Annotated in this window: 53 protein-coding genes, 1 tRNA gene and 1 pseudogene (1 of these 55 only partly in view); 34 read left to right on the top strand and 21 right to left on the bottom strand. The window is 72.0% G+C overall.

The window, feature by feature from the left end:
- A protein-coding gene (locus tag ACIPXC_RS08515; protein ID WP_401614830.1) for an SDR family oxidoreductase crosses the window boundary here: on the top strand, positions 1–645 show its 3' portion. 240 nt of this gene lie to the left of the window's left edge; the window shows 645 of its 885 coding nt (coding positions 241–885); the start codon falls outside the window, past its left edge; the stop codon is at positions 643–645.
- An 85-nt stretch (positions 646–730) separates the two neighbouring features.
- Here ACIPXC_RS08515 and ACIPXC_RS08510 read toward each other — a convergent pair whose 3' ends face one another.
- Entirely contained in the window at positions 731–4000 is a 3270-nt protein-coding gene (locus ACIPXC_RS08510) for a S41 family peptidase (protein ID WP_401614827.1), read from the bottom strand.
- A gap of 151 nt (positions 4001–4151) precedes the next feature.
- Between ACIPXC_RS08510 and ACIPXC_RS08505 the strand changes: the two genes are divergently transcribed.
- The gene (locus ACIPXC_RS08505) at positions 4152–4742 is read left to right on the top strand and encodes a TetR/AcrR family transcriptional regulator (protein WP_030027812.1); all 591 of its coding nucleotides are present in this window, start codon (positions 4152–4154) and stop codon (positions 4740–4742) included.
- Positions 4743–4876: 134 nt separating this feature from the next.
- Positions 4877–7075 carry an MMPL family transporter gene (locus ACIPXC_RS08500; RefSeq protein ID WP_401614823.1) on the top strand — a complete coding sequence of 733 codons (2199 nt, stop codon included), beginning with the start codon at positions 4877–4879 and terminating at the stop codon, positions 7073–7075.
- Positions 7076–7161: 86 nt separating this feature from the next.
- On the opposite strand, the gene ACIPXC_RS08495 is transcribed toward ACIPXC_RS08500, so the two are convergent.
- Positions 7162–7575, bottom strand: a complete 414-nt coding sequence (locus ACIPXC_RS08495; RefSeq protein ID WP_401614820.1) for an SsgA family sporulation/cell division regulator — start codon at positions 7573–7575, stop codon at positions 7162–7164.
- Between the two features lie 168 nt (positions 7576–7743).
- On the opposite strand from ACIPXC_RS08495, the gene ACIPXC_RS08490 reads away from it, so the two are divergent.
- The 4 genes from ACIPXC_RS08490 to ACIPXC_RS08475 are packed head-to-tail and all read left to right on the top strand — an operon-like array spanning position 7744 to position 11509.
- Positions 7744–8793: an energy-coupling factor ABC transporter permease gene (locus ACIPXC_RS08490; protein ID WP_401614817.1), complete on the top strand. Its 1050-nt coding sequence runs from the start codon at positions 7744–7746 to the stop codon at positions 8791–8793.
- A 1-nt stretch (position 8794) separates the two neighbouring features.
- Positions 8795–9556, top strand: a complete 762-nt coding sequence (cbiQ, locus tag ACIPXC_RS08485; RefSeq protein ID WP_392579751.1) for a cobalt ECF transporter T component CbiQ — start codon at positions 8795–8797, stop codon at positions 9554–9556.
- The gene (locus ACIPXC_RS08480) at positions 9544–10317 is read left to right on the top strand and encodes an energy-coupling factor ABC transporter ATP-binding protein (RefSeq protein ID WP_401614815.1); all 774 of its coding nucleotides are present in this window, start codon (positions 9544–9546) and stop codon (positions 10315–10317) included. Before cbiQ ends, ACIPXC_RS08480 begins: the two co-directional genes overlap by 13 nt.
- Positions 10318–10345: 28 nt before the next feature.
- Positions 10346–11509 carry a serine hydrolase domain-containing protein gene (locus ACIPXC_RS08475; RefSeq protein WP_401614813.1) on the top strand — a complete coding sequence of 388 codons (1164 nt, stop codon included), beginning with the start codon at positions 10346–10348 and terminating at the stop codon, positions 11507–11509.
- A 196-nt stretch (positions 11510–11705) separates the two neighbouring features.
- Here the strand turns inward: ACIPXC_RS08475 and ACIPXC_RS08470 are convergent, their stop codons facing one another.
- Positions 11706–13340, bottom strand: coding sequence for a penicillin-binding transpeptidase domain-containing protein (locus ACIPXC_RS08470; RefSeq protein WP_401614811.1), 1635 nt, complete (start codon positions 13338–13340; stop codon positions 11706–11708).
- A gap of 148 nt (positions 13341–13488) precedes the next feature.
- Between ACIPXC_RS08470 and ACIPXC_RS08465 the strand changes: the two genes are divergently transcribed.
- Both ACIPXC_RS08465 and ACIPXC_RS08460 read left to right on the top strand, forming a co-directional pair.
- Positions 13489–13650, top strand: a complete 162-nt coding sequence (locus ACIPXC_RS08465) for a hypothetical protein (protein WP_401614809.1) — start codon at positions 13489–13491, stop codon at positions 13648–13650.
- 184 nt (positions 13651–13834) lie between these two features.
- On the top strand, positions 13835–14098 hold the full coding sequence (locus ACIPXC_RS08460; RefSeq protein ID WP_401614807.1) for a hypothetical protein: 264 nt from the start codon (positions 13835–13837) through the stop codon (positions 14096–14098).
- Between the two features lie 63 nt (positions 14099–14161).
- Here ACIPXC_RS08460 and ACIPXC_RS08455 read toward each other — a convergent pair whose 3' ends face one another.
- A complete protein-coding gene (locus tag ACIPXC_RS08455) occupies positions 14162–15931 on the bottom strand; it encodes a dolichyl-phosphate-mannose--protein mannosyltransferase (protein WP_401614805.1) in 1770 nt (589 codons plus the stop codon).
- A gap of 78 nt (positions 15932–16009) precedes the next feature.
- Between ACIPXC_RS08455 and rsmI the strand changes: the two genes are divergently transcribed.
- From rsmI to ACIPXC_RS08385, 14 genes are all read left to right on the top strand, one after another.
- On the top strand, positions 16010–16906 hold the full coding sequence (gene rsmI, locus ACIPXC_RS08450; protein ID WP_401614803.1) for a 16S rRNA (cytidine(1402)-2'-O)-methyltransferase: 897 nt from the start codon (positions 16010–16012) through the stop codon (positions 16904–16906).
- Between the two features lie 160 nt (positions 16907–17066).
- The gene (locus ACIPXC_RS08445) at positions 17067–17561 is read left to right on the top strand and encodes a hypothetical protein (protein ID WP_401614801.1); all 495 of its coding nucleotides are present in this window, start codon (positions 17067–17069) and stop codon (positions 17559–17561) included.
- A gap of 10 nt (positions 17562–17571) precedes the next feature.
- A complete protein-coding gene (locus ACIPXC_RS08440) occupies positions 17572–18483 on the top strand; it encodes a TatD family hydrolase (RefSeq protein ID WP_401614799.1) in 912 nt (303 codons plus the stop codon).
- Positions 18484–18599: 116 nt separating this feature from the next.
- Positions 18600–20162 carry a ubiquitin-like domain-containing protein gene (locus ACIPXC_RS08435; RefSeq protein ID WP_401614797.1) on the top strand — a complete coding sequence of 521 codons (1563 nt, stop codon included), beginning with the start codon at positions 18600–18602 and terminating at the stop codon, positions 20160–20162.
- Between the two features lie 151 nt (positions 20163–20313).
- Complete coding sequence (gene rsmA, locus ACIPXC_RS08430; RefSeq protein ID WP_401614795.1) at positions 20314–21225, top strand: 16S rRNA (adenine(1518)-N(6)/adenine(1519)-N(6))-dimethyltransferase RsmA; 912 nt, start codon at positions 20314–20316, stop codon at positions 21223–21225.
- On the top strand, positions 21222–22157 hold the full coding sequence (locus tag ACIPXC_RS08425) for a 4-(cytidine 5'-diphospho)-2-C-methyl-D-erythritol kinase (protein ID WP_401614793.1): 936 nt from the start codon (positions 21222–21224) through the stop codon (positions 22155–22157). Before rsmA ends, ACIPXC_RS08425 begins: the two co-directional genes overlap by 4 nt.
- Positions 22158–22226: 69 nt before the next feature.
- Positions 22227–22577 carry a hypothetical protein gene (locus tag ACIPXC_RS08420; RefSeq protein WP_401614791.1) on the top strand — a complete coding sequence of 117 codons (351 nt, stop codon included), beginning with the start codon at positions 22227–22229 and terminating at the stop codon, positions 22575–22577.
- Positions 22578–22729: 152 nt separating this feature from the next.
- Positions 22730–24061, top strand: coding sequence for an acyltransferase family protein (locus ACIPXC_RS08415; RefSeq protein ID WP_401614789.1), 1332 nt, complete (start codon positions 22730–22732; stop codon positions 24059–24061).
- Positions 24062–24089: 28 nt separating this feature from the next.
- Positions 24090–25892 carry an ABC-F family ATP-binding cassette domain-containing protein gene (locus ACIPXC_RS08410; RefSeq protein WP_401614787.1) on the top strand — a complete coding sequence of 601 codons (1803 nt, stop codon included), beginning with the start codon at positions 24090–24092 and terminating at the stop codon, positions 25890–25892.
- Between the two features lie 155 nt (positions 25893–26047).
- The gene (locus ACIPXC_RS08405) at positions 26048–27679 is read left to right on the top strand and encodes a hypothetical protein (RefSeq protein WP_401614785.1); all 1632 of its coding nucleotides are present in this window, start codon (positions 26048–26050) and stop codon (positions 27677–27679) included.
- Positions 27680–27758: 79 nt separating this feature from the next.
- Entirely contained in the window at positions 27759–29513 is a 1755-nt protein-coding gene (locus ACIPXC_RS08400) for a PQQ-binding-like beta-propeller repeat protein (RefSeq protein WP_401614783.1), read from the top strand.
- Between the two features lie 128 nt (positions 29514–29641).
- Positions 29642–30334 carry a response regulator transcription factor gene (locus ACIPXC_RS08395; RefSeq protein WP_401614975.1) on the top strand — a complete coding sequence of 231 codons (693 nt, stop codon included), beginning with the start codon at positions 29642–29644 and terminating at the stop codon, positions 30332–30334.
- 115 nt (positions 30335–30449) lie between these two features.
- The gene (gene galE, locus ACIPXC_RS08390) at positions 30450–31406 is read left to right on the top strand and encodes a UDP-glucose 4-epimerase GalE (RefSeq protein ID WP_401614781.1); all 957 of its coding nucleotides are present in this window, start codon (positions 30450–30452) and stop codon (positions 31404–31406) included.
- A gap of 561 nt (positions 31407–31967) precedes the next feature.
- Positions 31968–32735 carry a LuxR C-terminal-related transcriptional regulator gene (locus ACIPXC_RS08385; RefSeq protein ID WP_401614779.1) on the top strand — a complete coding sequence of 256 codons (768 nt, stop codon included), beginning with the start codon at positions 31968–31970 and terminating at the stop codon, positions 32733–32735.
- On the opposite strand, the gene ACIPXC_RS08380 is transcribed toward ACIPXC_RS08385, so the two are convergent.
- On the bottom strand, positions 32694–33191 hold the full coding sequence (locus ACIPXC_RS08380) for a MarR family winged helix-turn-helix transcriptional regulator (RefSeq protein ID WP_030008906.1): 498 nt from the start codon (positions 33189–33191) through the stop codon (positions 32694–32696). The genes ACIPXC_RS08385 and ACIPXC_RS08380 overlap by 42 nt on opposite strands.
- A 161-nt stretch (positions 33192–33352) precedes the next feature.
- On the opposite strand from ACIPXC_RS08380, the gene ACIPXC_RS08375 reads away from it, so the two are divergent.
- The 3 genes from ACIPXC_RS08375 (at position 33353) to ACIPXC_RS08365 (ending at position 35668) form a co-directional block, all read left to right on the top strand.
- The gene (locus ACIPXC_RS08375) at positions 33353–34210 is read left to right on the top strand and encodes a trans-aconitate 2-methyltransferase (RefSeq protein ID WP_401614777.1); all 858 of its coding nucleotides are present in this window, start codon (positions 33353–33355) and stop codon (positions 34208–34210) included.
- A 2-nt stretch (positions 34211–34212) separates the two neighbouring features.
- On the top strand, positions 34213–34590 hold the full coding sequence (locus tag ACIPXC_RS08370; protein ID WP_401614775.1) for a VOC family protein: 378 nt from the start codon (positions 34213–34215) through the stop codon (positions 34588–34590).
- 187 nt (positions 34591–34777) lie between these two features.
- Entirely contained in the window at positions 34778–35668 is an 891-nt protein-coding gene (locus ACIPXC_RS08365; RefSeq protein WP_401614773.1) for a phosphotransferase family protein, read from the top strand.
- A gap of 6 nt (positions 35669–35674) precedes the next feature.
- Here the strand turns inward: ACIPXC_RS08365 and ACIPXC_RS08360 are convergent, their stop codons facing one another.
- Positions 35675–35821, bottom strand: coding sequence for a hypothetical protein (locus tag ACIPXC_RS08360; RefSeq protein WP_401614771.1), 147 nt, complete (start codon positions 35819–35821; stop codon positions 35675–35677).
- Positions 35822–35927: 106 nt separating this feature from the next.
- Between ACIPXC_RS08360 and ACIPXC_RS08355 the strand changes: the two genes are divergently transcribed.
- Positions 35928–36248, top strand: coding sequence for a hypothetical protein (locus tag ACIPXC_RS08355; protein ID WP_401614769.1), 321 nt, complete (start codon positions 35928–35930; stop codon positions 36246–36248).
- On the opposite strand, the gene ACIPXC_RS08350 is transcribed toward ACIPXC_RS08355, so the two are convergent.
- From ACIPXC_RS08350 to ACIPXC_RS08330, 5 genes are all read right to left on the bottom strand, one after another.
- On the bottom strand, positions 36215–36796 hold the full coding sequence (locus ACIPXC_RS08350; RefSeq protein WP_401614767.1) for a hypothetical protein: 582 nt from the start codon (positions 36794–36796) through the stop codon (positions 36215–36217). The genes ACIPXC_RS08355 and ACIPXC_RS08350 overlap by 34 nt on opposite strands.
- 79 nt (positions 36797–36875) lie before the next feature.
- The gene (locus tag ACIPXC_RS08345; RefSeq protein WP_364860246.1) at positions 36876–37055 is read right to left on the bottom strand and encodes a hypothetical protein; all 180 of its coding nucleotides are present in this window, start codon (positions 37053–37055) and stop codon (positions 36876–36878) included.
- Between the two features lie 112 nt (positions 37056–37167).
- Positions 37168–37491: a hypothetical protein gene (locus tag ACIPXC_RS08340; protein WP_401614765.1), complete on the bottom strand. Its 324-nt coding sequence runs from the start codon at positions 37489–37491 to the stop codon at positions 37168–37170.
- On the bottom strand, positions 37488–37712 hold the full coding sequence (locus ACIPXC_RS08335) for a hypothetical protein (protein WP_401614763.1): 225 nt from the start codon (positions 37710–37712) through the stop codon (positions 37488–37490). Before ACIPXC_RS08335 ends, ACIPXC_RS08340 begins: the two co-directional genes overlap by 4 nt.
- Positions 37713–37717: 5 nt before the next feature.
- On the bottom strand, positions 37718–37924 hold the full coding sequence (locus ACIPXC_RS08330) for a hypothetical protein (protein WP_401614761.1): 207 nt from the start codon (positions 37922–37924) through the stop codon (positions 37718–37720).
- Between the two features lie 169 nt (positions 37925–38093).
- Between ACIPXC_RS08330 and ACIPXC_RS08325 the strand changes: the two genes are divergently transcribed.
- Complete coding sequence (locus ACIPXC_RS08325) at positions 38094–38873, top strand: aminotransferase class IV family protein (protein WP_401614759.1); 780 nt, start codon at positions 38094–38096, stop codon at positions 38871–38873.
- A 69-nt stretch (positions 38874–38942) separates the two neighbouring features.
- On the top strand, positions 38943–39800 hold the full coding sequence (locus ACIPXC_RS08320; protein ID WP_401614757.1) for an SUMF1/EgtB/PvdO family nonheme iron enzyme: 858 nt from the start codon (positions 38943–38945) through the stop codon (positions 39798–39800).
- A 72-nt stretch (positions 39801–39872) separates the two neighbouring features.
- Here the strand turns inward: ACIPXC_RS08320 and ACIPXC_RS08315 are convergent, their stop codons facing one another.
- Both ACIPXC_RS08315 and ACIPXC_RS08310 read right to left on the bottom strand, forming a co-directional pair.
- A complete protein-coding gene (locus ACIPXC_RS08315) occupies positions 39873–40541 on the bottom strand; it encodes a TetR/AcrR family transcriptional regulator (RefSeq protein WP_235439194.1) in 669 nt (222 codons plus the stop codon).
- Positions 40541–41521: an acyl-CoA desaturase gene (locus ACIPXC_RS08310; RefSeq protein ID WP_401614755.1), complete on the bottom strand. Its 981-nt coding sequence runs from the start codon at positions 41519–41521 to the stop codon at positions 40541–40543. The genes ACIPXC_RS08315 and ACIPXC_RS08310 overlap by 1 nt, the downstream gene beginning before the upstream one ends.
- A gap of 374 nt (positions 41522–41895) precedes the next feature.
- On the opposite strand from ACIPXC_RS08310, the gene ppc reads away from it, so the two are divergent.
- Entirely contained in the window at positions 41896–44664 is a 2769-nt protein-coding gene (gene ppc / locus ACIPXC_RS08305; protein WP_401614753.1) for a phosphoenolpyruvate carboxylase, read from the top strand.
- A 105-nt stretch (positions 44665–44769) separates the two neighbouring features.
- Entirely contained in the window at positions 44770–45372 is a 603-nt protein-coding gene (locus tag ACIPXC_RS08300) for a Uma2 family endonuclease (RefSeq protein WP_401614751.1), read from the top strand.
- Between the two features lie 3 nt (positions 45373–45375).
- Here ACIPXC_RS08300 and pth read toward each other — a convergent pair whose 3' ends face one another.
- The 6 genes from pth to ACIPXC_RS08270 form a co-directional block, all read right to left on the bottom strand.
- Positions 45376–45966, bottom strand: a complete 591-nt coding sequence (gene pth / locus ACIPXC_RS08295) for an aminoacyl-tRNA hydrolase (protein WP_401614749.1) — start codon at positions 45964–45966, stop codon at positions 45376–45378.
- A 99-nt stretch (positions 45967–46065) separates the two neighbouring features.
- Positions 46066–46659 (bottom strand): 50S ribosomal protein L25/general stress protein Ctc, encoded by a 594-nt coding sequence (locus ACIPXC_RS08290; protein WP_401614747.1) that lies wholly within the window; start codon positions 46657–46659, stop codon positions 46066–46068.
- 177 nt (positions 46660–46836) lie between these two features.
- Positions 46837–47814, bottom strand: a complete 978-nt coding sequence (locus ACIPXC_RS08285; protein WP_046778899.1) for a ribose-phosphate diphosphokinase — start codon at positions 47812–47814, stop codon at positions 46837–46839.
- A 133-nt stretch (positions 47815–47947) separates the two neighbouring features.
- Positions 47948–49393, bottom strand: a complete 1446-nt coding sequence (glmU, locus tag ACIPXC_RS08280; protein ID WP_401614745.1) for a bifunctional UDP-N-acetylglucosamine diphosphorylase/glucosamine-1-phosphate N-acetyltransferase GlmU — start codon at positions 49391–49393, stop codon at positions 47948–47950.
- Between the two features lie 106 nt (positions 49394–49499).
- A tRNA-Gln gene (locus tag ACIPXC_RS08275) sits at positions 49500–49574 on the bottom strand.
- A 29-nt stretch (positions 49575–49603) separates the two neighbouring features.
- Positions 49604–50494 (bottom strand): hypothetical protein, encoded by an 891-nt coding sequence (locus ACIPXC_RS08270; protein ID WP_401614743.1) that lies wholly within the window; start codon positions 50492–50494, stop codon positions 49604–49606.
- 131 nt (positions 50495–50625) lie between these two features.
- On the opposite strand from ACIPXC_RS08270, the gene ACIPXC_RS08265 reads away from it, so the two are divergent.
- Complete coding sequence (locus tag ACIPXC_RS08265) at positions 50626–51921, top strand: sensor histidine kinase (RefSeq protein WP_401614741.1); 1296 nt, start codon at positions 50626–50628, stop codon at positions 51919–51921.
- An 859-nt stretch (positions 51922–52780) separates the two neighbouring features.
- Here the strand turns inward: ACIPXC_RS08265 and ACIPXC_RS08260 are convergent.
- On the bottom strand, positions 52781–53299 hold the full coding sequence (locus ACIPXC_RS08260) for an SUKH-3 domain-containing protein (protein WP_401614739.1): 519 nt from the start codon (positions 53297–53299) through the stop codon (positions 52781–52783).
- A gap of 2 nt (positions 53300–53301) precedes the next feature.
- The gene (locus ACIPXC_RS08255; RefSeq protein ID WP_401614737.1) at positions 53302–53862 is read right to left on the bottom strand and encodes a YwqJ-related putative deaminase; all 561 of its coding nucleotides are present in this window, start codon (positions 53860–53862) and stop codon (positions 53302–53304) included.
- Between the two features lie 230 nt (positions 53863–54092).
- On the opposite strand from ACIPXC_RS08255, the gene ACIPXC_RS08250 reads away from it, so the two are divergent.
- A complete protein-coding gene (locus tag ACIPXC_RS08250) occupies positions 54093–55088 on the top strand; it encodes an SMI1/KNR4 family protein (RefSeq protein ID WP_401614735.1) in 996 nt (331 codons plus the stop codon).
- Positions 55078–56405: pseudogene (locus ACIPXC_RS08245) on the top strand (hypothetical protein); the annotation flags it as partial. The gene ACIPXC_RS08250 and the pseudogene ACIPXC_RS08245, both read left to right, overlap by 11 nt.

The following is a 56405-nucleotide window of genomic DNA, read 5'->3' as shown; positions in this document are numbered from 1 at the left end:
TTCGGGAAGGTCGACATCGTCGTCGCCAACGCGGGGGTCGCGGCGGGCGGGCCGTTCGCCCACTCCGACCCCGACGCCTGGCGCCGGGTGATCGAGGTGAACCTGATCGGCGGGGCCGTCACCGCCCGGGCCTTCCTGCCCGCGTTGACGGAGAGCCGCGGCTACTTCCTCCAGATCGCCTCGCTCGCCGCCATCACCCCGGCGCCGATGATGACCGCCTACTGCGCCTCCAAGTCCGGCGTCGAGGCCTTCGCCCACTGCCTGCGCGCCGAGGTCGCCCACAAGGGCGTGGGCGTCGGGGTCGGCTACCTCTCGTGGACGGACACGGACATGGTGCGCGGCGCCGACCAGGACGAGGTCATGCGGGAGCTGCGGCAGCGGCTGCCCTGGCCGGCGAACCGTACCTACCCGCTGGGGCCCGCCGTCGACCGGATCGTCGCGGGCATCGAGCGGCGCTCGCCGCACGTGTACGCGCAGTGGTGGCTGCGCGGGATGCAGGGGGTGCGCGGCTACCTGCCCGGGATCATCGCGACCGTCGGGCAGCGCGACGTGAAGCGCTTCGAGCCCCGGCTGGCCGGTGTCTCCCGGGGCCTGGTCGGGGCGGGCGGCGCCGCGGACGAGCAGGAACGCACCCGGAGCCACTGACCGGGGCGCGGGCTGCGTCCGCCACCCATGAGGCCCGCAGGGGGCGCGGCCGTGACCGGCGGCCGCGCCCCCTTCCGGCCGCCGGTCACGGCCTGGGCGGCAGCTTCGGACGGCGCCGGTCCGGTACGTCCGTGTAGCCGGGCGGCATCGCGGCCGGGTCCTGTTCGAGCAGTTCCAGCGCCAGGTGGACGGCGTCGTCCATCCCGGCGTGCCGGCCCTCCGCCCAGTCGAGCGGGGTGCGCAGGATCTCGAAGTCCGGTTCCACGCCGTGGTTCTCCACCGACCAGCCGTACTCCGGGAACCAGGCGGCGTTCATCGGCACCGTGATCACCGTGCCGTCGCCGAGGGTGTGCCGGCCGGTCATGCCGACCACCCCGCCCCAGGTGCGCTGGCCCACCACCGGCCCCAGTCCCAGCAGTTTGAAGGCGGCCGTGATCATGTCGCCGTCCGAGGAGGTCGCCTCGTCGGCCAGCGCCACGATCGGGCCGCGGGGCGCGTTGGAGGCGTAGCTGACGGGCTGGGCGTCGCGCGTCAGGTCCCAGCCGAGGATGGAACGGGTGAGCTTCTCCACCACCAGCTCGCTGATGTGGCCGCCCGCGTTGCCGCGCACGTCCACGATCAGCGCGGGCCGGGACATCTCCAGGCGCAGGTCCCGGTTGAACTGCGCCCAGCCCGAGCCGCCCATGTCGGGGATGTGGAGGTAGCCGCACCGGCCGCCGCTGAGCTCGCGGACCACCTGGCGCCGCTTGGACACCCAGTCCTGGTAGCGCAGTGGCCGTTCGTCGATCAGCGGGACGACGGCGACCCGGCGGGAGCGGGCCGAGCCCTCCTCCGGCCGGAAGGTCAGCTCGACGGTGGTGCCGCCCGCCCCCGCCAGCAGCGGGTAGGGGCCGGCGACCGGGTCCACGGGCCGGCCGTCCACGTGGGTGAGCACCGCGCCCTCCCTGATGCCGGTTCCGGCCAGCGGGGAGCGGGCCTTGGAGTCGGAGGACTCGCCGGGCAGGATCTTGGCCACCACCCATGTCCCGTCCCGGGGGACCAGGTTGGCGCCGAGCAGGCCGATGGCCCGCTGGTAGTGCGGGGGGCCCTCGTTGCGGCGGGCGGGGGAGACGTAGGCGTGCGAGGTGCCGAGCTCGCCGAGCACCTCGCGCAGCAGGTCGGCGAACTCGTCGGGGGAGGCGACCCGTTCGACCAGGGGACGGTACTGGCGCAGTACGCCGTCCCAGTCGATGCCGCACATGTTCGGCTCCCAGAAGTAGGCGCGGATGATCCGCCCGGCCTCCTCGAAGGCCTGGCGCCACTCGGCCGCCGGGTCCACCTCGTGCAGGATGCGCCGCAGGTCCAGGTAGACCGTCGAGTCGCCGTCGCCCGACTCGGTCGCGGGGACCGCGCGCAGGTCACCGTCGTCGTTGACCACGAGCCGGGTGCCGTCGCCGCTGACCGCGAACCAGTCCAGCCCCGAGGCCAGTTCGCTCTTGCGGGCCTTGGTCAGGTCGAAGTGCTCCAGCGTGGGCTTGCCGCTGATGTCGTTGGGGTTGGCGTAGGTCTCGCCGAGCGCGCCCGAGATCGGCCAGCGCAGCCAGACCAGCCCGCCGCCGTGCACCGGGTACAGGGCCGAGTACTTGGATGCGGTCACCGGGAACGGGGTGACCCGGCTCTCCAGACCCTCCACCTCCACGGTCACGGCGCCGCCCTCGCCCGAGTTCTCCGATTCGCCCTCGCCCGGGTCCAGTCCGCCCGCCGCGGGCCTGCCCTCGGCCGAGAGCGCGAAGGGGGAGGGGGTCGCGGAGGACAGCGGCACCAGGTACGGGCGGCAGCCCAGCGGGAAGGAGAGGTCGCCGGTGTGCACGTCGTAGACCGGGTCGAAACCGCGCCAGGACAGGAAGGCCAGGTAGCGCCCGTCCCGGGTGAAGACCGGATTCTCGTCGGCGAAGCGGCCGTTGGTGACGTCGACGACGGTGCGTGCGCCGGGGCCGGAGAGGCGGACCATCTTGATCTGCCGCAGCGAGCGCCCGATGCCCGGGTGGGACCAGGTCAGCCAGTCCCCGTCGGGGGAGAAGGCCAGGTCGGTGACGGGGCCGTTGATGGACCGGATCAGCTCGGTGACCTCGCCGTCGGACTCCTCCGTCGCGTCGACGAGCAGCAGCCGGCCGTCGTTCGAGGCGACGGCCAGGCGCTCCCCTTCGGGGTCCGCGAGCAGTTCGGTCACGCGTCCCAGTGCGCCCGACGCCAGTCGGCGCGGCTCCCGGTCCCCCGAGGCCCGGGGCAGGTAGGCGATCTCGATCGCGTCCTCGCCCTCGGCGTCGGTGACGTAGGCGACCTGTCCGCCGCTGCCGAGCATCTCCGGCAGCCGCACCCGCACGCCCGGGGTGTCGGCGATGGTCCGGGCCGGTCCGTCGCGGTGGGTCAGCCAGTACAGGCTGCCGCGCACCACGACCGCGCTGGCCCGCCCGGTGGCGTCCACCGAGAGGGAGTCGACGTGGCTGGCGGCCGGTACCTGGTAGGTGCGCCGGCCCGCGCGCGGGCCGCCGAGGCGGACCTGGAGCTTGCGCGGGGCGGCGTCGGGGGCCAGGGAGTCGACGAGCCAGAGGTCCCCGGCGCACTGGTAGACGACCCGGGAGCCGTCGCTGGAGGCGTGCCGGGCGTAGAACTCGTCGTGGTCGGTGTGGCGGCGCAGGTCGGTGCCGTCGGGCAGGCAGGAGTAGAGGTTGCCGATGCCCTCGTGGTCGGAGAGGAAGGCGATCCGGCCGCCCACGAACATCGCCGCGTCCAGGTGTCCTTCGAGGCCTTCCAGGAGCTGGCGTCCGTGCAGCCAGAGCCGGCCCATGGCGCCGCCCCGGTAGCGCTTCCAGGCGGCGGGCTCGTGCGGCGGTTTGCCGGTGAGCAGCAGGCTGCGGTGCTCGCCGTCGATGTCGGCGACCTGGATGTCGGAGACGGGGCCCCAGGGCAGGCGCCCGCCGGGGCTGCCGTCGGCGGGCAGTTTGTAGGCCCAGGAGAAGTAGGAGAACGGCTGTTCGTGCGAGGAGACGGCGAGGACGTTGCCGTCGGGGTCCCAGCCGCAGACGCGGGTGTCGGTGGCGCCCCAGTGGGTCAGCTGCCGGGCGGGCCCGCCGTCGACGGGCGCCAGGTGGATCTCGGGGTCGAGGCTGCGCCAGGTGGTGAAGGCGATGTGCCGGCCGTCGGGGGAGAAGCGGGGGTGGCCGACCCGGGTCCGGTCGACGGTGACCCGCCAGGCGCGTCCCGGGGTGTGGCCGTCGGGGACCAGCGGGGCGACCCAGAGGTCGTCCTCGGTGGCGAAGCACAGGAGGTCGTCGTGCAGGTGCGGGAACCGGAGGTACGCGACGTCGTGACTCACCCCCCAATGCTTTCCGCGCGGAGGGGGTGCGGCAACTCGTACTGGTGATCCACGCCACCCCCTCAAGCGAAACGGAACGGTTTCGTTTCGCTGCGAGGAGGGGTATCGTCTTAAGCGTACGGAACAGTTTCGTTCGGATGGAGGCACGGAGATGACCGAGGCGATGGCGGCCCGGCGCAGCCGGATCACCCCCGAACGGCAGGCCGAACTGCACGAGGCGGTCCTCGACCTCCTGCGTGACGTCGGCTACGAGGCGCTGACCATGGACGCGGTCGCCGCCCGTACGAAGTCCAGCAAGGCCACCCTCTACCGCCAGTGGGGGAGCAAGCCGGAGCTGGTCGCCAAGGCCCTGCGGTGCACGCAGCCCGTCTCGCTGCGTGAGATCGACACGGGCAGCCTGCGCGGGGACTTCGCGCTCATGGTGGAGCACTCGGACGACGCGCAGATGGCCAAGGACACCGCGCTGATGCGGGGTCTGGCCCATGCCGTCCACGAGAGCCCGGAGCTCCACAAGGCGCTGCGGGACCTGTTGGTCGACCCGGAGATCACCGGGCTGCAGGTGATGCTGCAGCGCGCGGTGGACCGGGGCGAGATCGCCCCCGGGTGCCCGGCCCTGGGCTTCGTACCGCACATGCTCATCGGGGCGTTCATCGCGCTCCCGCTGATCGAGGACCGGCCGGTGGACCGGGCGTTCCTCGGTGACTTCATCGACGCCGTGGTCTTCCCCGCCCTCGGCGTCTGAACCTCCCCGTCCCCGGTACCCGGCACCCCGTGCCGCCCCGCTGCTCCTGACACGCCGCTCTCGTCGTCGGGCCGGCTTCCCACGCCCTGATCCCTCCGGATCCATCCCACGACCTGAACGGGAGAACCACCGACGTGGCCACCTTCCTCTACCGACTCGGCCGGGGCGCCTTCAGGCGCCGCGGGCTCGTCGCCCTCCTCTGGGTGGCGCTGCTGTTCGCCGCCGGTTTCGGCGCCGCCTCAGCGGCCGCCCCGACCTCCGGATCGTTCTCGATACCCGGCACGGAGGCCCAGAAGGCCTTCGACCTGCTGGACAAGAAGTTCCCGGGCATGGCCGCCGACGGCGCCACCGCGCGCATCGTCGTCAAGGCCCCCGCGGGTGCGAAGGTCACCGACCCCGGCCCCAAGGCCGAGGTCGAGAAGATCGTGGGCGGTCTGCAGACCGGTCCCGGCTCGGAGCAGGTCGCCTCCGTGACCAACCCGTACGAGGTGCAGGCGGTCAGCCAGGACGGCTCCACCACCTACATCAGCGCCAAGTACACCGTCAGCGGCATGGAGCTGAAGGACGCCACCCGTGACGCGCTGAAGGAGTCCGGCGAGGGCGCCAAGGCGGCGGGCCTGAACGTCCAGATCGGCGGTGACGCGCTGATGGTGGCCCCCGAGACCGGTTCCGGCGAGATCATCGGCATCCTCGTCGCCGCGATCGTCCTGGTGATCACCTTCGGCTCGCTGGTCGCGGCGGGTCTGCCGCTGCTGACGGCGATCATCGGCGTCGGCATCGGCGTCTCCTCCATCACCGCGCTCGCCAACGTGCTGGACCTCGGCAACACCACCGCCACCCTCGCCACGATGATCGGCCTCGCCGTCGGCATCGACTACGCCCTGTTCATCGTCTCCCGCTACCGCGCGGAGCTGGCCGACGGCCGCGACCGCGACGAGGCCGCCGGCCGGGCCACCGGTACCGCCGGCTCCGCCGTCGTCTTCGCCGGTCTGACCGTGGTCATCGCCCTCGTGGGCCTGGCCGTCGTCAACATCCCGATGCTGACCAAGATGGGCGTCGCGGCCGCGGGCACCGTGGTCATCGCCGTACTGGTCGCGCTCACCCTGGTCCCGGCCCTCCTCGGCTTCGCGGGCAGGAAGGTCCTGCCCGCGGGCGAGAAGAGCAGGCTGTTCGGCAAGGGCAAGCCGGCATCGGAGAAGAAGGCCAACGGCGGCACCCGCTGGGCCCGCTTCGTCCTGCGCCGCCCCGTCATGGTGCTGCTGGCCGGTGTGATCGGCCTCGGCGTCATCGCCGTCCCGGCGAGCAAGCTGGAGATGGGCCTGCCGGACGACGGCGCCCAGCCGGTCTCCACCACCCAGCGCCAGGCCTACGACCTGCTGTCCGAGGGCTTCGGCCCGGGCTTCAACGGCCCCCTGATGGTGGTCGTCGACGGGAACAAGGCCCTCGCGGACTCCACCGTCGACCGGATCAAGGGCCTGGAGGGCGTCGCCGCGGTCATGCCGCCGACCCCCAACGAGGCCGGTGACACCTCGGTGATCACCGTGATCCCGAAGGACCGTCCGTCCTCCACGCACACCGAGGAACTGGTCCACGAGATCCGCGACGGCAGCGGCGACGACGTCCTCGTCACCGGCGCCACCGCGATGAACATCGACTTCTCGCAGAAGATGAACGACGCGCTGCTGCCCTACCTGGCCCTCGTCGTCGGCCTCGCCTTCCTCCTGCTGATGCTCGTCTTCCGCTCGATCCTGGTCCCGCTCAAGGCGGCCCTCGGCTTCCTGCTGTCGGTCGTCGCGGCCCTCGGCGCGGTCGTCGCGGTCTTCCAGTGGGGCTGGCTCGGCTCGGTCTTCGGGGTGGAGCAGACCGGTCCGATCATGTCGATGATGCCGATCTTCATGGTCGGCGTGGTCTTCGGCCTGGCCATGGACTACGAGGTCTTCCTCGTCACCCGCATGCGGGAGGCGTACGTCCACGGCGAGCGCCCGGGCCAGGCGGTCGTGACCGGCTTCCAGTACAGCGCGCGGGTCGTCGTGGCCGCCGCCGTCATCATGATCGCGGTGTTCGCGGGCTTCATCGGGGCCAGCGAGCAGATGGTCAAGATGATCGGTTTTGGTCTGGCCGTCGCGGTCTTCTTCGACGCCTTCGTGGTCCGCATGGCCATCGTCCCGGCGGTGCTCGCACTGCTCGGTCACAAGGCCTGGTGGCTGCCCAAGTGGCTGGACCGGATGCTGCCGAACGTGGACGTGGAGGGCGAGAGCCTGCGCAAGCACCTCGCCGCCGGGTCCCCGCAGGGCGAGGGCCCGGACAAGGACCGCGAACTGGTCAACGCCTGACCGCCGCGCGCCGCACACGGCCCGGCCCCGTACCCCCGGTCACCCGGGAGTACGGGGCCGGGCCCGTCGCGTACGGCGGCTTGCGCCTATCGGGTGGCGGCGGAGGCCGCGTGGCTGCGCCGGAGGAAGCGGCGCAGCGCGGCGATGTCGAACTGGACCACCGCGACGCCCTCGGGGGAGTGGAACTCGACGACCGCCTGGACGCGGCCGCAGGGCCAGACGCGTACGTCCCCGGTACCGGTCGGCGCCTGGAGACCGGCCTCCAGCAACGCCCGGGGGAAGACCCACTCGTTGTCGGTGCCCTCGGGGGACAGGTCGGCCGGGAAGACGATCCGCACGGCCAGCGGCTCGGCCGGGAGGAAACGCAGGGCAACGGGGATGGCCCGGTAGAGGGGGTCGTCCGTGATCACACGGGCGCGGACCCGCTCCTCGACGGGGGCCACGGCCGTGGCCGTGGTCGTGGTCGCGGTCGCTGGGAGATTCTCGGCGGTGGCTGACATCGACCAGACTCCTCGAATCGGGACATATCCGTCCGCTTGTCCTCCAGCCTCGCACATTCCGACGAAAGTGCGCGCGGCTTTTTGTGACGCGCCCGCTCTTGCCAACCGTTCGCAACAAAGCACTATTCTTGAACGGTTAAAGACCGTATAAGAAGCGGAGCCCACTCCATGCATGTGCCCGACGGATTCATCAACGCACCCGTCTCGGTGGCCGCCGGGGTGGCGGCGGCCGCGGCGGTGGCCGTCAGCCTCCGCGGCGCCCGCCGCGAACTCGACGAGCGGACCGCCCCGCTCGCCGGACTCGTCGCCGCCTTCATCTTCGCCGTGCAGATGCTGAACTTCCCGGTCGCCGCGGGCACCAGCGGCCACCTGCTGGGCGGCGCGCTCGCGGCGATACTCGTCGGCCCCTATACCGGCGTGCTCTGCGTGTCCGTCGTCCTGCTCATGCAGGGCATCCTCTTCGCCGACGGCGGCCTCACCGCCCTCGGCGTGAACATCACCGTCATGGGCGTCGTCACCGTCGTCACCGCGCACCTGCTCTTCCGCGGACTGCTCCGCCTCCTGCCGCCCACCCGCCGCTCCGTGACCACGGCCGGCTTCGTGGCCGCCCTGCTCTCGGTGCCCGCCTCGGCCGCCGCCTTCACCGCCGTCTACGCCGTCGGCGGCACCACCGACGTGTCCCTCGGCAAGGTCCTGACCGCCATGGTCGGCGTCCACGTCCTCATCGGCATCGGCGAGGCCGTCATCACCGCCGCGACCGTCGGCGCCGTGATCGCCGTACGGCCCGACCTGGTCCACGGGGCCCGCGGCCTGGCCACGCCGCTGAAGCTGCGCGTCGACGGCGCGCTCGTCGACGCGCCCGCGACCGCCCCGCAGCCCGCCGCCGCCGGCGGCTCGACGAAGAAGGTGTGGGCGACCGGCCTGGTCACCGCCCTCGTCCTGGCCGGGTTCGTCTCCTTCTACGCCTCCGCCGACCCCGACGGCCTGGAGAAGGTCGCCGCGGACAACGGCATCGACGCGAAGGCCGAGGAGCACGCCGCCGCCGGCTCCCCGCTCGCCGACTACGGCGTCAAGGACGTCGAGGACGCCCGCCTCTCCGGCGGTCTCGCCGGGGTCATCGGCGTCGGCGTCACCGTCGTCGCCGGCACCGGGATCTTCTGGGCCGCCCGCCGCCGCACATCCGACGAGCCGACCGCCACCTCCGCCCAGGTCGTCTGACATGGGTGCCGGCCACGCCCACAGGCTCTACCGCCCGGGCACCTCGCCGGTCCACGCCCTCCCCCCGCACTGCAAGCTCGCCGCGACCTTCGGCTTCGTCCTGGTCGTCGTGTCCACACCGCGGGAGGCGGTGTGGGCCTTCGGCCTGTACGCACTGCTCCTCGCCGGGGTCGCGGCCGTGGCCCGGATCCCGGCCGGCTTCCTGCTGCGCAGGCTGCTGATCGAGGTCCCCTTCGTCGCCTTCGCCGTCCTCATGCCCTTCGTGGCCGAGGGTGAGCGGGTCGAGGTCCTCGGCATGTCGCTCAGCGTCTCGGGGCTCTGGGGCGCCTGGAACGTCCTCGCCAAGGGAACCCTCGGCGTGGCCGCGTCCGTCCTGCTCGCCTCGACGACCGAGCTGCGGGCCCTGCTGCTGGGCCTGCAGCGGCTCAGGCTGCCGCCCCTGCTCGTGCAGATCGCCTCCTTCATGATCCGCTACGGCGACGTGATCGGCGACGAACTGCGGCGGATGTCCGTCGCCCGCCGCTCACGCGGCTTCGAGGCGAGCGGAATCCGGCACTGGGGCGTGCTGGCGAAGACGGCCGGTGCGCTGTTCATCCGCTCCTACGAACGCGGCGAGCGGGTCTACCTGGCGATGGTCAGCCGCGGCTACGCCGGCTCCATGCCGGTCATCGACGAAGCCGTGGCCACGCGCGGCCAGTGGGCGTACGCGGCCGTGCTCCCGGTGACGGCCCTCGCCGTCTGTCTGATGGGATGGACCCTGTGACCAGCACTCCTCCCCCCGCCCCCTCGCTCGAAGTCGCCGGCCTCGCCTACGCCTACCCGGACGGCCACCAGGCGCTGTACGGCGTCGACCTCACCGTCGGACGCGGCGAGCGCGTCGCGCTCCTCGGCCCCAACGGCGCCGGCAAGACCACCCTCGTGCTGCACCTCAACGGGATTCTCGCGGGCGGGGTCGGCTCCGTGGCCGTGGCCGGCCTCCCGGTGGAGAAGCGGAACCTGGCCGAGATCCGGCGCCGGGTCGGGATCGTCTTCCAGGACCCCGACGACCAGCTGTTCATGCCGACCGTGCGCGAGGACGTCGCCTTCGGCCCGGCGGCGGCCGGTATGCGGGGAGCCGAGCTGGAGGAGCGGGTCCGGGCCGCCCTGGACCAGGTCGGCATGGCCGACTTCGCCGACCGCCCGCCGCACCACCTCTCCTTCGGGCAGCGCCGCCGGGTGGCCGTGGCGACCGTACTGGCCATGCGGCCGGAGATCCTGGTCCTGGACGAACCCTCCTCCAACCTGGACCCGGCCTCGCGCCGCGAACTCGCCGACATCCTGCGTTCGCTGGACGTCACCGTGCTGATGGTGACGCACGACCTGCCCTACGCCCTGGAGCTGTGCCCGCGCTCGGTGATCCTCAGCGAGGGCGTCATCGCGGCGGACGGCGGCACGCAGGACCTGCTGTGCGACGAGAGGCTGATGCGGGCCCACCGGCTGGAGCTCCCCTTCGGCTTCGACCCGCGGTCGGTATCGGTGGCATAAGCACCGGTCCCCGTTTGTTGCACCGCACGTGGACATCCAGGGTGTGGTGACGGAGGGCTTCGAGCCCGTCCGGGACGCTTTCGTACGCAACTTCGAGGCGCTCGGGGACCGGGGCGCGGCCGTCGCCGTCTACCGCGACGGCCGCAAGGTCGTCGACCTGTGGGGCGGCACCAGGGACGCCGACGGGACGGCCCCGTGGACCGAGGACACCGCGCAGGTCGTCCGCTCCGCCACCAAGGGCGTGGCCGCCGCCGTCCCGCTGCTCCTGCACCAGCGCGGGCTCCTCGACCTGGACGCGCCGGTCGGCGCGTACTGGCCGGAGTTCAAGGCGGGCGGCAAGGAGAAGGTCCTCGTACGGGACCTGCTCGCGCACCGCGCGGGCGTCCCGGCCCTGGACCGGCCACTGACCGCCGCCGAGGCCGCGGACGGGGTGACCGGGCCCCGCGCGGTCGCCGCGCAGCGCCCGTTCTGGGAGCCGGGGAGCGGGCACGGCTACCACGCCCAGACCTACAGCTGGCTGCTGTCCGAGCTGGTGCTCCGGGTGACCGGACGCACGCTGGGCCGCGTCCTGGCGGAGGAGATCGCCGAGCCGCTCGGCGTGGACTTCTGGATCGGCCTGCCGGACGCCGAGGCCGAGGCCGGCCGGGTGGGCCGGGTGGCCCCGGTCGAGCCGCCGGAGAGCGCCGGGGTGCTGAGGACCAGGCCGCGCAGGAACGTTTCCGAGGCCTACGCCGATCCCGCGTCCCTCACACGCCGCGCCTTCGCCGCCATCGACCCGCTGCCCGACGAGAACGCCCCCGCGTACCGGGCCGCGGAGCTCCCCGCCTCGAACGGCATCGGCACGGCCCGCGCCCTGGCACGCTTCTACGCGGCCACCATCGGCGTGGTCGAGGACGGTGCGCGGGTCTTCACCCCGGCCACCACCGGGCTGGCCGCCCGCGAGCACTCCGCGGGCCCCGACCGGGTCCTGGTCGTCAACACCCGGTTCGGCGCCGGTTACATGCTGCACGGTCCGGCTTCGCCGCTGCTCTCGCCCGCCTCCTTCGGCCACCCCGGCCGCGGCGGCTCCCTGGCCTTCGCGGACCCGGAGGCCGGCATCGGCTTCGGCTACGTCACCAACGCCCTGGCCAAGTCGGTCACCGCCGACCCCCGGGCCCAGGCCCTGGTGCGGGCCCTGAAGTCAGTCCGCTGAGGGACGGGCCGACTGCTCCGGCCGCTCGCGCACGTCGGCCAGGGTGGCCCCCGCGCCCCGGCCCGCCCGGCGCCCTCGCCCCGCCTCGCCCGGGGGCCGCCCCGCCCGGGGCCGTCGGCCGGGCGGGCGCGCCGTCCCGCGGGAGCGCGGCGGGCCGCGGGGAGCGCGGGGAGCGTGAGGGGCGCGGGGGCGGGCGTCAGCCCGCGTTCAGTACCTGGGCGACGATCGGGCCGGCCGCTTCGCCGCCGTGTCCGCCGCCCTCGACCATCGCGGCCGCGGCGACGTCGCCGCTGAAGCCGGTGAACCAGCTGTCCGGGCTGTCCCCGGCACCGCCGACCTCCGCCGAGCCGGTCTTGGCGCCCTTGTCCGAGCCGCGGACCGGGGCCATGGCCTCGCGTGCGGTGCCGCTGGTCGCCGTCAGCCTCATCATGGAGACGAGCTGCTGCTGCACGGAGGGCTTCATCCGGCGCTGGGCCGTGGCGATCGTCCGGCCGTCCAGCTCCGGCGAGACCAGCAGCGGCTGGCGGAACACGCCGGTGCGGGCGGTCGCGGTGATGGAGGCGACGTTCAGCGGGTTCATCGTGATCTGGCCCTGTCCGATGTACGCGGCGGCCGCGGACGCGCCCGTGGCCGGCGGGACCCTGCCGTCGGTGGACCTGATGCCCGTCTTCCAGTCCAGGCCGATGCCGAAGACCTCCGTGGCCTCCTCCGGCAGCGCGGAGTCGTCGTCGACGGGCTTGATCTGCTTGATGAAGGCGGTGTTGCAGGAACGGGCGAAGGAGGTCGAGAAGTTCGTGCCGGCCGGCAGCTCGAAGTTCTTCAGGTTGTGGAAGGTACGGCCGCCCCAGGACACCTCCTTCGGGCACTCCGCGGGCTTGCCGGCCGCCACCAGGCCGCGGTCCAGCAGCATCGCGCCCGTCACGATCTTCATCGTGGAGCCGGGCGCCCGGTTGCCCTGCATGGCCGCGTTGAAGCCGTCCTTGCGGTGGTTGGCGACGGCCAGGATGTGTCCGTTGCTCGGCTTGACGGCGACCACCGACGCCTCCGGGAACCGGGCGACCGCCTGCTCGGCAGCCGCCTGCACCTTCGCGTCCAGGTAGGTCTTGAGGGTGCTCGGCTCGCCCTCGACGAGGGTCAGCAGGGTCCGCCTGGGTGCCTCCTTCACGGCCGGCTCGATCCACAGCTCGGCCCCGGCCTTCCCGCCCGCCTTGCTGCCGTAGTTCTGGCGCAGCTCGTCGAGGATCTGCCGCAGCGAGGGGAACTTCTCGGCCGTCAGCTCCTCGCCGTTGCGGTCCACGGCCTTCACCGGCGGGTTCGCGGGGGCACCGGCGCGCAGCTTCTCGTCCTTCTGGAGCTGCGGGTGGATCACCGAGGGCTGCCAGTCGACGAGGGGCTTGCCGGTGGTCAGACCACGGACCACCGTGAGCTGGGAGTCGTAGACGAGGGGCTTGGTCGTGCCCTCGTAGGTGATCTCCGCCGCCACATTGAAGGGAACGGTGGTGCCGTTCGCCTCGCCGGGGGTGATCACGGCCCTGGACACGTAGGCCCTGGTCCTGAACTCCCCGACCGCGGCCTGTGCGGCCGCAGCGTTGTTGGTCAGGTCGGCCGCCTCCCGCTCGTCCCCGGACGCCCAGGCCGCCAGGAACGCCTTGGCCGCCAGGGCCGCCTCCTTCTCGCTGACCGGCCCGCTGCCCCTGGCGGACTGGACGGAGGTGTCCGACTCCCGTCCGGCGCCGCTGTCGCCGACCAGCCAGTACACCCCGTACCCGGCGCCGCCGGCCATCGCCAGGAACACGCCGCCTATGACGGCGCCCTTCGCTGCCCCGTTCAATTCTCCGGTCCTCCCCCGTGACACAGCCCCTGAACGCGTTCAAAGGGCTCTTGGCTTCGACCTTACTCTGCGGAGTCGACCGGTGTGCGGTGGTTACCGGACGAATATCCGGCAGACCTCCCGCCGGTCCGGGTCCCAGGGTGCGCCCGTGGAGCTCACGTACCGGCGGTTCGACGCCGACCAGGTACGGCGCCTGCCGGCGGACGGCCGCTTCGACGGCGACGACACCAGGCCCTTCCGGATCACCGACGGAGCCGAGGTCCTCGGACTCGTCCGCCTCATGGACCTCGGCAACAGCACCCCCGTTTGAGCCGGGCCGGTCGGCCGGCCGAAGTGCAGGCGCCGGGGCGGTGTTCTAGCGTCGGAAGGGCGAGGGCGACCGATGCGTCGAGCCGGTCGCCCGCCCCGGAGTCCCCGCACCGCGCCGCCGCCCCCGCCCGTGGTCCGGCGCACCCGCGGATCGCGTGACCGACCAAGAGAGCAGGTGCATCCGCATGCGTCCGTCGGCTCGTATCCCCACCGTCCTCGCCGGCCTGGCCCTCGCCCTCGGCGGCGCGGTCGTCGCCGCCCCGTCCGCCCAGGCGGACGTGAAGGCCTGCGAGCAGTACGTCGCCCAGCACGCCCCGAAGGCCGTGGACGACGCCGCGGAGGCCTGCTACGAAGGCGCGATCGGCAACCAGACCAGCTGCGTCTCCAGCCTCACCGAGGTCGGCGCGAGCAAGGACGCGGCGGACTCGGCCTGCGAAGCCTCCCGCTGACGCCGCACCCGTAACGCACGAGGACCCCGCCACCATCCGGTGCCGGGGTCCTCGTTCGCGCCGCTAGACCCAGGTGTCCAGCCACATGCGGCCGCGCCAGGAGTCCATGGGGAGGGTCTGGCCCGTGTAGATCGGCCAGAAGTAGATGAAGTTCCACACGATCAGCAGGACCAGCACGCCCGCGCCGATCGCGCCCAGGGCGCGGCGGCGTTCCGTCGAGCCCGCGGGCCCCAGCAGCGCGCCGATCATCATCGCCACCGCCAGGCACAGGTACGGGACGAAGACCACCGCGTAGAAGTAGAAGATCGTCCGCTCCTGGTAGTTGAACCAGGGCAGCAGACCCGCGCCCAGCGCGCACGCGATCGCGCCCGCCCGCCAGTCACGGCGGAAGAACCACCGCCACAGCACGTACAGCAGCGCGAAGCAGCCCGCCCACCACAGCAGCGGCGTGCCCAGCGCCAGGACCTCCCGGGCGCACTTGCCGGCCGCCGTCGCCGGGCAGCCGTCGGTGCCGGGCTCCGGGGACTCGTAGAAGTACGAGACGGGCCGGCCCAGCACCAGCCAGCTCCACGGGTTGGACTCGTAGGTGTGCCCCGAGGTCAGGCCGACGTGGAAGCTGTAGACCTCGGTCTCGTAGTGCCACAGGCTGCGCACCCATTCCGGCAGGAACGACAGCGAGCTGCCCTGGTCGTGCTTGGCGGCCCAGTCGCGCAGATAGCCGCCCTTGCCGTTGTCCGGGCTGAAGATCCACCCCGACCAGGAGGCCACGTACGTGACGATCGCCACCGGCACCGTGGAGACGAAGGCGGGCAGCGCGTCCCGGCGCAGCATCGCCGCGTACGGGGCACCCGCGCCGGCGGTGCGGCGGGCGGCCGCGTCCCACAGCACGGTGAGGACGCCGAAGAAGGCCAGGATCACGAAGCCGTTCCACTTCGTGCCGGCCGCCAGCCCCAGGCACACACCGGCCAGGATCCGGTACGGGCGCCAGCCCAGCCGCAGCGTCTCCGCGATCTTCGCGTCGGGCCGGGTCCGGCCCTCCTCGTCCACCGGCAGCGCGTCCGCGAGCCGGGCCCTGGCCCGGTCCCGGTCGATGAGCAGCGCCCCGAACGCGGCGAGCACGAAGAACATCAGCACCAGGTCGAGCAGCGCCGTGCGGCTCATCACCAGGTGCAGGCCGTCCACCGCCAGCAGTGCGCCCGCCAGGCAGCCCAGGAACGTCGAGCGGAACAGGCGCCGCCCGATCCGGCACAGCATCAGCACCGACAGCGTGCCGAGCACGGCGGTCATGAACCGCCAGCCGAAGGGGGTGAGGCCGAACATCCACTCGCCGAGCCCGATCACCCACTTGCCGACCGGCGGGTGCACGACGTAGCCCGGGTCGACCGGCAGGCCGACCCCGTCCGGGTTGGCGAGGATCGACTTGTCGATGTCCTTGGGCCAGTTCGCCTCGTAGCCCTGCCTGATCGTGGCCCAGGCGTCCTTGGCGTAGTACGTCTCGTCGAATATCACCGCCTTCGGGCTGCCCAGGTGCACGAACCGCAGCACGCCCGCGACCAGCGCCACCAGCAGCGGACCGACCCACGACAGGATGCGCTGCCAGGTCCCCCACACCTGCGGTGGCAGCCCGAAGGTCATCCACAGCTGCCGGGACGGCTTCGTGTACGGGGGCACCAGACGGGTGCGGACGTCCACGCGGGGCGACGCGCCGGCGGCCGGCGCGTAGCCGAAGCCGCGCAGGCGGCGCAGCCAGGTGGTCGGCTCTTCTGCGCCGCCCGCGGCCTCGGAGGGCAGGGCCCCCGCGGGGCTGGGCGGCGGCGTCGCGGTACTGGTCACCGGCACATCGTAGGGAAGAGATCCGTGTGCGCCCCAGTGGCGTGGGGTGACGAGCCGTGGGACTGAGAGGATGGGCGGGTGACAACTGACCAGCCCCGCGGTACCGAGCCCACCTCCCCGGCAGGCGTCCTCGTCCTTGCCGGCACCCCCATCGGCGACCTCGCCGACGCCCCGCCGCGTCTGGCGGCGGAACTGGAGCGGGCCGACGTCGTCGCCGCCGAGGACACCCGGCGACTGCGCCGGCTGACCCAGGGGCTCGGCGTGCACACCACCGGGCGCGTCCTGTCCTACTTCGAGGGCAACGAGTCGGCCCGCACCCCGGAACTGGTCGAGGCGCTGGTCGGCGGGGCGCGCGTGCTGCTGGTGACCGACGCGGGCATGCCGTCCGTCTCCGACCCCGGCTACCGGCTGGTCGCCGCCGCCGTCGAGAAGGACATCAAGGTCACCGCGGTCCCCGGCCCGTCCGCCGTGCTCACCGCGCTCGCGCTGTCCGGGCTGCCCGTGGACCGGTTCTGCTTCGAGGGCTTCCTGCCGCGCAAGGCCGGCGAGCGCCTCGGACGGCTGCGCGAGGTCGAGGGCGAGCGGCGCACGCTCGTCTACTTCGAGGCCCCGCACCGACTCGACGACACCCTCGCCGCGATGGCCGAGGCCTTCGGCACGGAGCGGCGGGCCGCGGTCTGCCGCGAGCTGACGAAGACCTACGAGGAGGTCAGGCGCGGCGGGCTCGGCGAACTCGCCGCCTGGGCCGCGGAGGGCGTGCGCGGGGAGATCACCATCGTGGTGGAGGGCGCCCCGGCGGCCGGTCCCGGTGACGTGGACGACGAGGAACTGGTGCGCCGGGTCCGGGTGCGCGAGGAAGCGGGGGAGCGCCGCAAGGAGGCCATCGCGGCGGTCGCGGCCGAGGCCGGCGTACCCAAGCGCGACGTCTTCGACGCCGTCGTGGCGGCAAAGAATGCGGCACAAAAGGCGCCATAACTCGGTAAAGAGCTAACCTGAAAGGCAAAGCTCAGACCGTGCGCCGGGCGCTTTGGGCATGAGTCGCCCAAAGGTCGTCCAACACTGGACAGGACCTGATGCGCTCCCGCCCGAAGAGGCGTCCACTGGCCATGGCACCAGTGGAACAAGAGGAGCTGGCATGAGTGAGATCGCAGACACCCCGGTACCGGTCCAGCCCGCGGCCCCCGCGCGTTTCTCCAGCCCCGACGTGCAGACCGTGCACGAGGCGTACTCCTTCGCGTGCATGCGCTGCGGGTACGCCTGGGAGCAGGGCTACCGGATCGAGCACCACGTCGACGGCCGCGGCGAGCCGTTCATCATGTACACGGTCGACGGAGAGCGGGTGCCCTCCCCGCTGTCCAACCCGACCTGCCTGAACTGCGGCGGGCACGTCGTACGGATCATGCGGGCCGGCCAGGTCTCCTCGGTGCTCGGGATGATCGACCACCTCTACCACCACCGCATCGCCCCCGGCATCGCCGGACCGGTACCGGCCGGAGCGAACGTCCCCCGCCCCCCGAAGCCCCGCAGGGCCGCCGAACCCCACGACGGCCCCGGACCCGTCGCCATCAGCGAGGCCGAGAAGCGCGGGGGCCCGCTCTCCCGGCTGATGGGGTTCTTCCGCCGGTCATAAGATCGGCCCCATGAGCCCTTCCTCCGCCTCCAAGGACGCACCGCCGCCGCTGCCCGAACCCCTCCGGGTGGCGGTGGCGGACTCGCACACCCACCTGGACATGCAGTCGGGGACCGTCGAGGAGGGCCTCGCCAAGGCCGCCTCGGTCGGCGTGACCACCGTGGTCCAGGTCGGCTGCGACGTGAAGGGCTCCCGGTGGGCCGCCGCGACCGCGGCCCGGTACGACAACGTCCACGCCGCCGTCGCCCTGCACCCCAACGAAGCCCCGCGCATCGTGCACGGCGACCCAGGGGGCACCTCCCAGCCCCCTGGGGCTGGGGGAGGCTGGTCCCGCCAGGGCGCGCGGACCGGCGGCGGTGACGCCGCCCTCGACGAGGCCCTCGCGGAGATCGAGGCGCTCGCCGCCCTCGGCCACGTCAAGGCGGTCGGCGAGACCGGCCTGGACTACTTCCGCACCGGCCCGGAGGGCATGGCCGCGCAGGAGCGGTCCTTCCGCGCCCACATCGAGATCGCCAAGCGGCAGGGCAAGGCCCTCGTCATCCACGACCGCGACGCCCACGCCGACGTGCTGCGCGTCCTGCGCGAGGAGGGCGCCCCCGAGCGGACCGTCTTCCACTGCTACTCCGGGGACGCCGACATGGCCCGCGAGTGCGCCGCCGCCGGCTACTACATGTCCTTCGCCGGCACCGTCACCTTCAAGAACGCCGCGCCGCTGCGCGAGGCGCTGGCCGTGGCCCCGCTGGAACTGGTCCTCGTCGAGACCGACGCGCCCTACCTGACCCCCGCGCCGTACCGCGGACGGCCCAACGCGCCGTACCTCATTCCGCTGACGGTCCGCGCGATGGCCGCGGTCCGCGGGATCGACGAGGACGCGATGGCCACCGCCCTGGCGGCCAACACCGCCCGCGCCTTCGACTACTGACCGCCCCCACCCCGACGGCACGCAGGGTAGTCGTACGACTTTGTTCCGTGACGTCTCCTCCGCTAGGGTGCCGTGCCCCAACCAGCGGGTGCCGGACCACCAGGGGAGCGAGCGTCGTGAGCGATACGCAGGGCAGCCACCGCCGGGGCGCTCCCGTCCCCGGGGCGTACGGGGGCGCCCCCCCGGCCCGGCCGGCCCGGCCCGCCGACCCAGGGCCCTCGTCCTGGGACACGGAGCCCGCCCTGCCCGTCCCCCCGCCCGCCCCCGTGCCCGCTCCGCGCGCCGAGGACCGGCGGGCCGGACGCCGCCGGCGCGCCGCGGACGCCGACGGCCGGGACGGGGCACGATCCGAGCCGGCCGCCGCCCCGGGGACGGGCCGCCGCCGCGCCCCCGCCGCGACCCGGACCCCCACCCTCGCCGACCCCGCCCCGGGCCGCCGCGCCCGCGGCCGTACCGCCGTCGAGGAGCCCCCCGCCGGCACCGGCCGACGCCGCGGCCCCGTCGAACCGGCCCTCACCGCGCCCGCCGGGACGGGGCACGGCCGCCGCCGGGCCGCGGTGCCCGTGCTCATCGGCCCCGCCGCCCCCACCGGGAACTGGCGGCGGATCGTTCCGCAGGCCCTGGTCGTGGCCTTCCTCGCCGGCGGCACGACCGCGTTCGTCGCCACCGACAAATCGGTACGCCTGACCGTCGACGGAGTCCCCAGAGAGCTGCACACCTTCGCCGGCGACGTCGAGGAACTCCTCGCCGCGGAAGGCCTCGACGTCGGCCCCCACGACCTCGTCGCCCCCGCCCCCGGCGAACCCCTCGACGACGGCGAGGAGATCGTCGTCCGCTACGGCCGCCCCCTGCGCCTGACCCTCGACGGGCAGCAGCGCCAGGTGTGGACCACCGCCCGCACCGTCGACGGCGCCCTGCGCCAGTTCGGCATCCGCGCCGAGGGCGCCTACCTCTCCGCCCCGCGCACCGCCCCCGTACCGCGCGCGGGCATGGCCCTCAGCGTCCGTACCGAGCGCAGCGTCACCTTCATGGCGGACGGCCGCGAGCGGACCATCCGCACCAACGCCGCCACCGTCCAGGAGGCACTCGACCAGGCGGGCATCACCCTCCGGGGCCAGGACACCACCTCCGTACCGCCCACCGCCTTCCCGCGCGACGGGCAGACCGTCACCGTGCTGCGGATCACCGGCACCCGCGAGGTTCGCGAGGAGCGCATCCCCTTCAAGACCGAGAAGGTCCGCGACGCCGAGCTGTTCGCCGGAACCGAGGTCGTCGAACGCGCCGGCCGGCCCGGGGCACGCAGGGTCACCTACAGCCTGCGCACCGTCAACGGGGTCCGGCAGAAGCCCCGCGCCATCGCCGACGAGGTGGTGCGCGAGCCCGTCACCCAGCTGGTCAGGGTCGGCACCAGGCCGCTGCCGAGCTCCGTCTCCGGCGCGGACGGCCTCAACTGGGCGGCCCTCGCCCAGTGCGAGTCCGGGGGCCGCCCCTCCGCCACCGACGCCTCCGGCACGTACGGCGGCCTGTACCAGTTCGACGTCCGCACCTGGCAGGGGCTCGGCGGGAGCGGCCGCCCGCAGGACGCCCCGGCCGCGGAACAGACCTACCGGGCGAAGAAGCTGTACGTGCAGCGGGGCGCGAGTCCGTGGCCCCACTGCGGCCGCAGGCTCACGTCGTAGGCCGGGGCTCACGTCGTAGGCCGGGGTCCACGTCGTAGGCCGGGGCTCACGTCGTAGGCCGGGGCCCACGTCGTAGGCCCGGGGTCCACGTCCGGCGCCGGAGGTCCACGTCGTCGTCGGGACCGCTCCGCCGATCTGAGACGCTTTACCGGTGAGCACCGCAGAGCAGCAGCCCGATAACCCCGAGCCCAGCGCCCCCGACGCCCTCCTGGGCCCCGCCGACGTCAGGGAGCTGGCCGCCGCCCTCGGCGTACGCCCGACGAAGCAGAAGGGCCAGAACTTCGTCATCGACGCCAACACGGTGCGCCGGATCGTGCGCACCGCCGAGGTCCGCCCGGAGGACGTGGTCGTCGAGGTCGGCCCCGGCCTGGGCTCGCTGACGCTCGCACTGCTGGAGGCCGCCGACCGGGTCGTCGCCGTCGAGATCGACGACCTCCTGGCGGCCGCGCTGCCCGCCACCATCGAGGCCCGCATGCCCGCGAAGAAGGACCGCTTCGCGCTGGTCCACTCCGACGCGATGCTCGTGACCGAACTGCCCGGCCCGGCGCCGACGGCGCTCGTCGCGAACCTGCCGTACAACGTGGCCGTGCCCGTCCTGCTCACCATGCTCGACCGTTTCCCGAGCATCGAGCGGACCCTCGTCATGGTCCAGGCGGAGGTCGCCGACCGGCTGGCCGCCGAACCGGGCAACAAGGTCTACGGGGTGCCCTCCGTCAAGGCCAACTGGTACGCGCACGTCAAGCGCGCCGGAGCCATCGGCCGCAAGGTCTTCTGGCCCGCGCCGAACGTCGACTCCGGTCTCGTCTCCCTCGTGCGGCGCACCGAGCCGATCCGGACCAGCGCCTCCAAGGAAGAGGTCTTCGCGGTCGTCGACGCGGCGTTCGCGCAGCGCCGCAAGACCCTGCGCGCCGCCCTGGCCGGCTGGGCCGGCTCGGCGGCCGGCGCGGAGGCCGCGCTGGTCGCCGCGGGAGTCTCCCCGCAGGCCCGCGGGGAGTCCCTGACGGTGGAGGAGTTCGCCGCGATCGCCGAGCACAAGCCCGCCCCGGAGAGGCCCGCCCTGTGAGCACGCGCCCGAGCACGAGCCCGAGCCCGCGTACGACGCCCGTCACCGTACGGGTCCCCGCGAAGGTCAACGTCCGGCTGGCGGTCGGCGCGGCCCGCCCCGACGGCTTCCACGACCTGGCCAACGTCTTCCTCGCCGTCTCCCTCTTCGACGAGGTGACCGCGACCCCGGCCGACGCGCTGACGGTGACCTGCGAGGGCCCGGACGCCGACAAGGTCCCGCTGGACCGCACCAACCTCGCGGCGCGGGCGGCCGAGATCCTCGCCGCCCGCAACGGCCTCGCCCCCCTGGTGCACCTGCACATCGCCAAGAACATCCCCGTCGCCGGCGGCATGGCGGGCGGCAGCGCCGACGGCGCGGCGGCCCTGCTGGCCTGCGACGCCCTGTGGGGCCTGGACACCCCGCGCGAGGAACTCCTCGACATCTGCGCGGAGCTCGGCAGCGACGTCCCCTTCAGCCTCGTCGGCGGCGCAGCACTCGGCACCGGCCGCGGCGAGGTCCTCACCCCGGTCCCCGCCGGCTGCTTCCACTGGGTGTTCGCGGTGGCCGACGGAGGTCTGTCCACCCCGGCCGTCTTCCGCGAGTTCGACCGCCTCGCCGAGGGCACGCGGATCCCGGAGCCCCAGGCCTCCCCGGCCCTCCTCGCCGCCCTCGCCTCCGGCGACCCGGACGCGCTGGCCGCCACCCTGGCCAACGACCTCCAGCCCGCGGCCCTCTCGCTGCGGCCGTCGCTGGCGGCCACGCTGGACGCCGGCCTCGGAGCCGGCGCCCTGGCCGCCCTGGTATCCGGCTCGGGCCCGACGACGGCCTTCCTGGTCGCCGACGAGGAGGCCGCCGCCAAGGCCGCCGCCGCCCTCGAAGCCTCCGGCACCTGCCGCGCCACCCGCATCGCCTCGTCCCCCGCCCCGGGAGCCACGCTCCTGCCGCACTGAAGCCCGCCGACCGCCCTTCCAGTGACCAGGCTCTGAGGCACCGACGAGAGTTGTCCAGGAGGCAGTCCGATGTCCGAGCCGATGGTGGCCGGAACGCCACTGATCCCGATGCCGGCGCTCACTCCCGCGGCGCTGCGCGTCGCGGTGGCGCAGATCGCTCCGGCCCACCTGCCCGCCTTCGTCGATCACCTGGACCGGGCGGCGGAGCAGAGCGCCCAGCAGAGCACCATCGCACCGCTGCGGGCGTTCCTGCAGTGGTGGGGCGAATTCGTGGCCGTCCAGCGCCACCCCGCCCGCGCGGCGCGGCTGCGGGAGCTGGAGGCCGTCGCGGCGGCGGCGGACGACCGTGAGGTCCTCGACGCGGCGGTGGCCGAGATCCAGGTCATCCTCGCCGAGGCGCGCCGCGAGGCCGCCGCGTGAGCGACGCCTGGTCGTGGCACTGTTCCTCGCTCCGGAGCGGCTGAGGGAGATCCCGGTCGTCCGGCTGGTCTGGCTCGGCTGACACGTACTCAGGCCGGAGTTGAGTACCCGCGCCCTGTCGGGGGGTGGGGGGCGGGGGAGAGCGTGGGGGCATGACAGCCACCGCGCGCGCCATGGCCGCCGCCACCCCCGCAGACCGCGACCGGTACGTCGACCTGCTGCGCGTCGCCTCGCTCGGCACGGTTGTCGCCGGGCACTGGCTGATGGCCGCGGTCAGCGGCGACGGCATAGGCAACCTGCTCGCCCTCGTGCCCGCACTCCAGGTGCTCACCTGGGGGCTCCAGGTCATGCCGGTCTTCTTCTTCGTCGGCGGTTTCTCGCACGCCCTCTCCTACCGCTCCCTGGCCCGCCGCCACGAAGGCCCCGTCTACGCCGCCTTCCTGCGGGCCCGGCTGCGGCGGCTGCTGCGGCCCACCCTCGCCTTCCTCCTGGTGTGGGCCGCTGTCGCGTTCGCCGTGCAGCTCGCCGGCCGCGGCGGCGGCCCGCTGACCGGCGCCGCGCTGCGGCTGGTCACCCAGCCGCTGTGGTTCATCGGGATCTACCTGGCCATGGTCGCCTTCACCCCGCCGCTGCTGAAGCTGCACGAGCGGTACGGCTGGGCCGTCTTCGCCGCGCTGGCCGGCGCCGCCGCACTGGTCGACGTACTGCGCTTCGCGCTCGGCGTCCCCTACGTGGAGTTCCTGAACTTCGCCCTCGTCTGGCTCGCCGTCCACCAGCTCGGCTTCCTCCGCGCCGACGGCCGCATCCGCCGGCCCGCCGTCCTGGCCGCCGCCGGCCTCGCCGGGGCCGCGCTGCTGGTGGCGTGGGGCCCGTACCCGCTGTCCATGGTCGGGATGCCCGGCGAGAAGGTGTCCAACATGGCCCCGCCCACCCTCGCCCTGCTCTGCCACGGCCTCTGGCTCGTCGGCGCCGTCCAGCTCGCCGCCCGGCCCGCCGCCGCCTGGCTGCAGCGCCCCCGCGTGTGGCGCACGGTCGTCGCCGCCAACGGCGTCGCCATGACCGCTTTCCTCTGGCACCTCACCGCGATGCTCGCCGTGTACGGGGCCCAGCTCGCCCTCGGCATGGACCTGCCGGCCCCCGCCACCGCCGCCTGGTGGGCGCAGGTCCCCGTACGGATCCTCTTCGCGGCGGCGCTGACCGGCCTGTTCGTCGTGCTGTTCCGCCGCTTCGAGGCCCCCGCGCCCGCCCGTCCGGCCGGCCCCCGGGGAACCGCCGCCGGCCCCGTCGCCGCCCTCGGGATCACCCTGTGCCTCCTCGGTGTCCTGGGGGTCTCCCTGACCGGACTCGGCGGCCTGCTCGACGGCCACAGCGCCACCCTGATCGCCTTCCCCGTCACCGCACCGGCGGCCATCGGCATGGCCGTGGCGGGCGCCTGGCTGGTGGAACGGTCCGCCCCGGTCCGGAGGGTTAGGCTGAGGGGCTGATCCACACCCCTTCCCTGGAGCGCGTCTGATGGCCGTCAATCTGGTCAATGTCGAGGCAGTCAGCAAGGTGTACGGCACACGTACCCTGCTGGACGGTATCTCCCTCGGCGTGTCCGAGGGGGACCGGATCGGTGTCGTCGGCCGCAACGGCGACGGCAAGACCACCCTCATCCGGATGCTCGCCAAGCTGGAGGAGCCCGACGGCGGCCGGGTCACCCAGTCCGGCGGCCTGCGCATGGGTGTCCTCACCCAGCACGACTCCCTCGACCCCGCCGCGACCATCCGCCACGAGATCATCGGTGACATGGCCGACCACGAGTGGGCCGGCAACGCCAAGATCCGCGACGTCCTCACCGGACTCTTCGGCGGCCTCGACCTGCCCGGCTTCAACCAGGGCCTCGACACCGTCATCGGACCGCTCTCCGGCGGCGAGCGCCGCCGCATCGCCCTCGCCAGGCTCCTCATCGCCGACCAGGACCTCCTGATCCTCGACGAGCCCACCAACCACCTCGACGTCGAGGGCATCTCCTGGCTGGCCGGCCACCTCCAGACGCGCCGCTCCGCACTCGTCTGCGTCACCCACGACCGCTGGTTCCTCGACCAGGTCTGCACCCGCATGTGGGACGTCCAGCGCGGCGAGGTCTTCGAATACGAGGGCGGCTACAGCGACTACGTCTTCGCCCGCGCCGAACGCGAGCGCATCGCCGCCACCGAAGAGGCCAAGCGGCAGAACCTGATGCGCAAGGAGCTCGCCTGGCTGCGCCGCGGCGCCCCCGCACGCACCTCCAAGCCCCGCTACCGCATCGAGGCCGCCAACGAGCTCATCGCCGACGTGCCGCCGCCGCGCGACAAGTCCGAGCTGATGCGCTTCGCCAACGCCCGCCTCGGCAAGACCGTCTTCGACCTGGAAGACGTCACCGTCCAGGCCGGCCCCAAGACCCTCCTCAAGCACCTCACCTGGCACCTCGGCCCCGGCGACCGCGTCGGCCTCGTCGGCGTCAACGGCGCCGGCAAGACCTCCCTGCTGCGCGCCCTCGCCGAGGCCGCCCGCACCCAGGGCGAGACGCAGCCCGCCTCCGGCCGGGTCATCGTCGGAAAGACCGTCAAGCTGGCCTACCTCTCCCAGGAGGTCGGCGAACTCGACCCGTCCCTGCGGGTCCTGGAGGCGGTCCAGCGCGTCCGCGACCGCGTCGACCTCGGCAAGGGCCGTGAGATGACCGCCGGCCAGCTGTGCGAGCAGTTCGGCTTCACCAAGGAGAAGCAGTGGACGCCGGTCGGCGACCTCTCCGGCGGCGAGCGCCGCCGGCTGCAGATCCTGCGCCTGCTGATGGACGAGCCCAACGTCCTCTTCCTCGACGAGCCCACCAACGACCTCGACATCGAGACCCTGACCCAGCTGGAGGACCTCCTCGACGGCTGGCCCGGCTCGATGATCGTGATCTCCCACGACCGGTTCTTCATCGAGCGCACCACCGACACCGTCATGGCCCTGCTCGGCGACGCCAGCCTGCGGATGCTGCCGCGCGGCCTGGACGAGTACCTGGAGCGCCGCCAGAAGATGATCGAGGCGGCCACCCCGGCGCCCGCGCCGGCCGCCGCCGCCGCGAAGTCCACCTCCTCCGGGGACTCGCGCGCCGCGAAGAAGGAACTCCAGAAGATCGAGCGGCAGCTCAACAAGCTCGCCGACCGCGAGGGGAACCTGCACGCCCAGATCGCCGAGCACTCCACCGACTACGACAAGGTGGCCAAGCTCGACGCGGAGCTGCGCGAACTCCTCGCCGACCGCGACGCATTGGAGATGCGCTGGCTGGAGCTCGCCGAGGAGGCCTAGATTCCGCGGGCCCTCGGGGCCAACTGGCCGGATAACGACGGCGTCACGGGCCGGTCCTCCCTTGGGAACAGGGGACGGACCGGTCCGTTGTATGCATGGCGTCAGTGATACAAAGGTCATTCTCCCCGCCCCCCCCCGAAGCCGAAAGTGCGCTGATGACCGAGCCGCCCCAGCCGCCGAACCAGCCGCCGACACCTTCCGGTTACGGACACCTGCCCGGCCCGCCGCAGCAGGCCTACGGGTATCCCCAGCAGGGCGAGAACCCCTACGCGCAGCAGCCCGCACACCCCTCGCAGCCCGGCCACGTGCCGCAGCCGCCCACGGTCCCGGCGTACCCGGCCCACGGCCTGCAGCCGCCCCCGCCCGGCGCGCCCGGCACGCCGCCGAAGAAGAAGCTGCCGCTGATCGCCGCCGCCTCCGTCGCGGGCGTCCTCGTCCTCGGCGGCGTCGGCTACGTCGCCTTCGGTACCGGCGACAAGGACCCCGCACAGCCCGTCGCCCAGGAGTCCGGTGACGCGAAGCCCTCCGCCTCCCCGTCCGTGGACATGGGCGACGGGAGCGGGCCCGGCGGCAACCAGCAGACCGACCTCAACGCCGGCCGCAAGCAGGGCGAGGACAAGGCCCTCTGGCTCAAGACCGCCAGGATCGACGGCCCGGGCGCCGGCGTGGCCACCCACGGCCAGTGGGTCGTGGGCGACACCGTGGCCAAGACCGTCGGCAAGACGATCAAGGGCTACGCCGTCGCCGACGGCAAGGAGAAGTGGACGATCACCTTCCCTGCCGACATCTGCGGCGTGACCAGGAAGACCACCGACGACGGCAAGACCGTCGTGCTGTACGAGAACGGCCCGTCGGAGACGGCCGACTGCAACCAGATGCGCATGGTCGACCTCAAGGCGGGCAAAGAGGGCTGGTCGAAGGAGGTGTCCAAGGAGAGCGCCTTCGACATGTTCCTCGACCCCAGCCTGGCCATGACCGGGGACACCGTCACCGTCAACCGGCTCACCCGGGCCACCGCCTTCCGGATCAGCACCGGTGAGAAGCTCTTCGGCAGCCCTGCCGAGGGCTGCGTGCCGGGCGCCTACGCCGCCGGAAGCGGCAAGTTGATCGGCGTCGCCACCTGCTACGACAAGGACAGCACCGTCGAGGTCCAGGACGCCGACCCGGTCACCGGCAAGAAGACGTGGACCTACCGGCTCCCCAAGGGCTGGAAGGTGGCCCGCGTCTACGGGGTCGACCCGATCGTCCTCCACCTCACGAACGCCACCACCAAGGAGAGTTCCGTCGTGGTCCTCGGCCCCGACGGCAAGCAGCGCACCACGCTCTCCGGCGAGGGCAGCTTCTCGACCGAGTGCGGCGTGAGCCGCGACGACTCCTTGCAGGGCTGTGCCACCGCCGTCGTCGACGCGGGCACCCTCTACCTGCCCACCAGGACCGCCCCCGGCAAGGCCAACGAGATCGTCGCCTTCGACCTCAACACCGGCAAGGCCAAATGGCGCGTCCCGGCGGGCGAGGGACGCACCCTGGAGCCCCTCAAGGCCGCGAACGGGCAGCTGATCGCCTACCGCAAGGCCGAACCAGACCAGGGCGGCGAGGTCGTCTCGATCCCCGCCGACGGCAGCACCCCCACCGCGCTCCTGCGCCACCCGTCGGGCCCCTCCGCCCCGATCGAGAGCTCCTTCTACTCCCCGGACGTCGACTACGCCGACGGACGCTTCTTCATCTCCACGACCCGCCTGCTCGCCCAGGACAAGGACGAGAAGCTCCTGATGGTCTTCGGCAAGTGACCCCCCACCCCACGAGCCACCCCACGAGCCGCCCCACGCGCCGTCCGACGAGCCGTCCACCGAGAGGCAACAGCAACCGATGAGCACCCCGCCGCCCCCCAGCCAGCCGCCGTCCGGCGGCTTCGGAGCGCCGCAGGATCCCCCGCCGGGCGGGTTCGGAGCGCCCAAGCCGCCCGCAGGACCGCCCGCCGCGCCCGCCGGGCAGCCCGCCCCGCCCGCCGGCCCGCCCGCCCCGCCGGGACCGCCCGCCGCCTCCCCGCAGCCGCCGGTCGGGCAGCCCGCGTACGGCTACCCGCAGGCCGACCCCGGCTACGGCTACCCGCAGCAGCCCCCCGCGCCCGCGCAGTACGGCGCACCGGTGCCCCCCGCCCAGCCCCCGGCCGGCGGCGGAGGCGGAGACAAGCGCACCCAGCTGATGATCGTCGGCGCGGCCCTCCTGGCCATCGTCCTCATCGTCGGCAGCGGCCTCTGGTACACCTCCGGCGACGGCGGCAAGGAGGACGTCGCACAGAGCGACCCCAGCACCTCCCCGGGCGGCGACAAGAACCAGGCCCACACGCCCGGCACCGAGAAGGTCCCCGGCAACACCAGGTCGAAGACCCTCTACAACCAGCCCGTCCCGACCGTCACCGACCTCGTGTCCGTCAACGGCTCCTGGCTGACCGACAGCACCTACGTCAAGTCCGACGTGTCGAAGATCGTCGGCTACAACCTCGTCGACGGCGGCAAGAAGTGGGAGATCCCCCTCACGGGCGAGGTCTGCGGAGCCACCCCGCACGTCAGCGAGAAGAAGACGGCCGTCCTCTTCAGGCCCGCCCAGCCCAGCGCCGAGAACAAGTACCCGCCGTGCACCGAGGTCGGCGTCATCGACCTGGAAGCCGGCAAGCTCGTCTGGTCCGGCAACATCAAGAGCGCCAACGGCGGCGACAAGCCCGTCCAGTTCTCCGAGATCACCCTCAGCGGCAAGACCGTCGCCGCGGCCGGCGTCTCCGGCGGCGGCGCCGCCTGGAACCTCGCCGACGGCAAGAACCTGTGGCAGCCCAAGGTCGACGGCCAGAGGTGCCGCGACACCGGCTACGCGGGCGGCGAGGCCCTCGCCGCCATCCGCAAGTGCGGACAGCACCCCAACTACACCCTGCACGCACAGCTCCTCGACCCGGCCACCGGCGCCCCCACCGGCTCATACAAGCTCTCCGAGGGCATCGAGTACGCGCACATCGTCTCCACCAAGCCGTTCGTCGTCGCGGCCGACGTCGGCGACAACGCCAAGGGCGGCAAGGGCGTCAGCGACCTGTTCGTCGTCGACCCCAAGGGCGAGCTGAAGGCGCGCATCCCGCTCGCCGCCGGCACCTTCGCCGCCAAGTGCGGCTCCACCGACGTCGAGAAGTGCTCCAACATGGTCGTCGGCAACGGCAAGATCTACGTGCCCTCCGCCGAGCACCAGGGCCAGTCGCCCACCGGCCGCACCAACGAACTGCTCTCCTTCGACCTGGAGACCGGCAAGCAGACCACGGACCGCGCCGACGCGGGCGAGCGGTACACCATGTACCCGCTGCGCATGGACGGGTCGAACATCATCGCCTACAAGGTCCCCCCGTACGACAAGGGCGGCCAGATCGTCAGCATCGACAGCAGGACGATGAAGGAGACCCTTCTCATGGAAAACCCTGCCGACAAGGACATCAAGAGCGGTGAGTCGTCCTTCTCGCCCGAGTTCTCCTCCGAGTTCCGCTACCACAACGGCAAGCTCTTCATGTCCCGCCAGAACGTCAGCAAGCCCTACTCGGACCGACCGGAGAAGGACTTCCTGTTCATCTCGTTCACCGCGAGCTGATCCGCACAGCACCGCACGAAGCCCCCGAACGGTCCGTACCGATCGGGGGCTTCTGCGCGGTATCCCCCTCGCGCCGTCGAACAAGCGTGTACCTTGCCGGGTCAGAAGGATGGGGGGTGGGTTCCTCAATGGGCGTACGCGTCGTGGTGGTCGACGACCACCGGCTGCTGGCCGAGGCACTGGCCTCTGCCCTGAAACTGCGCGGCCACCGGGTCCTGGCCGCCGCGGCCCCGGCGGCGGGCGCCGCCGAGCTCGTCATCGGCCGTGCCCCGGAGGTCTGCCTCCTCGGCACCGCCAACCCCGCCGAGCCCGGAGTCTTCGAACCGGTCGTCCGCATCAAACGGGAGCGCCCGCAGATCGCCGTGGTCGTCCTCGGCCCCGTCCCCAGCCCGCGCGGGATCGCCGCCGCCTTCGCCGCCGGCGCCTCCGGGTACGTACGCCAGGACGAGCGCATCGAGGGGGTGGAGCGGGCGCTGGCCAAGGCACGGGCCGGAGAGGCGGCGATCGCCCCGCAACTGCTCCAGGGAGCCTTCTCGGAGCTCCTCAACCCGGCCGTCCAGCCCGACGACGAAGGCAGCCGGCTGCTGCGGCTGCTGACCCCGCGCGAGGTGGAGGTGCTCGTACGGGTCGCCGAGGGCGAGGACACCCGCCTGATCGCCGCGGGCATGGCGATCGCGCCCAGCACCGCCCGCACCCACGTACAGCGGGTCCTGATGAAGCTGGGCGTCGGCTCGCGGCTGGAAGCGGCCGCGCTGGCCGCCCGTACCGGCCTGCTGGACCGCGCCCTGCCTGGACCCGCGTCCCCCGGGCCGCAGGGCTGACGGGAGGCGGGCGGCCGGGGGCCGCCGATTTCCCCCGCGGCGCCGCATCGGGTAAGCCAGTGCCCAAACACGCGCACCCGCACGCGCGTGATCCCCCGCGAGAGGCAGTAGGCGAGTGAGCAAGTACCTGGTAACCGGTGGCGCCGGATACGTCGGCAGCGTGGTCGCGGCCCACCTCCTGGAGGCCGGCCACGAGGTCACCGTCCTCGACGACCTCAGCACCGGCTTCCGCGTCGGCGTCCCCGAAGGCGCCACCTTCGTCGAGGGCCGCATCCAGGACGCCGCCCGCCACATCGACTCCTCCTACGACGCCGTGCTGCACTTCGCCGCCTCCTCGCAGGTCGGCGAGTCCGTGGTGAACCCCGGCAAGTACTGGGAGAACAACGTCGGCGGCACCCTCGCGCTGCTCGCCGCGATGCGCGAGGCCGGCGTGCGCAGGCTCGTCTTCTCCTCCACCGCCGCCACCTACGGCGAGCCGACCGAGGGCCTGCTCACCGAAGCCTCGGTGACCGCGCCGACCAACCCCTACGGCGCCTCGAAGCTGGCCGTCGACCACATGATCGCGGGGGAGTGCGTCGCGCACGGCCTGGCCGCGGTGTCCCTGCGCTACTTCAACGTGGCCGGCGCCTACGGAGCCTTCGGCGAGCGCCACAGCCCCGAGACGCACCTGATCCCGCTGGTCCTCCAGGTCGCCCTCGGCGAGCGCGAGTCGATCTCCGTGTTCGGCGAGGACTACCCCACCCCGGACGGCACCTGCGTACGCGACTACATCCACGTCGCCGACCTCGCCGAGGCCCACCTGGCCGCCCTGCGGGCCGCCACCGCCGGGGAACACCTGATCTGCAACCTGGGCAACGGCAGCGGGTTCTCCGTGCGCGAGGTCATCGAGACCGTCCGCAAGGTCACCGGCCGGGAGATCCCCGAGGTCGTCGCCCCGCGCCGGGCCGGCGACCCGGCGATGCTCGTCGCCTCCGCCCGCACGGCCCACGAGCGCCTCGGCTGGACCCCGAACCGCCCGGACCTCACCGGCATCATCCAGGACGCCTGGAACTTCGCCCGCGCCGCTTCGTAGGGCTCCTTCGCCTCCGGGGCGCCTGTTGCCGGCTCGTGGGGGCGTACGTGCTCGGAAAGCCTCGTTCCTCGCCTTTCCTGCGCGCGTTCGCCCCCACTCCCCGTCGCGCCCCTTCGGCTCACTCGCCCGTGCAGCGGTTCCGGCGGGGGCGCGGGCGTGTGGGCCATGCGCCGCGGCCGGGCGCTGCGCGCGGGCGCCCGGCGTGCGTACGCCGGGTGAAATGCCCCCCGTGCAACTGCCGATGGCACGCGCCCGCGCGCAAGACGTCCCACAGGGCCCCGATTCAGGCGACTTCAAGCCACACCCGAGCCCCTTCGGAACGCACACTCCCGAAATCCCCAGGGAAAACTTCTGCTATTCGGCCAACTGCGAGCCGCCCCCCGCCCTACGCTGATGCGTGACACCGGTGGGGGCCGGTGTTGATTCAGGGGTCGAGACACGTCGGGTACGGCGTCCGGTCCGGGGTAGTGCAGATATGTCTCGGCGGCGGCCGGGGGCTGCGGATCGCCCGGTCCTGGCGCCGTACCCGCCGTCGTCCGTTCCCCTACCCTTGGGGGTTTTGTGGTTCGTATCCGGGTTCTCGTCGTCGACGATCACCGCATCTTCGCCGAATCGCTCGCAGCCGCGCTCGCGGCCGAGCCGGACGTGGACGTGTCCGCGGCCGGCAGCGGCCCCGCCGCGCTGCGCTGCCTCGAACGCGCGGCGGCCGAGGGCCGCCGCTTCGACGTCCTGCTGGTCGACGCCGACCTCGGCGCGGTCACCGGGGCCGTGCCCGCCCAGCGGGAGCCGGGGGCGGGGCCGCCACCGCCCGGCTCGGACGGGATCGCGCTGGTGGCCGGGGTGCGGGCGGCCCAGCCAGGGGTCCGTACGGTCGTCCTCGCCGAGCGCGACGACCCGCGCCGGGCCGCCCTCGCCCTGCAGGCGGGGGCCTCGGGCTGGGTGGCCAAGGACTGCTCGCTCTCGCGGCTGCTCGCCGTCGTCCGCGGGGTCCTGCGGGAGGAGACCCACCTCCCGCCCGCGCTGCTCACCGGAGTGCTCCGGGAGCTGACCGCGGCGCGCAAGCACCGTACGGACAGTGAGCGGCTCGTGGAGTCGCTCACCCCGCGCGAGCACGAGGTGCTGCGCTGCATGGTGGCGGGGCTGGGCCGCAAGGACGTGGCGGCGCGGCTGTTCCTGTCCCCGCACACGGTCCGCACCCACATGCAGAACGTGCTGGGCAAGCTCGGCGTGCACTCCACGCTGGCCGCGGTGGCGCTGGCCCGGCGGGCCGGCGTACGACCCGCCGACCTAGCCGGGGATGTTGTCGAACGGAGCGGTCAACTGGCGTAGCAGCCCGGCGAGATCACCGCGCTGGCTCTGCGAGAGCTGGGCCAGGATCGCCCGTTCCTGGGCGAGCAGCCCGGCGAGGGCCTGGTCGGCGCGGTCCCGGCCCTCGGGGGTGAGCCGCACCAGGACCCCGCGGCGGTCGTTGGGGTCCGGGAGCCGTTCGACGAGGCCCTTCTTGGCGAGCCGGTCGATGCGGTTGGTCATGGTGCCGGAGGTGACCAGGGTCTGGGTCAGCAACTGGCCGGGGGAGAGCTGGTAGGGGGCGCCGGCGCGACGCAGCGACGTCAGGACGTCGAACTCCCAGGGCTCCAGGCCGTGCTCGGAGAAGGCCAGCCTGCGGGCGCGGTCGAGATGGCGCGCGAGCCTGCTGACGCGGCTCAGTACCTCGAGCGGTTCCACGTCGAGGTCAGGGCGCTCCCGCCGCCATGCCGCCACCAGTCGGTCGACCTCGTCCTCCATGCCGATCAGTGTAAGGGGTCTGTCGATGTGAAGTCTCTTCATCCCGAGTATCTTGATTACGAGTATCTTGACATCGAGATATAAATGGAGGGAGCATGGGGCATGGAGGGGGCCGGAACGGATTCCGCTTCCGATCGCCCCGCCAGCAGGGAGGCTCGAACATGTATTCCGATACCGCGCGTGCAGGGACCCCCACGTCCACCGCGCCCTCCGCACCCACCTGGGATCCCCAGCAGTACCTCCGGCATGCGGGCCATCGCACACGGCCCTTCCTCGACCTGCTCACCCGCATACCCGAACTCCCCACCAGCCCCGCCCGCATCGCCGACCTCGGCTGTGGCCCCGGCAACGTCACCGAGCTCCTCACCACCCGCTGGTCCGAGGCCGCCATCACCGGCTTCGACCTCTCTCCCGAGATGCTCCAGCGCGCCACCGAGCAGTACGCCGGCCCCACCGCCGGCGGAGGCAGCCTCGACTTCCGCCACGGAGACATCGCCGGCTGGCTCCCCGAGGAGCCCTACGACCTGATCGTCTCCAACGCCGCCCTGCAGTGGGTCCCCAGCCACCCCGGCTCCTTCGGCGCCTGGATCAACGGCCTGCGCCCCGGCGGCACCCTCGCCTTCCAGATCCCGGGCAACTTCACCGCCCCCAGCCACGCCCTCCTCGCGCAGCTCTGCGACGCCCCGCGCTGGCGCTCCCGCCTCGTCGGCCACGGCGCCCGCTACATCCACCTCCTCGAACCCGCCGAATACCTCGCCCGGTTCACCGAACTCGGCTGCACCGCGGACGTCTGGGAGACCACCTACCACCAGCTCCTCCAGGGCCCCGACCCCGTGCTCGACTGGGTCAAGGGCACCGCGCTGCGGCCCGTCCTCACCGCCCTCGGCGACGACCGGGAAGCCGTCGACGCCTTCCTCACCGAATACCGCGACCTGCTGCGCGCGGCCTACCCGAGCGGGCCGCGCGGAACCGTCTTCCCCTTCCGAAGGATCTTCGCCGTAGCCCGCAAGGAGGCCTGACCGTGCTCACCGCAGTCGACCACGTCCAACTCGCCGCACCGCCCGACTCCGAGGACCGCCTCCGCGCCTACTACACCGGCGTCCTGGGCATGACCGAGATCCCCAAACCGCCCGTCCTCGCCGCCCGCGGAGGATGCTGGTTCGCCGCCGGATCCGTACAACTGCACCTCGGCGTCGAGGACGACTTCCGGCCCGCCCGCAAGGCCCACCCCGGACTACGGGTGACCGGCATCGCGGCATACGCGCAAAGACTGAAGGAGAAGGGCGCCGAGGTCGTCTGGGACGAGAACCTCCCCGGCCACCACCGCTTCTACTCCGAGGACCCCGTCGGCAACCGGCTCGAATTCCTGGAGCCGCACGAGGCGGAGCCTGCCCGCTAGCCCCCGCGACATGACGGCGCCCCGCCACCGGAACAGGTGGGAGGCGGGGCGTTCGTGTGCCGTGTGGGGTAAACCGCGGGGCTCTGCAGGGCAGGGAGCGCTACCGTACGGGACAAACATGGACTTCGGGGAGCAGCGAATGACCGTAACGTCAGTCCGGCCCGAGTGGGGTTCACTTCATAGCGACGTGCGGTCGTACGTGGAGCGCCGGCTCGCTGCGCGTGTCGTCGAGGCGATTCCGTGCGGGGGCGGCTTCACACCGGGTGTCGCGTCCCGGCTGCGGCTGAATGACGGCCGTCGGGTCTTCCTCAAGGGAATGGATGCCGAGCACCCCTTCGCCTCGCAGTACGGGGATGAGGTGGCCGTGACCTCCGTTCTCCCTGAGGGTGTCGGGCCGCGTGTGGTGTGGTCGGCCGATCCCGATGAGTCCGGTGGCTGGTGGTGGCTGTGCCTTGAGGACATCCCTGGGACAGTGCCCGTGCTGGCCCCGGGCTCCGCGGATACGGACATGGCGCTGGCGGCCGTCGAGCAGGCCGGGAAGCTGCTGACTCCCTCGCCGCTGGACGGCGCGAAGCCCATCGCGGACCTGGTCGGACGGTGGCTTACCGGATGGTCGACTCTGTCCTCGCAAACCCTGGAAGACCTCGACCCGTGGGCAGCGCGGCACCTGGAGGCCCTGGCGGCGATCGAGCAGGACTGGCAGCAGGGGGCCGCAGGAAGCACGCTGCTGCACTGGGATCTGCGGCCGGACAACATGCTGCGCCGTGAGGAGGGGACGGTCGTCATCATCGACTGGTCGTATCAGAATCAGGGTGCGGCCTGGATCGACCCTGCCGTGCTGGTGCCGTACTTGATTCTCGACGGGCACACCGCAGCTGAGGCCGAGGCCGCAGTGGCCCATCTTCCTCAGCCGGAGAATCCCCAGACGCTGACCGCGTTCGCCGCCGGCCTTGGCGGGTACTGGGAGAAGTCCTCTCGCCTGCCCGCTCCTCCCGGGGTCCCCTTCCTCCGAGCCCACCAGGTCCGGGCCGCTGAAGCTGCGCGTACGTGGCTGCGGCACCGGACCGGGTGGGAGTGACGGGCCTTACCCGTAAGGGCCTTTGTCGTGCCGGCCGAGGAAGCGGGCGAGGCGGACGGAGGCCCCTTCAAGGACACCGTCCGGAAGCCGGTAGCCGATGAAGGGGTAGAAGCGCTGGCTGATGAACCGGCGGCCGTACGCGGTGGTGAGCACGTACCGGGTGCGGTCGGACCGGTTCGGTGCGCCGCGGTGCCACGTCTGGCTGTTGGTTGACGATGCCCTTTCCCGGCGGGATGCGGAGTGCGTTCTGGGAGATCACGTGGCAGTCCGGCCCCAGGATCGTTTCAACCAAGGACACCAGCGGCTCCGCTGTGATCACGTCGCGGAACGCCTGGTCGTGCTCGAACATGGGCATCAGGCTGACGTCCCCGCGTACGAGGTCACGTTCCGGATCAGCGGCGTGGACCTGCGGGTCCTGGTAGTGGTGCTCGACCAGCACCCGCAGATGTTCGGCCGCATCCGCGGGCACGGCGGACGGCAGGATCACGAATCCGTCCAGGTGGAACGCCTTGGCGGCTCCCGCGAGATCGTGCGGCCTGTCCACCGCTACCGGCCGGTGGGCACGGGGATGTCGGCGTAGTCCTCTTCCGGGACCTCGGGCGCCATGTGCTCGGCGCCCAACCAGATGCGCCTGCCGAACTCCTGGTACGGCTGGGTGTTGAGGATGAACGAGTGCCAGACCATGTCGACCGGGCCCGAGGGGGCGTTGTGCTCCTTCGGGTAGAGCATCGTCAGCGCCACGTACTGACGGAACTCCTCGATCAGCGGGATCGCGTACTTGTGGAAGAAGTAGTTCCGGAACGCGACGGCCTTATCGTCGGCGACGCCCTCGAAGGTGCCTTCCGAGCGGTTGAACACGAGCCACTGCTTCATGACCTCGGCGGCCCAGTGACGACAGTGGCTGTCCCACTGGCCGAACCACAGCAGGAGCGGCAGTACCTGCTCGTTGTCGAACAGGCGGCCGTCCCGCAGGAGCCTGCGCGGGCTCATGCCCAGCAGCAGGAACCCCATGTCGTACTCCTCCAGCATGCGCAGGCGCTCGCGCAGGCCATCGTCCATGTCGGGCATGGCCGCGAGGCACTTGTCGAGAATCGCTCCCGGTTCGGCCACCAGCTTGATCTTGTCCACGTGCACTCTCCGTCTTCTGTGGGAGGCCGGGTACCGCGTACAGCACCCGGCCTCGGTTCACTGGGTGTGCGGGGCCGTCTTACACGGTGGCGCTGATCGCCGGCGTGACGCTGTAGCAGTCGGAGCACGTCTCCTCGCCGGACGGCCAGTGCCGGTCGTCGCGGACACCGAACACGTCGGCCATGCGCTGCTTGGTCTGGTGGTAGATCGGCGCGTATCCCTCGGCGGTGATTTCGTTCGACGGAACGTGACCTCGCATTGTGTGCGTCCTCTCGGTCGTCGCTCGGTGGGCCGCCGGGAAAGGGCTCCCCGGCGTCTTTCTCCACCCGGCCCCGTGATGTGGGTGGGGCGGGCGGAAGTCTCGTGGTGGATCAGCAGGTCACCGCGGCGTCGCCACGCAGTGCTGCGAGCACCCGGGTCAGCAGCGCCACGCCCGGTTCCCGGGCTTCGACAGCCGCCCGTCCTTCTTCGTGCCACTGGTTCAGGGCGCGGCGCCATGCCTGCTCGGCGCGCACGGCTTCGGCTCTGATCTCGGCCATGACCCGCTCGGCGTCGAGGGCGAGGTGGACGAGATCAACCGGTGTCAGCCGCACCGCCAGGCGGTCATCCTCGACGCGGACGCCGTCGAGCGTCATTTCCACGCTGCGACTCGGGTCGCCAGCCAGTTCGGTCTCGTCCAGCAGGCGCAGCCTCACGGCGGTCCCGCTTCCCGTACGGCCCCGGGAAGGACGGTCCACTCCACCCCGCCGCCCTCGGGCCGCAGAAACACCGCGTTGTGGATGTGTCGACGGGTGGAAGGCTCCTCGAAGTCGCCGATGAACTGCACGACGCCCTCGGTGTCGCGGCCGGGGTCGTAGACCTTGGCGCCCTCGTGGAGCCACTCCGGCAGGTTCTGGTGGGACGCGGGGCGGGGCACGGCGATCACTCCTCGCCCGCCGAGGCGGTGTGGGTGTGCAAGGCGCCGATCCTGCTCTCGCTGCCCTTGGCCCGCTCGATCAGGGCCGGGGAAGGCTGTCCGTACGGCGCGGAAATGTTGGAGCCGACGGCGAAGGCGTCCCACGGGATCCGCTCGTCCGGCTGGTCTTCGAGCTGACGGGCCAGCGGGCGGCGCGGCAGGCGTTCGGTCACGGCGTTCTCCTCGGTCTGGAGGGGCGCCCCGGAGAGTCGGCGCTTCGGGGCGCAGTGACAAGTCAACGGCCGTGCGGACCCGTTGGGGAATGAAGTCTTGCTGAAGTTACGCGGATCGGATTGGCCTCTCTCGGCTGCCCGGTCGGCCCCAACTGCCAGACTGGCCAGCATGATGGAACTCAATGGCGCCCCCGCCGATCTTGAGGCCGTGAAGGCCCTGGCGCTGGTCAACTACGGGCACTTCACCTCGATGCGTGTCGATGACCAGCGGGTGCGGGGCCTGTCCCTGCACATGGAGCGGCTGCAACGCGACTGCCGCGCCGTCTTCGCCACCGAACTCGACATGGACCGCGTCCGTGAATGCGTACGCCGGGCGGTCGCCGGCCACGACGGTTCGTTCGTTGTTCGCGTCAGCATCTTCGACCCGGCCCTGGACATGGGTCACCCCTCGTCGGCTGCCACCCCGCATGTCCTGGTGACCAGCCGGCCGACGGGTCAGCTTCCGATGCCGCCCATGAGGGTCCAGGCGGTTCCGTACGTGCGCGACGTCCCGGCGGTGAAGCACATCGGTCTCTTCGGCGCCCTCCATGCCCGCCGGGCGGCGCAGCTCGACGGTTTCGACGACGCGCTGTTCTACGGGCCGGATGACCTGATCTCCGAGGGCGGCACCTGGAACGTCGGCTTCATTGACAGAGAGGGATCCGTGATCTGGCCGAAGGCGGAAGTCCTGCCCGGGGTCACGATGGCGCTCCTCCAGCAGCAGCACGAGCACACGGTCACACACGTCACGCGCGAGGCCGCCCACGGGATGCAGGCCGCGTTCGCCACCAATACGAGCATCGGGGTGCGGGCCATCAGTACCATCGACTCCACACCGTTTCCCACCGAGCATCCGGTGCTGGCCGCCCTCCGCGAGGGGTACCAGGCCGCTCCCGGCGATCTCGTCTAACCGGGGCCGGGCATGGCGGTGGTGCGATGGACGGGGAGAGAAACGAGGGCCTTACGCACGGCCATGCGGATGACCGTCCGCCAGTTCGCTGTCCACATCGGGGTCAGCGACCGCATGGTGTCGAACTGGGAGGCTGGCGGTGTCGGCATTGCCCCGCGCCCCTCCAATCAGGCCGCGCTCGACACCGCGTTGTCCTGCGCGGGCACGGAAGCGCATGAGCGTTTCGCCTTCCTGATCACGGAGCAGGCCGCTGCGGCTGAAGACCAGCGTACGGAGATACTGCTGGCTGCCGATCCGCTCCAGTTCGTCCGGCATCCGGTCGACGGGAAGCTGATGGTGGAGGTTCCAGAGGGGATCTTCCTGGGGGGCGATGCCGGCTCGACGACGTGGCTCCCCGGGTTCCACCTGGATGTGTTCCCCACCACGAACGCCGACTACTTCCGCTTCGTGTCCGCCACCGGCTACCCGCCCCCGCAGCACTGGGAAGGGTCGCGGTACCCGGAGAGCATCTTCGACCACCCGGTGGTCTGGGTGACGTGGCGCGACGCTGCGGCCTACGCCGCGTGGGCAGGGAAGGCGCTTCCCAGCAGCACCCAGTGGGAGAAAGCTGCCCGAGGAACGAAGGGGAACATCTACCCCTGGGGCAACAACCCCACCGCGGCGAAGTGCAACGTCTCCGACTCCGGCATCGGGCACACCACCCCTGTCAGCCGCTACCAGAGCGGTGCAAGCCCGTTCGGGGCCTACGACCTGTGCGGCAATGTGTGGGAATGGTGCGCCACCGAGTCCTCCCAGGGGCGCCGGGAGTTGAAGGGGAGCGCATTCACCAGCCCCTTTGTGCGCGCCACGCCCGCAGCCTTCAACGATGCCTCCACCGGCATGTGCGACGAGGACACCGGCTTCCGCTGTGTCGCCGGGCATCTCTAATCCGAAGACGCGAAAGACCCCGTCACCGGATCACCGGTGACGGGGCGCCGTCGTACCGCCCGCGAACGGCGCCTAGCTCTTGCGGCGGCCCACCAGCTGCGGCTTCGACTCCAGCCCGTCCAGCCCGTGCCACGCCAGGTTCACCAGATGCGCCGCCACCTCGGCCTTCTTCGGCTTGCGCACGTCCAGCCACCACTGCCCCGTCAGCGCCACCATCCCGACCAGCGCCTGCGCGTACAGCGGGGCCAGCTTCGGATCGAAGCCCCGGGCCTTGAACTCCAGCCCCAGGATGTCCTCCACCTGCGTGGCGATGTCGCTGATCAGCGACGCGAACGTACCCGTCGACTGCGCGACCGGGGAATCCCGCACCAGGATCCGGAAACCGTCCGTGTACGACTCGATGTAGTCCAGCAGCGCGAACGCCGCCTGCTCCAGCAGCTCCCGAGGATGCCCGGCCGTCAACGCACCCGTCACCCCGTCCAGCAACTGACGCATCTCCCGGTCCACGACGACCGCGTACAGGCCCTCCTTGCCGCCGAAGTGCTCGTACACCACCGGCTTGGACACCCCGGCCTTCGCCGCGATCTCCTCCACCGACGTGCCCTCGAAACCCTTCTCCGCGAACAGGGTCCGGCCGATGTCCAGCAACTGCTGACGCCGCTCCGCGCCCGTCATCCGAACCCGGCGGCCACGCCTGGGCTTGTCGCTGCTGGTACCGCCGTCGATCGCCACGCCCCCCATCATGCCGCGTTCGGCCCGTTTTCCCTGCGCCGGGCGTCGATCCGGGCCGCCGACGGCCACCGCACGTCCGTCGCCCATCCCAGCCGCTCGAACCAGCGGATCAGCCGCGCACTGGAATCCACCTGCCCCCGCAGCACACCGTGCCGGGCCGACGTCGGATCCGCGTGGTGCAGGTTGTGCCACGACTCACCGCACGACAGCACCGCCAGCCACCACACGTTGCCCGACCGGTCCCGGGACTTGAACGGCCGCTTGCCCACCGCGTGACAGATCGAGTTGATCGACCACGTCACGTGGTGCAGCAGCGCCACCCGTACCAGGGAACCCCAGAAGAACGCCGTGAACGCCCCCCACCACGACATCGTCACCAGACCGCCCACCAGCGGCGGAACCGCCAGCGAGAAGATCGTCCACCAGATGAAGTCCCGCGAGATGCGCCGGATCGCCGGGTCCTTGATCAGATCCGGGGCGTACTTCTGCTGATCGGTCTGCTCCTCGTCGAACAGCCATCCGATGTGCGCCCACCACAGGCCCTTCATCAACGCCGGCACCGTCTCACCGAACCGCCACGGCGAATGCGGGTCGCCCTCGTGGTCCGAGAACTTGTGGTGCTTGCGGTGGTCCGCCACCCACCGCACCAGCGGACCCTCCACCGCCATCGAACCCATCACCGCGAGCACGATCCGCAGCGGCCGCTTCGCCTTGAAGGAACCATGCGTGAAGTAACGGTGGAAACCGATCGTGATCCCGTGGCAGGCCAGGAAGTACATGAACACCATCAGGCCCAGATCCAGCCAGCTCACCCCCCAGCCCCAGGCCAGCGGCACCGCCGCCAGCAGCGCCACGAAGGGAACGGTGATGAACAGCAGCAGGGCGACCTGCTCGATCGACCGCTTGTTCTCGCCGCCCAGCGTCGCGGACGGCACAGGAGTCTCGGAGGGCGCCGAGGCACCCTCGATCAGATCGGGGCTGGTGGTCATGGGTGTCCCCTGGGGGGTGAGGGAGGCAGGAGGGTTCGCCGGATCACCAGACCCTACGGGTCCGTAACCTACGGCAACGTAAGTATGGCAAAGCCCGGCCCCGGGACAAGAGGAGCACGACCACCACAACCGGAGTGCGCCCCCGCCCACCACCCGCCACCCCGGCCCCCGGCGACTCGGCCTGTGAGACGTTTGCCCAGGCACGGGCATCGGACACCTATCCTGTTCCCCGTCGGACAGCGCGGTCCGCACGGGCAGCCCGAGCCACACCTCAGGAGCGGCGGTCCCCCGGACGCCAGTCCGGCGGGTCCACGCCGCGCACGGCCGGGAGCCCACCGCCCAGTAGCGCTCGAACACTGCAAGGAGCCGCACCTGTGAGCAGTGCTGACAAGGCCCCCCTGGCCACCCAGCAGGCCCCCGTCACCCCGGCCGCCACCGCCAACGCGGAACTGCGCGCGGACATCCGCCGCCTCGGCGACCTCCTCGGGGAGACCCTCGTACGCCAGGAAGGCCAGGACCTGCTCGACCTCGTCGAACGCGTCCGCGCCCTCACCCGCACCGACGGAGAAGCCGCCGCCACCCTCCTCGGCGACACCGACCTGGAGACCGCCGCCAAGCTCGTGCGCGCCTTCTCCACCTACTTCCACCTCGCCAACATCACCGAGCAGGTCCACCGCGGCAAGGAACTGCGCGCCCACCGCGCCGCCGAGGGCGGGCTCCTCGCCCGCACCGCCGACATGCTCAAGGACGCCGACCCCGAGCACCTGCGCGAAACGGTCAAGAACCTCAACGTCCGCCCCGTCTTCACCGCACACCCCACCGAAGCCGCCCGCCGCAGCGTCCTCAACAAGCTGCGCCGCATCGCGGCCCTCCTGGAGGAGCCCGTCACCGGCGCCGGCGACCGCCGCCGCCACGACCTCCGCCTCGCCGAGAACATCGACCTCGTCTGGCAGACCGACGAACTGCGCGTCGTCCGCCCCGAGCCCGCCGACGAGGCCCGCAACGCCATCTACTACCTCGACGAACTCCACGCCGGCGCCGTCGGCGACGTCCTGGAGGACCTCGCCGCCGAACTGCGCCGCGTCGGCATCGAACTGCCCGCCGGCACCCGCCCCCTCACCTTCGGCACCTGGATCGGCGGCGACCGCGACGGCAACCCCAACGTCACCCCCGACGTCACCCGCGACGTGCTGATCCTCCAGCACGAACACGGCATCACCGACGCCCTCGAACTCGTCGACTTCCTGCGCGGCCTGCTGTCCAACTCCATCCGCTACACCGGAGCCACCGAGGAACTCCTCGCCTCCCTCCAGGCCGACCTCGAACGCCTCCCCGAGATCAGCCCCCGCTACAAGCGCCTCAACGCCGAGGAGCCCTACCGGCTCAAGGCCACCTGCATCCGCCAGAAGCTCCTCAACACCCGCGAGCGCCTCGCCAAGGGCATCCCCCACGAGGAAGGCCGCGACTACCTCGGCACCGCCGAACTCCTCACCGACCTCACCCTCCTCCAGACCTCCCTGCGCGAGCACCGCGGCGGCCTCTTCGCGGACGGCCACATGGACCGCACCATCCGCACCCTCGCCGCCTTCGGCCTCCAGCTCGCCACCATGGACGTACGCGAACACGCCGACGCCCACCACCACGCCCTCGGCCAGCTCTTCGACCGCCTCGGCGAGGAATCCTGGCGCTACGCCGACATGCCCCGCGACTACCGGCAGAAGCTCCTCGCCAAGGAACTCCGCTCCCGCCGCCCCCTGGCCCCCACCCCGGCCCCCCTCGACGCCGCCGGCGCCAAGACCCTCGGCGTCTTCGCCGCCGTCAAGGACGCCTTCGAGAAGTTCGGCCCCGAGGTCATCGAGTCCTACATCATCTCGATGTGCCAGGGCGCCGACGACGTCTTCGCCGCCGCCGTCCTCGCCCGCGAGGCCGGCCTCATCGACCTCCACGCAGGCTGGGCCAAGATCGGCATCGTCCCGCTCCTGGAGACCACCGACGAACTCCGCGCCGCCGACGTCATCCTCGACGACATGCTCGCCGACCCCTCCTACCGGCGCCTGGTCTCCCTCCGCGGCGACGTCCAGGAAGTCATGCTCGGCTACTCCGACTCCTCCAAGTTCGGCGGCATCACCACCAGCCAGTGGGAGATCCACCGCGCCCAGCGCCGCCTGCGCGACGTCGCCCACCGCTACGGCGTCCGCCTGCGCCTCTTCCACGGCCGCGGCGGCACCGTCGGCCGCGGCGGCGGCCCCTCCCACGACGCGATCCTCGCCCAGCCCTGGGGCACCCTCGAAGGCGAGATCAAGGTCACCGAACAGGGCGAGGTCATCTCCGACAAGTACCTCGTCCCCTCCCTCGCCCGCGAGAACCTCGAACTGACCGTCGCCGCCACCCTGCAGGCCTCCGCCCTGCACACCGCGCCCCGCCAGTCCGACGAGGCCCTCGCCCGCTGGGACGCGGCCATGGACACCGTCTCCGACGCCGCCCACGCCGCCTACCGCGAGCTCGTCGAAGACCCCGACCTGCCCGCCTACTTCTTCGCCGCCACCCCCGTCGACCAGCTCGCCGACCTCCACCTCGGCTCCCGGCCCTCCCGCCGCCCCGACTCCGGAGCCGGCCTCGACGGCCTGCGCGCCATCCCGTGGGTCTTCGGCTGGACCCAGTCCCGCCAGATCGTCCCCGGCTGGTACGGCGTCGGCTCCGGCCTCAAGGCCCTGCGCGAAGCCGGCCACGAGGACGCCCTCACCGAGATGGGCGAACGCTGGCACTTCTTCCGCAACTTCCTGTCCAACGTCGAGATGACACTGGCCAAGACCGACCTGCGGATCGCCCGCCACTACGTCGACACCCTCGTACCCGACCACCTCAAGCACGTCTTCGCCCGCATCCAGGCCGAACACGAGCTCACCGTCCGCGAGGTCCTGCGCATCACCGGAGGCGAGAAGCTCCTGGACTCCAACAAGGTCCTCCAGCAGACCTTCGCCGTCCGCGACGCCTACCTGGACCCCATCTCCTACCTCCAGGTCTCCCTCCTCGCCCGCCAGCGCGCGGCCGCAGCAGCCGGCGAACCCGCCGACCCGCTCCTCGGCCGCGCCCTGCTGCTCACCGTCAACGGTGTGGCGGCGGGCCTCCGCAACACCGGCTGACCCGCACGGTCGAACGAACGGCCGGTATCCGCGTCCGTCACACGATGTGATGACGGACACGGATACCGGCCGCTACCGTTGGTGGCCAGGACCAGAATCCCGTCCATGGGAGCAACCATGACCGCCGAGCCCGTACACGACTGGTCGCGGCCCCCGCTGGACGGGTACACCGTGGACGACCTGCTGACGCTGCCGGATCTCCCGCGCCACACTGAGTTGACCGACGGGAGCCTGGTCTTCGCAAGTCCGCAGCGCTTCATCCACTCCGACCTGATCGACTTCCTCGTCACCAGGCTGCGCCAATCCGCTCCGCGGCACACGAAGGTCGCACGCGAGATGACCGTGGTGATCGACAAGCGAAACGGGCCCTGGCCGGACATCTCGGTCGTGCGGCGAGAAGCCTGCACGAGCCCCATGCAGACCCACTTCTACGCCGCCGACGTCATGCTCGCCGTAGAAGTGGTCTCGCCCGAGTCCGAAGCCCGCGACACCGAAACCAAGCTGCACAAGTACGCTGCCGCCGGCATCCCGAACTACTGGATCGTCAAGATCGAGGGCGATGAGGACGCCGTCGAACCGGTCGTGTACGTCTACGTGCTGGATCCCCACACGCGCGCGTACGTCTGCCAGGGCATCCACACCAAACCGTTCAGCGTCGACCGCCCCTTCGCCGCCAGGATCGACTTCGAAGGACTCGACGAGATGTAGCCGCTACGAGTTGTACGCCGACTGCGCCCGTTCCAGCCCCTCCAGCACCAGACACTCCACCGCGTCCGCCGACCGGTCCACGAACCAGTCCAGCTCCTTGCGCTCGGTGGAGGAGAAATCCTTCAGCACGAAGTCCGCGACCTGCATCCGGCCCGGCGGACGGCCGATGCCGCACCGCACCCGGTGGTAGTCCGCACCCATCGACTTCGTCATCGACTTCAGACCGTTGTGCCCGTTGTCCCCGCCGCCCAGCTTCAGACGCAGCGTCGGATAGTCGATGTCCAACTCGTCGTGGACCGCCACGATCCGCTCCAACGGCACCTTGTAGAAGTCCCGCAGAGCCGTCACCGGACCACCCGACAGGTTCATGAACGACATCGGCTTGGCCAGCACCACCCGGCGGTTCGCCGGCCCCGGCGGACCCATCCGGCCCTCGACCACCTGCGCCCGAGCCTTGTGCGCCTTGAACCTCCCGCCGATCCGCTCCGCCAGCAGATCGACCACCATGAACCCGATGTTGTGGCGGTTCCCGGCGTACTCCGCACCCGGATTGCCCAGGCCCACGATCAGCCAGGGCGCCGCGTCGTCCGACATCAAAAGCTCCTTACCGCCTAGAACGAATACGACCGCCGTCCCGCTCCAGTGGAGCCGGACGGCGGTCGGTCAGCAACTGCTGAGGAGAAGGGGCGAGGCTCAGGCCTCGGCGCCCTCGGTCTCACCCTCGGCCTCGGCGGCCGGCTCCTCGGCCTGCGGGGCGACGACCTGCAGGACGGCGGTCTCACCGTCGACGGCCAGGGCGGTGCCGGCCGGCAGCTTCAGGTCGGAGGCGTGCACGGTCGCACCGGCCTCCAGGCCCGCGATCGAGACGGTGATCTCGGTCGGGATGTGCGTGGCCTCGGTCTCGACGGAGATCGTGGTCAGCAGGGTCTCCAGCAGGTTGCCACCGGCGGCCAGGTCACCCTCGGTCACGACCGGAACCTCGACGACGACCTTCTCGCCCTTCTTGACGATCAGGAAGTCGACGTGCGAGATGGTGCGCTTCAGGGGGTGACGCTGCACGGCCTTCGGGATGACCAGCTCGGTGCCGTCGCCCGCGATGTCCAGGGACAGCAGGACGTTCGGGGTCTTCAGCGCCATCATCAGACCGTGGGCCTCGACGTTGACGTGCTTCGGGGCGGTGCCGTGACCGTAGATGACACCGGGGGTCAGGGCGTCACGACGGGCCTGGCGGGCAGAGCCCTTGCCGAAGGTGTCGCGCAGGGCGGCGGAAAGCTTGACCTCGGACATGCTCACTCCTCGTGGGGTGATGGAAAAGGACACAGTCACCCGGCCTGAACGGCCTGCTACGAAGAGCGCGTCGATAACGGAGCACCCGCACACGAAAGTGCGGCCTCCCTCGCCGAGCAACTTCATGAGTCTACCCGGCGGGAAGGCCGCACTTCAAAAGGATCTACGCGGCAGCGACTACTGCTGCTCCTCGAACAGGCTCGTCACCGAACCGTCCTCGAAGACCTCACGCACCGCACGCGCGATCATCGGCGCGATCGACAGCACCGTGATCTTGTCGAGCTCCAGGTCCGACGGGTCCGGCAGGGTGTTCGTGAAGACGAACTCGCTCACCTTCGAGTTCTTCAGACGATCGGCCGCCGGACCCGACAGGATGCCGTGCGTCGCCGTCACGATCACGTCCTCCGCACCGTGCGCGAACAGCGCCTCGGCCGCGGCGCAGATCGTGCCACCCGTGTCGATCATGTCGTCGACCAGGACGCAGACGCGGCCCCTGACCTCACCGACGACCTCGTGGACCGTCACCTGGTTGGCGACGTCCTTGTCGCGGCGCTTGTGCACGATCGCCAGCGGCGCGTCCAGCCGGTCGCACCAGCGGTCCGCCACCCGCACACGACCGGCGTCCGGAGACACGATCGTCAGCTTCGTACGGTCCACCTTCGCGCCCACGTAGTCCGCCAGGACGTTCAGCGCCGACAGGTGGTCCACCGGACCGTCGAAGAAGCCCTGGATCTGGTCCGTGTGCAGGTCGACCGTCAGGATGCGGTCCGCACCCGAGGTCTTCAGCAGGTCCGCCACCAGACGCGCCGAGATCGGCTCGCGGCCCTTGTGCTTCTTGTCCTGACGGGCGTACCCGTAGGACGGGATGATCACCGTGATGGAACGAGCCGACGCACGCTTCAGCGCGTCGATCATGATCAGCTGTTCCATGATCCACTTGTTGATCGGAGCCGTGTGGCTCTGGATCAGGAAGCAGTCCGCGCCACGCGCCGACTCCTGGAAGCGGACGTAGATCTCACCGTTCGCGAAGTCGAAAGCCTTGGTCGGCACGAGGCCGACTCCCAGCTGGTGCGCGACCTCCTCGGCCAGCTCGGGGTGGGCGCGGCCGGAGAAGAGCATCAGCTTCTTCTCGCCGGTCGTCTTGATCCCGGTCACAGCACTGTCTCCTCAGACGTGTTGAAGCTGCTCGCCCCCATGTGCGTCCGTCCCGCACACGGTGAGCCAGCCGAATTGCGTGCACCTATCACGGTACGCCGTTCGAGGCGTACCTGTTTCCGGTCAGTTCACCTCAAGGGCGCTCGGAGTCCTCCGAGACCGCCGACTGCGCAGCCGTGGCGGCGGCACTTCCCGGACGCTTGCGGGCCACCCAGCCCTCGATATTCCGCTGCTGGCCACGGGCCACGGCCAGCGCACCGGGCGGCACATCCTTCGTGATCACGGACCCGGCGGCCGTGTAGGCCCCGTCCCCGATCGTGACGGGTGCCACAAACATGTTGTCCGACCCCGTCTTGCAATGCGAGCCGACGGTGGTGTGGTGCTTGTGCTCGCCGTCGTAGTTCACGAAGACGCTCGCCGCGCCGATGTTCGTGTACTCGCCGATCGTCGCGTCGCCCACGTACGACAGGTGCGGCACCTTCGTGCCCTCGCCGATCGTCGCGTTCTTCATCTCGACGTACGTACCGGCCTTGGCCTTCGCCCCGAGGGTCGTCCCCGGACGCAGGTAGGCGAACGGACCCACGCTCGCCTGCGGGCCCACGACCGCGCCCTCGGCCACCGTGTTGTCCACGCGCGCGCCGGCACCCACCTGGGTGTCCCGCAGCCGGGTGTTGGGGCCGACCTCGGCGCCCTCGCCGATGTGCGTCGTACCCAGGAGCTGGGTGCCGGGGTGCACGATCGCGTCCTGGCCGAAGGTCACGGTCACGTCCACGAAGGTGCCGGCGGGGTCGACGACCGTCACGCCCGCGAGCATGGCCTGCTCCAGCAGGCGCGCGTTCAGCAGGGCACGGGCCTCGGCGAGCTGCACGCGGTTGTTGATCCCCAGGATCTGACGGTGGTCGCTGCCGACGGCCGCGCCGACCCGGTGACCGGCCTCGCGCAGGATGCCGAGGACGTCGGTGAGGTACTCCTCGCCCTGGCTGTTGTCGGTGCGGACCTTGCCGAGCGCGTCGGCGAGCAGAGCGCCGCCGAAGGCGAAGACACCCGAGTTGATCTCGCGGATGGCGCGCTGGGAGTCCGTGGCGTCCTTGTGCTCGACGATCGCGGTCACCGCGCCGCCGGCGTCGCGCACGATGCGGCCGTAGCCGGTGGAGTCCGGCACCTCGGCGGTGAGCACGGTGACGGCGTTGCCGTCGGCGGCGTGCGTCCGCGCGAGCCGGCCCAGGGTCTCCCCGGTCAGCAGCGGGGTGTCGCCGCAGACGACGATCACGGTGCCGTCGACGGGCCCGCCGAGCTCCTGCAGGGCCATGCGGACCGCGTGGCCGGTGCCGTTCTGCTCGTACTGGACGGCGGTGCGGACGTCGGCGTCCATGCCGGCGAGGTGCGCGATGACCTGCTCCCGGGCGTGCCCGACGACCACGACGAGGTGTTCGGGGTCCAGCTCGCGCGAGGCGGCGACGACGTGACCGACGAGCGAGCGCCCGCAGATCTCGTGCAGGACCTTGGGTGTGGCCGACTTCATGCGGGTACCCTCACCCGCTGCGAGTACGACGACGGCTGCCGGGCGGTTGGCGCTCACGGGTGTGCCCTTCGGCTTCGGGGGTGGACCCGTGAAGGATACCGGGGGGCCACGGCCCCGAAACGAGGCCGGGTCCAGACCTCTGCGGTCAGGACCCGAACGTGTTTGGCTCCCCTGCCAGGACTCGAACCTGGAACAAATCATCCAAAGTGACCCGTGTTGCCAATTACACCACAGGGGATAGTAAGCCAGGGTGAACCGGACATTTCGTCACTTGGTCAAACCCGCGGACCCCACTATGCCGCACCAGGCACCCTCAATGCGACGGTACAACTCGCAACCGGCGGCGACGCGGACGATCAGGCATCCCCGGTACTCCGCCCCGGTGTTCTTCCGGATGGTCCTCGGGTTGTGCTTCTTGAGTGTGGTGCGCTGCAGCCGGCTCCGCTCCACTCCGACGAAGTCCGCCCAGTACCGCTCCGCTCCCTCCACGTCGGCCGATTCGTGGATCATCACGCGGAACTTGCGGCGATCGTCGGGGATGCCCATGAGTGTCAGCCAGGCCAGGTAGACGCGGATGACGCCGGGGTCGCTGTTGACGAACGTGACGGTCTCGTCGCGCCGGTACGGCTTGCTCTTGGAGCCTTCCGCCCAATAGAGGGCGACGCCCGCGATGAAGAGGTCGCGATCGCTGAGCGCGCCGACCTCTTTCCGGGCCGCCTCGACCGCGGCCTGCCGTGCCGCCTCCCGGCGGGGGCCCTCGAGGGCCCAGCGCTTGTGTGCGGCGTCCCGGCCCTGCTCGGCCGGTGGTCGGTGATCGACCTTCGGGAGGTCGCGGACCCAGAGGGAGATCGAGCTCTTCGAGCAGCCGAGCTCCAGCTGGATCCGGTCGTAGGTGAGGCCCTGGAGGCGGAGCTCGCGGGCGCGGTCGCGGAGGGCGTCCTTCGCGTTGGGGCGCTTCGTCCATTCGGGTGGCGGCTCACCCTCCAGCAGCCGGTTCAGGATGTCGTTGTTGTGGACGGCCAGGCGGTCGCGGATCTGGCGGCGGCTGAGGCCCTCCCTGCGGAGGGCGACCGCTTGCTCGCGGAGGGAGTCGAAGCTCGCGGCGCCCGTGCGGAGGCCGCCCGCGCCGTCGCCGGGGCGACGTCGGATCTCGGTCATGTCCCTCACTGTCGTCCGGAATATGGGATTCAGGTCTCGATATTTGGTTGATTCACTCGTATGTGCGATTGCTGGTGTTCGCGGGAACTTCTGTCGGTGATCTGTCGGGACGCCTGCGTACGCTGGACGGCATGACCAGTACGGGGGAAGAGCAAGGCCGTGCCGGGCCGCCGTTGTGGTGGGCGCGTCGGCGGGACGTCGTGGTGGACGGTGCGCTGGCCGCGGTGTCCACCACGGAGTGCGCGTGGGAAGGGGTCCGCTTCGCGGACGAGGCGGGCATCCCCGTGGCAGCCGGGGTGCTGTTCGGGGCCGTGGTGGGGGCCACGCTCCTGCTGCGGCGGCGGTGGCCGATCGCCGTGGTGCTCGTGGGGATCGCCGTGGCGCCGGCCGAGATGGGGTTCCTGCTCTCGGTGGCGGCGATGTACTCGCTGGCCTCCTCCGACGTGCCCCGGCGGATCATCGCCGGGCTCGCCTCGATGTCGCTGGTCGCGACCTTCGTCGTGATGTACCTGAAGACACGCGGGGACGTGGAGGCCGATCCGGCGCTCGTGGTCGCGCTGTCCGGGTTCGTCGCGGTGGCACTGACCGTGCCGCCGATGCTGCTCGGGCTCTACATCGGTGCCCGGCGGCGGCTGATGGAGAGCCTGCAGGAGCGGGCCGACTCGCTGGAGCGGGAGCTGTCGCTGCTGGCCGACCGGGCGGAGGAGCGCGCCGAGTGGGCCCGCACCGAGGAGCGGACCCGGATCGCGCGCGAGATGCACGACGTGGTCGCCCACCGGGTGTCGCTGATGGTCGTCCACGCGGCCGCGCTGGAGGCGGTGGTCACCAAGGACCCGGCGCGGGCGGCGAAGAACGCCGCGCTGGTGGGGGACATGGGGCGGCAGGCGCTGACGGAGCTGAGGGAGATGCTCGGCGTGCTGCGGGCGGCGCCGCCGAAGCCGGCCGTGGCGGCGGCCGCCGCCACGGTGGCGCCTGCGGGGCCGGTGGGACCGGCGGGGCCGGTCGCGCTCGTGGGCGGTGTGACGGCGGCGGACGACGGGCCGTCGCTGGAGGAACTGGAGGCGTTGGTCGGCCAGTCCCGGGCGGCGGGGATGGCCGTGGAGATGGTGGTGCAGGGGGAGGGGGCGGCGTACGCGGCGGAGGTGGAGCAGACGGCGTACCGGGTGGTGCAGGAGGCGCTGACCAACTGTCACAAGCACGCTCCGGGGGCGCGGGTCGTCGTGCGGCTGGCGCACCGGGAGAGCGAGGTGGCGATGCAGGTGGAGAACGGGCCGTGCGAGGGGCCGGTGGACGGGGTGGGGCTGCCGAGCGGTGGGAACGGGCTGGTGGGGATGCGGGAGCGGGTGCTCGGGTTGGGCGGGGTCTTCGTGTCCGGCCCGACGGACGCGGGCGGCTTCCGCGTCTCGGCGGTCCTCCCGATCCCCTGACCGTGCCCCTGCGGGGCCCCTGCGGGGTTGCTCGGCGGGTTCCGGGCTGGCTTCGCGGGGTCCGGATCGTCCTGTCGGGCGGGATCCGGGGCTTGCTTCGCGGGGTCGGGAGCGTGCCGCCGGGCCCCTGCGGGGTTGCTCGGCGGAATCCGGGCTGGCCTTGCCCGATCCGGAGCGTGTCGCGGGTCCCGGGTTGCGGGCGCGGTGCGGGTGGGTCGGGGGGCCGGGCAGGGGTGTCTCCTCGGCTCGGCGCGTGCTCTTTGTCCCGGCTGTACCCGGTGGTCGCGCCTCGTCCTGCGGGGACACCCCTGCCCGTCCCCCCTCCAGCGGTACGGGCAGGCTCCGGGAGGGCGTGGTGTCGCCTGGGCGGAGCTGTGGCGTGGGGCGGGGACACGGCGGAGTGTCCCCGCAGGACGAGGCGCGACCAAGGCCGCCTGGCCGGGACAAGGAGTCCGCGCCGAGCCGAGGAGACACTCCGCCGGGGCACCGACCCACACCCCCACACCACCGACCAGCAGACACAGGCCGTACCACCGAGTCCGGCGCAGCGGCAGTGGTCACCCCGGCGGGAGCCGACCCGCACCCCCACACCACCGACCAGCCCAAACCCCGCCTGTACCGCTGAGTCCGGCACAGGGGCAGTGGTCACCCCCGGCGGGAGCCGACCCGCACCCCCAGACCGCCGACCAGCCGAAACTCCGCCCGTACCGCTGAGTCCGGCACAGGGGCATTGGCCACCCCCGGCGGGAGCCGACCCGTACCGCCGAGTCCGGCGCAGGAGTGGCCACCCCCGGCGGGAGCCGACCCGTACCGCCGAGCCCGCCGCAGGCGCTCCGCGCAGCGGAACCGCAGTGGAGGGTCAGGGCTGGGGTTGCGTGGTGAGGCGGGTGGGTTGGAGGCCGGTCAGGAGGAGGGTGAGGGCCTCGTCGACGGTGGAGCCGAGGTACCAGTCGCCGGTGTGGTCGATGCCGTAGACCCGGCCCTCGCGGTCGAGCGCGAGGTGGGAGCCGCCGTCGGCCTCGACCCCGAGGGGGCAGAGCTCCGTGGACAGGGCCCGGCCGAGGTCGGCGAAGGTGCGCGCGAGGTGGAGCCCGGTGAGGGGGTCGATGCGCACCGGGGTCGGGGCGATCTGGCGGCCGGGTCCGGGGGCGGTGACGGTGAGGCCGCCGAACTCGGCCCAGGCCTCGACGGCGGCGGGGAAGACCGTGTGGCGGTGTCCGGCGGGGGTGGTGTGGTCCCGGAGGGCGTCGGCCCAGTACTCGGCCTGTTTGGCGTCCCAGCGGCCGGGCTCCCAGCCGGCGGTCCGCAGCGCGGAGTCCACCGCGACCGGGAAGCGGGTGGTCGAGGAGCGGTCGTAGGAGGCGGAGGTGGTCGTCATGGCTACTCGGCTGGGGTGAGGTCGACGGGGCGTACGCCGAAGTGGGCGAGGAGGGCGTCGCAGGAGCGGCAGGGGGGTGCGTAGCTGCCGTGGAGGGGGTCGCCGTCCTCGCGGATGCGGCGGGCGGTGATCTTCGCGTGCTTGAGGGAGCGGCGGGCCTCGCTGGGCGACAGCGGCTTGCGGGAGGCGCGCCGGGAGCGGGCGGCCTCCACGGCGGCCAGGTGGCGGGAGAGCAGTATCGCTTCGGGACATCGTCCGGTGAAGCGTTCGCGCTGTCCGCTGGTGAGGGTGTCCAGGAAGTCCTGGACGAGGGGGTGGAGCGAGGGGGGCTGGTCGGCCTTGCCGGCGGTGCCGGTGAGGGTTTCGCCGCGCACGGAGAGGGCGGCGGCGATGGTGGGCAGGATGCCGTCCCGGCGGAAGCGGAGGACGGGTGGGGTGGGCCGGCCGTCGCTGCTGCTCCAGCGCAGGCGGGGGTCACCGGTGGGGCCGCCCGTTTCGGTGGGTGTGCCTGTCGCGTCGGCGGTGCCGTCGCCCGGTTCCGTACGTGTTGCCGTGTTCTGCATGGTCGCGCTTTCCCTCCCGTGGCGGCGGTGGTGACCGCTTTCGCGCACGCCCCCGTGCTGCGGGGACAGCCTGCCAAATGTCATCTGTCATACGGAAGCGGGGTCGAATTTTCGTATCAATTCGGATGTTCCTGGCCGTCGGGCTGGTGTGCGGGTCGCGGGCGGCGGAGCCTCTTGCACCAGCGCATAGGCTGTGGTGAACCAGCCAGATCCAGCAGGGGGCTACCGCCATGACGACAGGTCGGCTCGGGCAGCAGGCCGCGCCACCCAACGCCGCTTACTCGGGGCAGGTCGTGCATTTCCCGGACCCGGTCCGGGCCGCTCGGCATCCCCGCGGAGTGCGGATGGACGGTGACGGGTATCCGGACTTCTCCGCCTACGCGCGTGCGGCGGTGGAGATCGCCGAACCGCCCGAGGGTTTCGGCGTGGACGAGTTGCGGCTGACGGACTGCGTGTCCGCGAACGCGGCGATGAAGGCCGCGGGCCACGAGTTGTGGGACACGGTCGGGCCGGTGGCCACCCCGCACGGCTGGACCTGGCACCACGTGGCCGGTTCGCGCCGTATGGAGCTGGTCCCGGTCGAGGTGAAGGCCCTGCTGCGGCACCACGCGGGTCTGGCGACGGCTCCGGTGGACCACGAGAAGCGCGGGACGCGGCCGTTGCAGGAGGTGCGTCCGGTGCACATGGGGCTGCCGAAGTCCGTGGTGTCGGTCTCGGAGAGCCAGGTGCAGGGTGTCGAGGAGGACCTCGGCTACCGGCTGCCGGAGGCGTACCGCTCGTTCCTGAAGGCCTCGGGCGGCTGTGCCCCGGTGGGCGCGGGGCTGGACGTGGAGTTGGGTCTGCTGGTGGACCAGCCGTTCTTCACGGTGCGTGAGGAGGCGGCGGTCAACGACCTCGTCTACGTCAACAAGTGCCTGCGCGACCACCTGACGAAGGACTACCTGTGCGTGGCCTTCGCGCAGGGCGGTCTGATCGCGCTGAAGGTGAAGGGCGAGGGCATCGGCTCGGTGTGGTTCTCGCCCTACGACGACGCACGTGACCAGGACGGATGGTCGGTGCAGGAGCGCGTGGAGCGGCTTTTGCTGCCGTGCGGCGGTGATTTCGATGCCTTCCTGGAGCGGCTGGCGGGCAACCCGCCGGAACTGGAGACGGTGGCCGGTCTGATGGTGGACGGCGGATTCGCGCGTTCGGTTCCGGTGACGCGTGCCGGTACGGATGAGGGGTGACGGCACGGTGGTGACGTTTGCGCAGGCGCAGGAGCGCGCCGAGGAGTGGATCAACGGGGACGTGCCCGCGTACCAGCACCGGGAGGTGCGGGTGCGGGAGTTCGGGCTCGGGTTCGTGGTGTGGGCGGAGGACCGTGCGGCGGGCCCGGTGTCGGGTGGGGGCCGGCAGCGGCTGGTCATCGCGCGGGACAGCGGTGAGGTGACGTTGTGGCCCGGGCTGCCGGTGGGTGAGGTGATCCGGCGGTACGAGGAGGAGTACGGGGCCGTGGCCGCGCCGGCGGCTGCGGAGGCTTCGGTTCCGCCGCCGCGGATCGACTCGGAGCAGACGTCGTTCATGCTGAGTCCGCCGGAGTGGCTGCAGGAGGCGGCGGACCGGGCGGGTATCGCACCCCGGCCGGCCGCGGCTGCCGCGTCGGCGTCCGCGGCTTCGGACGAGGTGTCCGCTGCGGCCACGGATGCGGATTCCGTGGAGTCCGGTCCGGCTCCGGCTTCGTCCACGGCCCCGGCTCCGGGTGCCGCGGACGCGGTGCCGCTGCGGCGCGGGGGCGAGATCCCGTACGAGCCGACGGCCAATGACGGGGTTCCGGCGACTCCCGCGGCCGCAGTGCCGGCGGGTGCCACGCCGTGGGCGGGTACCGATGTGAACTCCGGTGCGGACGAAGCGTCCGTGCCGCTGCCGGCGACCGTGTTCGCGCCGCCGCTGTCCGGGTCGGACCTGGAGGACGCGCCGTCGTCCGGTGTGGCGCCCGAGGCGAAGACGACGCTGATGCCGGGTGGCAGCCGGCTGCCGAGGACCGCGATCGTGCCCGCGCTGGGGTCGTCGCCGCAGGACATCGCGGACGCTCCGACGAGCAAGGCCAAGGTTTCGCCGCCCGCTGCGGGTGCCGGTGCTTCGGCTCCGGGGCAGCCGCCCGCGCCGCCCGCGCCTCCTGGTCCGCCCGGGGCTCCGGGTGCGGGTGCGCCGCAGCCTCCGGGTCCGCCGGGGGCTCCGGGGTCGATGGGCCGTGGGTTGGATCATGCCGCGACGATGTTGGCCGGTCCGGCCGTGACGGGGCAGCCGCCGGCGCCTCCGGGTCCGCCCCCTGCGCCCGGGGCTCCGGGGCAGCCGCCGGCGCCTCCGGGTCCGCCGGGGGCTCCGGGGTCGTTGGGCCGTGGGTTGGATCATGCCGCGACGATGTTGGCCGGTCCGGCCGTGACGGGGCAGCCGCCGGCGCCTCCCGGTCCGCCCCCTGCGCCCGGGGCTCCGGGGCAGCCGCCGGCGCCTCCGGGTCCGCCGGGGGCTCCGGGGTCGTTGGGCCGTGGGTTGGATCATGCCGC

Origin of the sequence: Streptomyces sp. NPDC090021 (assembly GCF_044748225.1) — a bacterium.
Classification (GTDB): Bacteria; Actinomycetota; Actinomycetes; order Streptomycetales; family Streptomycetaceae; genus Streptomyces.
Note: the sequence above shows the minus strand (reverse complement) of the source record. Positions and strands in the feature narration are given on the sequence as shown.

Bases quoted from the DNA above. Each gene is read 5' to 3' on its own strand.
- ACIPXC_RS08505 (WP_030027812.1), top strand. From the start codon at position 4,152: ATGACCGAGGCGATGGCGGCCCGGCGCAGCCGGATCACCCCCGAACGG.
- ACIPXC_RS08495 (WP_401614820.1), bottom strand. From the start codon at position 7,575: ATGTCAGCCACCGCCGAGAATCTCCCAGCGACCGCGACCACGACCACG.
- ACIPXC_RS08490 (WP_401614817.1), top strand. From the start codon at position 7,744: ATGCATGTGCCCGACGGATTCATCAACGCACCCGTCTCGGTGGCCGCC.
- cbiQ (WP_392579751.1), top strand. From the start codon at position 8,795: ATGGGTGCCGGCCACGCCCACAGGCTCTACCGCCCGGGCACCTCGCCG.
- ACIPXC_RS08480 (WP_401614815.1), top strand. From the start codon at position 9,544: ATGGACCCTGTGACCAGCACTCCTCCCCCCGCCCCCTCGCTCGAAGTC.
- ACIPXC_RS08460 (WP_401614807.1), top strand. From the start codon at position 13,835: ATGCGTCCGTCGGCTCGTATCCCCACCGTCCTCGCCGGCCTGGCCCTC.
- ACIPXC_RS08445 (WP_401614801.1), top strand. From the start codon at position 17,067: ATGAGTGAGATCGCAGACACCCCGGTACCGGTCCAGCCCGCGGCCCCC.
- ACIPXC_RS08440 (WP_401614799.1), top strand. From the start codon at position 17,572: ATGAGCCCTTCCTCCGCCTCCAAGGACGCACCGCCGCCGCTGCCCGAA.
- ACIPXC_RS08420 (WP_401614791.1), top strand. From the start codon at position 22,227: ATGTCCGAGCCGATGGTGGCCGGAACGCCACTGATCCCGATGCCGGCG.
- ACIPXC_RS08415 (WP_401614789.1), top strand. From the start codon at position 22,730: ATGACAGCCACCGCGCGCGCCATGGCCGCCGCCACCCCCGCAGACCGC.
- ACIPXC_RS08410 (WP_401614787.1), top strand. From the start codon at position 24,090: ATGGCCGTCAATCTGGTCAATGTCGAGGCAGTCAGCAAGGTGTACGGC.
- ACIPXC_RS08405 (WP_401614785.1), top strand. From the start codon at position 26,048: ATGACCGAGCCGCCCCAGCCGCCGAACCAGCCGCCGACACCTTCCGGT.
- ACIPXC_RS08400 (WP_401614783.1), top strand. From the start codon at position 27,759: ATGAGCACCCCGCCGCCCCCCAGCCAGCCGCCGTCCGGCGGCTTCGGA.
- ACIPXC_RS08395 (WP_401614975.1), top strand. From the start codon at position 29,642: ATGGGCGTACGCGTCGTGGTGGTCGACGACCACCGGCTGCTGGCCGAG.
- ACIPXC_RS08380 (WP_030008906.1), bottom strand. From the start codon at position 33,191: ATGGAGGACGAGGTCGACCGACTGGTGGCGGCATGGCGGCGGGAGCGC.
- ACIPXC_RS08375 (WP_401614777.1), top strand. From the start codon at position 33,353: ATGTATTCCGATACCGCGCGTGCAGGGACCCCCACGTCCACCGCGCCC.
- ACIPXC_RS08345 (WP_364860246.1), bottom strand. From the start codon at position 37,055: ATGCGAGGTCACGTTCCGTCGAACGAAATCACCGCCGAGGGATACGCG.
- ACIPXC_RS08325 (WP_401614759.1), top strand. From the start codon at position 38,094: ATGATGGAACTCAATGGCGCCCCCGCCGATCTTGAGGCCGTGAAGGCC.
- ACIPXC_RS08320 (WP_401614757.1), top strand. From the start codon at position 38,943: ATGACCGTCCGCCAGTTCGCTGTCCACATCGGGGTCAGCGACCGCATG.
- ACIPXC_RS08315 (WP_235439194.1), bottom strand. From the start codon at position 40,541: ATGGGGGGCGTGGCGATCGACGGCGGTACCAGCAGCGACAAGCCCAGG.
- ACIPXC_RS08310 (WP_401614755.1), bottom strand. From the start codon at position 41,521: ATGACCACCAGCCCCGATCTGATCGAGGGTGCCTCGGCGCCCTCCGAG.
- ACIPXC_RS08300 (WP_401614751.1), top strand. From the start codon at position 44,770: ATGGGAGCAACCATGACCGCCGAGCCCGTACACGACTGGTCGCGGCCC.
- pth (WP_401614749.1), bottom strand. From the start codon at position 45,966: ATGTCGGACGACGCGGCGCCCTGGCTGATCGTGGGCCTGGGCAATCCG.
- ACIPXC_RS08290 (WP_401614747.1), bottom strand. From the start codon at position 46,659: ATGTCCGAGGTCAAGCTTTCCGCCGCCCTGCGCGACACCTTCGGCAAG.
- ACIPXC_RS08270 (WP_401614743.1), bottom strand. From the start codon at position 50,494: ATGACCGAGATCCGACGTCGCCCCGGCGACGGCGCGGGCGGCCTCCGC.
- ACIPXC_RS08265 (WP_401614741.1), top strand. From the start codon at position 50,626: ATGACCAGTACGGGGGAAGAGCAAGGCCGTGCCGGGCCGCCGTTGTGG.
- ACIPXC_RS08260 (WP_401614739.1), bottom strand. From the start codon at position 53,299: ATGACGACCACCTCCGCCTCCTACGACCGCTCCTCGACCACCCGCTTC.
- ACIPXC_RS08255 (WP_401614737.1), bottom strand. From the start codon at position 53,862: ATGCAGAACACGGCAACACGTACGGAACCGGGCGACGGCACCGCCGAC.
- ACIPXC_RS08250 (WP_401614735.1), top strand. From the start codon at position 54,093: ATGACGACAGGTCGGCTCGGGCAGCAGGCCGCGCCACCCAACGCCGCT.